Annotated in this window: 59 protein-coding genes, 2 pseudogenes and 1 riboswitch (2 of these 62 cut by a window edge); of the genes and pseudogenes, 27 read left to right on the forward strand and 34 right to left on the reverse strand. The window is 42.1% G+C overall.

Annotation, left to right across the window (positions count from 1 at the left end; all coding sequences use genetic code 11):
* On the forward strand, positions 1-128 hold the 3' end of the coding sequence (locus ACQY1X_RS05580) for a class II glutamine amidotransferase (protein ID WP_430015466.1). Its footprint begins 643 nt before the window's first position; the window shows 128 of its 771 coding nt (coding positions 644-771); its start codon lies beyond the left edge, outside the window; it ends in the stop codon at positions 126-128.
* A gap of 2 nt (positions 129-130) precedes the next feature.
* Here ACQY1X_RS05580 and ACQY1X_RS05585 read toward each other — a convergent pair whose 3' ends face one another.
* Positions 131-859, reverse strand: coding sequence for an ABC transporter ATP-binding protein (locus tag ACQY1X_RS05585; protein WP_430015467.1), 729 nt, complete (start codon positions 857-859; stop codon positions 131-133).
* 75 nt (positions 860-934) lie between these two features.
* Here ACQY1X_RS05585 and ACQY1X_RS05590 point away from each other — a divergent pair, with 75 nt between their 5' ends.
* From ACQY1X_RS05590 to ACQY1X_RS05610, 5 genes are all read left to right on the forward strand, one after another.
* Positions 935-1,645 carry a Uma2 family endonuclease gene (locus ACQY1X_RS05590; protein ID WP_069474994.1) on the forward strand — a complete coding sequence of 237 codons (711 nt, stop codon included), beginning with the start codon at positions 935-937 and terminating at the stop codon, positions 1,643-1,645.
* A gap of 723 nt (positions 1,646-2,368) precedes the next feature.
* The gene (locus ACQY1X_RS05595) at positions 2,369-6,355 is read left to right on the forward strand and encodes a magnesium chelatase subunit H (protein ID WP_430015468.1); all 3,987 of its coding nucleotides are present in this window, start codon (positions 2,369-2,371) and stop codon (positions 6,353-6,355) included.
* 60 nt (positions 6,356-6,415) lie between these two features.
* The gene (locus ACQY1X_RS05600) at positions 6,416-7,012 is read left to right on the forward strand and encodes a hypothetical protein (protein WP_002794452.1); all 597 of its coding nucleotides are present in this window, start codon (positions 6,416-6,418) and stop codon (positions 7,010-7,012) included.
* A gap of 8 nt (positions 7,013-7,020) precedes the next feature.
* Positions 7,021-7,524: a hypothetical protein gene (locus ACQY1X_RS05605; protein WP_002777552.1), complete on the forward strand. Its 504-nt coding sequence runs from the start codon at positions 7,021-7,023 to the stop codon at positions 7,522-7,524.
* 8 nt (positions 7,525-7,532) lie between these two features.
* On the forward strand, positions 7,533-7,727 hold the full coding sequence (locus ACQY1X_RS05610; protein WP_002777554.1) for a type II toxin-antitoxin system HicB family antitoxin: 195 nt from the start codon (positions 7,533-7,535) through the stop codon (positions 7,725-7,727).
* A 180-nt stretch (positions 7,728-7,907) separates the two neighbouring features.
* On the opposite strand, the gene ACQY1X_RS05615 is transcribed toward ACQY1X_RS05610, so the two are convergent.
* From ACQY1X_RS05615 to ACQY1X_RS05660, 10 genes and pseudogenes are all read right to left on the reverse strand, one after another.
* Positions 7,908-12,374: an ELWxxDGT repeat protein gene (locus ACQY1X_RS05615; protein WP_430015469.1), complete on the reverse strand. Its 4,467-nt coding sequence runs from the start codon at positions 12,372-12,374 to the stop codon at positions 7,908-7,910.
* Between the two features lie 125 nt (positions 12,375-12,499).
* A complete protein-coding gene (locus ACQY1X_RS05620; RefSeq protein ID WP_430015470.1) occupies positions 12,500-12,841 on the reverse strand; it encodes a DUF4347 domain-containing protein in 342 nt (113 codons plus the stop codon).
* A gap of 132 nt (positions 12,842-12,973) precedes the next feature.
* Positions 12,974-13,324 (reverse strand): annotated as a pseudogene (locus ACQY1X_RS05625) (hypothetical protein); the annotation flags it as partial.
* A 26-nt stretch (positions 13,325-13,350) separates the two neighbouring features.
* Entirely contained in the window at positions 13,351-14,373 is a 1,023-nt protein-coding gene (locus tag ACQY1X_RS05630; protein WP_430015471.1) for a hypothetical protein, read from the reverse strand.
* Positions 14,374-14,392: 19 nt separating this feature from the next.
* Positions 14,393-14,716, reverse strand: a complete 324-nt coding sequence (locus ACQY1X_RS05635) for a DUF4347 domain-containing protein (RefSeq protein WP_430014146.1) — start codon at positions 14,714-14,716, stop codon at positions 14,393-14,395.
* 213 nt (positions 14,717-14,929) lie between these two features.
* Positions 14,930-15,338: pseudogene (locus tag ACQY1X_RS05640) on the reverse strand (type II toxin-antitoxin system VapC family toxin).
* A gap of 5 nt (positions 15,339-15,343) precedes the next feature.
* Positions 15,344-15,604, reverse strand: coding sequence for a hypothetical protein (locus tag ACQY1X_RS05645; protein WP_002733873.1), 261 nt, complete (start codon positions 15,602-15,604; stop codon positions 15,344-15,346).
* 326 nt (positions 15,605-15,930) lie between these two features.
* Entirely contained in the window at positions 15,931-17,046 is a 1,116-nt protein-coding gene (locus tag ACQY1X_RS05650) for a TIGR03032 family protein (RefSeq protein WP_190537349.1), read from the reverse strand.
* A gap of 341 nt (positions 17,047-17,387) precedes the next feature.
* A complete protein-coding gene (locus ACQY1X_RS05655; protein WP_002732736.1) occupies positions 17,388-17,726 on the reverse strand; it encodes a XisI protein in 339 nt (112 codons plus the stop codon).
* Positions 17,711-18,130: an element excision factor XisH family protein gene (locus tag ACQY1X_RS05660; protein ID WP_002764234.1), complete on the reverse strand. Its 420-nt coding sequence runs from the start codon at positions 18,128-18,130 to the stop codon at positions 17,711-17,713. Before ACQY1X_RS05660 ends, ACQY1X_RS05655 begins: the two co-directional genes overlap by 16 nt.
* A 515-nt stretch (positions 18,131-18,645) precedes the next feature.
* Here ACQY1X_RS05660 and chrA point away from each other — a divergent pair.
* Both chrA and ACQY1X_RS05670 read left to right on the forward strand, forming a co-directional pair.
* Positions 18,646-19,803, forward strand: a complete 1,158-nt coding sequence (gene chrA / locus ACQY1X_RS05665; RefSeq protein WP_430014148.1) for a chromate efflux transporter — start codon at positions 18,646-18,648, stop codon at positions 19,801-19,803.
* Positions 19,804-20,127: 324 nt separating this feature from the next.
* The gene (locus ACQY1X_RS05670; RefSeq protein WP_430014713.1) at positions 20,128-21,537 is read left to right on the forward strand and encodes an IS4-like element ISMae7 family transposase; all 1,410 of its coding nucleotides are present in this window, start codon (positions 20,128-20,130) and stop codon (positions 21,535-21,537) included.
* 103 nt (positions 21,538-21,640) lie between these two features.
* On the opposite strand, the gene hisG is transcribed toward ACQY1X_RS05670, so the two are convergent.
* The 3 genes from hisG to deoC all read right to left on the reverse strand — a co-directional run bounded on the left by hisG (position 21,641) and on the right by deoC (position 23,953).
* Positions 21,641-22,288, reverse strand: a complete 648-nt coding sequence (gene hisG, locus ACQY1X_RS05675; RefSeq protein ID WP_002794444.1) for an ATP phosphoribosyltransferase — start codon at positions 22,286-22,288, stop codon at positions 21,641-21,643.
* Positions 22,289-22,348: 60 nt separating this feature from the next.
* A complete protein-coding gene (locus ACQY1X_RS05680; RefSeq protein WP_430015472.1) occupies positions 22,349-23,140 on the reverse strand; it encodes an HAD family hydrolase in 792 nt (263 codons plus the stop codon).
* 135 nt (positions 23,141-23,275) lie between these two features.
* A complete protein-coding gene (gene deoC, locus ACQY1X_RS05685) occupies positions 23,276-23,953 on the reverse strand; it encodes a deoxyribose-phosphate aldolase (protein ID WP_190537352.1) in 678 nt (225 codons plus the stop codon).
* 159 nt (positions 23,954-24,112) lie between these two features.
* Here deoC and acnB point away from each other — a divergent pair, with 159 nt between their 5' ends.
* From acnB to ACQY1X_RS05745, 12 genes are all read left to right on the forward strand, one after another.
* Positions 24,113-26,722: a bifunctional aconitate hydratase 2/2-methylisocitrate dehydratase gene (gene acnB / locus ACQY1X_RS05690; protein ID WP_430015473.1), complete on the forward strand. Its 2,610-nt coding sequence runs from the start codon at positions 24,113-24,115 to the stop codon at positions 26,720-26,722.
* Positions 26,723-26,736: 14 nt separating this feature from the next.
* Positions 26,737-27,057: a DUF2584 domain-containing protein gene (locus ACQY1X_RS05695; RefSeq protein ID WP_223210942.1), complete on the forward strand. Its 321-nt coding sequence runs from the start codon at positions 26,737-26,739 to the stop codon at positions 27,055-27,057.
* Between the two features lie 6 nt (positions 27,058-27,063).
* Complete coding sequence (locus ACQY1X_RS05700; protein WP_430015474.1) at positions 27,064-27,561, forward strand: hypothetical protein; 498 nt, start codon at positions 27,064-27,066, stop codon at positions 27,559-27,561.
* A 54-nt stretch (positions 27,562-27,615) separates the two neighbouring features.
* Positions 27,616-27,894, forward strand: coding sequence for a hypothetical protein (locus ACQY1X_RS05705; protein ID WP_002794438.1), 279 nt, complete (start codon positions 27,616-27,618; stop codon positions 27,892-27,894).
* A 72-nt stretch (positions 27,895-27,966) separates the two neighbouring features.
* Entirely contained in the window at positions 27,967-28,143 is a 177-nt protein-coding gene (locus ACQY1X_RS05710; RefSeq protein ID WP_002785471.1) for a hypothetical protein, read from the forward strand.
* Between the two features lie 382 nt (positions 28,144-28,525).
* Entirely contained in the window at positions 28,526-28,819 is a 294-nt protein-coding gene (locus ACQY1X_RS05715; protein ID WP_002735016.1) for a BrnT family toxin, read from the forward strand.
* The gene (locus tag ACQY1X_RS05720; RefSeq protein ID WP_002746336.1) at positions 28,767-29,033 is read left to right on the forward strand and encodes a BrnA antitoxin family protein; all 267 of its coding nucleotides are present in this window, start codon (positions 28,767-28,769) and stop codon (positions 29,031-29,033) included. The genes ACQY1X_RS05715 and ACQY1X_RS05720 overlap by 53 nt, the downstream gene beginning before the upstream one ends.
* Before the next feature lie 131 nt (positions 29,034-29,164).
* Positions 29,165-29,650: a hypothetical protein gene (locus ACQY1X_RS05725; RefSeq protein ID WP_430014153.1), complete on the forward strand. Its 486-nt coding sequence runs from the start codon at positions 29,165-29,167 to the stop codon at positions 29,648-29,650.
* Between the two features lie 55 nt (positions 29,651-29,705).
* Positions 29,706-30,131 carry a hypothetical protein gene (locus ACQY1X_RS05730; protein WP_002794436.1) on the forward strand — a complete coding sequence of 142 codons (426 nt, stop codon included), beginning with the start codon at positions 29,706-29,708 and terminating at the stop codon, positions 30,129-30,131.
* Between the two features lie 64 nt (positions 30,132-30,195).
* Entirely contained in the window at positions 30,196-30,303 is a 108-nt protein-coding gene (locus ACQY1X_RS05735; RefSeq protein WP_268932517.1) for a hypothetical protein, read from the forward strand.
* A complete protein-coding gene (locus ACQY1X_RS05740) occupies positions 30,296-30,637 on the forward strand; it encodes a XisI protein (RefSeq protein WP_069474981.1) in 342 nt (113 codons plus the stop codon). Before ACQY1X_RS05735 ends, ACQY1X_RS05740 begins: the two co-directional genes overlap by 8 nt.
* 178 nt (positions 30,638-30,815) lie before the next feature.
* Positions 30,816-31,712, forward strand: a complete 897-nt coding sequence (locus ACQY1X_RS05745) for a polyphosphate kinase 2 family protein (protein ID WP_430014154.1) — start codon at positions 30,816-30,818, stop codon at positions 31,710-31,712.
* Positions 31,713-31,812: 100 nt separating this feature from the next.
* Here the strand turns inward: ACQY1X_RS05745 and ACQY1X_RS05750 are convergent, their stop codons facing one another.
* The 10 genes from ACQY1X_RS05750 to ACQY1X_RS05795 form a co-directional block, all read right to left on the reverse strand.
* A complete protein-coding gene (locus tag ACQY1X_RS05750; RefSeq protein ID WP_430014155.1) occupies positions 31,813-32,727 on the reverse strand; it encodes a DNA adenine methylase in 915 nt (304 codons plus the stop codon).
* A 73-nt stretch (positions 32,728-32,800) separates the two neighbouring features.
* On the reverse strand, positions 32,801-33,316 hold the full coding sequence (locus tag ACQY1X_RS05755) for an alpha/beta hydrolase (protein ID WP_002777581.1): 516 nt from the start codon (positions 33,314-33,316) through the stop codon (positions 32,801-32,803).
* 167 nt (positions 33,317-33,483) lie between these two features.
* On the reverse strand, positions 33,484-33,873 hold the full coding sequence (locus tag ACQY1X_RS05760; protein WP_002777582.1) for a hypothetical protein: 390 nt from the start codon (positions 33,871-33,873) through the stop codon (positions 33,484-33,486).
* Positions 33,874-34,039: 166 nt separating this feature from the next.
* Complete coding sequence (locus ACQY1X_RS05765) at positions 34,040-35,002, reverse strand: orange carotenoid-binding protein (protein ID WP_002777584.1); 963 nt, start codon at positions 35,000-35,002, stop codon at positions 34,040-34,042.
* A gap of 511 nt (positions 35,003-35,513) precedes the next feature.
* On the reverse strand, positions 35,514-36,272 hold the full coding sequence (locus tag ACQY1X_RS05770; protein ID WP_130757421.1) for an ABC transporter ATP-binding protein: 759 nt from the start codon (positions 36,270-36,272) through the stop codon (positions 35,514-35,516).
* 70 nt (positions 36,273-36,342) lie between these two features.
* Positions 36,343-37,158, reverse strand: a complete 816-nt coding sequence (locus tag ACQY1X_RS05775; RefSeq protein WP_002760933.1) for an ABC transporter permease — start codon at positions 37,156-37,158, stop codon at positions 36,343-36,345.
* 86 nt (positions 37,159-37,244) lie between these two features.
* Entirely contained in the window at positions 37,245-38,285 is a 1,041-nt protein-coding gene (locus tag ACQY1X_RS05780; RefSeq protein WP_430014157.1) for an ABC transporter substrate-binding protein, read from the reverse strand.
* Between the two features lie 198 nt (positions 38,286-38,483).
* Positions 38,484-39,173: a hydrogenase nickel incorporation protein HypB gene (gene hypB / locus ACQY1X_RS05785; protein WP_002734828.1), complete on the reverse strand. Its 690-nt coding sequence runs from the start codon at positions 39,171-39,173 to the stop codon at positions 38,484-38,486.
* Between the two features lie 58 nt (positions 39,174-39,231).
* Positions 39,232-39,588, reverse strand: coding sequence for a hydrogenase maturation nickel metallochaperone HypA (hypA, locus tag ACQY1X_RS05790; RefSeq protein WP_002760929.1), 357 nt, complete (start codon positions 39,586-39,588; stop codon positions 39,232-39,234).
* Positions 39,589-39,594: 6 nt separating this feature from the next.
* Positions 39,595-40,773 (reverse strand): agmatinase family protein, encoded by a 1,179-nt coding sequence (locus tag ACQY1X_RS05795; protein WP_069474976.1) that lies wholly within the window; start codon positions 40,771-40,773, stop codon positions 39,595-39,597.
* Between the two features lie 68 nt (positions 40,774-40,841).
* Positions 40,842-40,976: riboswitch (guanidine-I (ykkC/yxkD leader) on the reverse strand.
* 319 nt (positions 40,977-41,295) lie between these two features.
* On the opposite strand from ACQY1X_RS05795, the gene ACQY1X_RS05800 reads away from it, so the two are divergent.
* The 4 genes from ACQY1X_RS05800 to ACQY1X_RS05815 all read left to right on the forward strand — a co-directional run bounded on the left by ACQY1X_RS05800 (position 41,296) and on the right by ACQY1X_RS05815 (position 45,979).
* Positions 41,296-42,717 carry a hypothetical protein gene (locus tag ACQY1X_RS05800; RefSeq protein WP_430015475.1) on the forward strand — a complete coding sequence of 474 codons (1,422 nt, stop codon included), beginning with the start codon at positions 41,296-41,298 and terminating at the stop codon, positions 42,715-42,717.
* Positions 42,686-45,319, forward strand: coding sequence for a tetratricopeptide repeat protein (locus tag ACQY1X_RS05805; RefSeq protein ID WP_430015476.1), 2,634 nt, complete (start codon positions 42,686-42,688; stop codon positions 45,317-45,319). Before ACQY1X_RS05800 ends, ACQY1X_RS05805 begins: the two co-directional genes overlap by 32 nt.
* Positions 45,320-45,518: 199 nt before the next feature.
* Positions 45,519-45,728 carry a hypothetical protein gene (locus tag ACQY1X_RS05810; RefSeq protein ID WP_002760925.1) on the forward strand — a complete coding sequence of 70 codons (210 nt, stop codon included), beginning with the start codon at positions 45,519-45,521 and terminating at the stop codon, positions 45,726-45,728.
* Positions 45,725-45,979 carry a type II toxin-antitoxin system RelE family toxin gene (locus ACQY1X_RS05815; protein WP_002746390.1) on the forward strand — a complete coding sequence of 85 codons (255 nt, stop codon included), beginning with the start codon at positions 45,725-45,727 and terminating at the stop codon, positions 45,977-45,979. Before ACQY1X_RS05810 ends, ACQY1X_RS05815 begins: the two co-directional genes overlap by 4 nt.
* A gap of 192 nt (positions 45,980-46,171) precedes the next feature.
* On the opposite strand, the gene ACQY1X_RS05820 is transcribed toward ACQY1X_RS05815, so the two are convergent.
* The 8 genes from ACQY1X_RS05820 to ACQY1X_RS05855 all read right to left on the reverse strand — a co-directional run bounded on the left by ACQY1X_RS05820 (position 46,172) and on the right by ACQY1X_RS05855 (position 54,130).
* A complete protein-coding gene (locus ACQY1X_RS05820; RefSeq protein ID WP_430014159.1) occupies positions 46,172-47,137 on the reverse strand; it encodes a permease in 966 nt (321 codons plus the stop codon).
* 161 nt (positions 47,138-47,298) lie between these two features.
* The gene (locus ACQY1X_RS05825) at positions 47,299-48,636 is read right to left on the reverse strand and encodes an anthranilate synthase component I (RefSeq protein WP_430014160.1); all 1,338 of its coding nucleotides are present in this window, start codon (positions 48,634-48,636) and stop codon (positions 47,299-47,301) included.
* 129 nt (positions 48,637-48,765) lie between these two features.
* Complete coding sequence (locus tag ACQY1X_RS05830; protein WP_002734118.1) at positions 48,766-49,143, reverse strand: hypothetical protein; 378 nt, start codon at positions 49,141-49,143, stop codon at positions 48,766-48,768.
* A gap of 36 nt (positions 49,144-49,179) precedes the next feature.
* On the reverse strand, positions 49,180-50,898 hold the full coding sequence (locus ACQY1X_RS05835; protein WP_430014161.1) for an ABC1 kinase family protein: 1,719 nt from the start codon (positions 50,896-50,898) through the stop codon (positions 49,180-49,182).
* 146 nt (positions 50,899-51,044) lie between these two features.
* Positions 51,045-51,806, reverse strand: a complete 762-nt coding sequence (locus tag ACQY1X_RS05840) for a HEPN domain-containing protein (protein WP_430014162.1) — start codon at positions 51,804-51,806, stop codon at positions 51,045-51,047.
* Entirely contained in the window at positions 51,790-52,854 is a 1,065-nt protein-coding gene (locus tag ACQY1X_RS05845; RefSeq protein WP_430014163.1) for a ParA family protein, read from the reverse strand. Before ACQY1X_RS05845 ends, ACQY1X_RS05840 begins: the two co-directional genes overlap by 17 nt.
* Positions 52,855-53,026: 172 nt before the next feature.
* Positions 53,027-53,731, reverse strand: coding sequence for a Uma2 family endonuclease (locus tag ACQY1X_RS05850; protein WP_002750532.1), 705 nt, complete (start codon positions 53,729-53,731; stop codon positions 53,027-53,029).
* Between the two features lie 159 nt (positions 53,732-53,890).
* Entirely contained in the window at positions 53,891-54,130 is a 240-nt protein-coding gene (locus ACQY1X_RS05855) for a hypothetical protein (protein ID WP_002750530.1), read from the reverse strand.
* Between the two features lie 126 nt (positions 54,131-54,256).
* Between ACQY1X_RS05855 and ACQY1X_RS05860 the strand changes: the two genes are divergently transcribed.
* Positions 54,257-54,523, forward strand: a complete 267-nt coding sequence (locus tag ACQY1X_RS05860) for a glutaredoxin family protein (RefSeq protein WP_002777606.1) — start codon at positions 54,257-54,259, stop codon at positions 54,521-54,523.
* A gap of 3 nt (positions 54,524-54,526) precedes the next feature.
* Here ACQY1X_RS05860 and ACQY1X_RS05865 read toward each other — a convergent pair whose 3' ends face one another.
* A complete protein-coding gene (locus tag ACQY1X_RS05865) occupies positions 54,527-55,708 on the reverse strand; it encodes a serine hydrolase (RefSeq protein WP_430014164.1) in 1,182 nt (393 codons plus the stop codon).
* Positions 55,709-55,735: 27 nt separating this feature from the next.
* Positions 55,736-56,536: an RNA methyltransferase gene (locus tag ACQY1X_RS05870; RefSeq protein ID WP_430014165.1), complete on the reverse strand. Its 801-nt coding sequence runs from the start codon at positions 56,534-56,536 to the stop codon at positions 55,736-55,738.
* Between the two features lie 36 nt (positions 56,537-56,572).
* Between ACQY1X_RS05870 and ACQY1X_RS05875 the strand changes: the two genes are divergently transcribed.
* Positions 56,573-56,728 carry a DUF2256 domain-containing protein gene (locus tag ACQY1X_RS05875; RefSeq protein WP_002765473.1) on the forward strand — a complete coding sequence of 52 codons (156 nt, stop codon included), beginning with the start codon at positions 56,573-56,575 and terminating at the stop codon, positions 56,726-56,728.
* A 169-nt stretch (positions 56,729-56,897) separates the two neighbouring features.
* Positions 56,898-57,541 carry the 5' portion of a glycosyltransferase family 4 protein gene (locus tag ACQY1X_RS05880; protein WP_002734292.1) on the forward strand. 505 nt of this gene lie beyond the right edge of the window, so 644 of the gene's 1,149 nt are visible here — the first part of the coding sequence; the start codon lies at positions 56,898-56,900; its stop codon lies beyond the right edge, outside the window.

The following is a 57,541-nucleotide window of genomic DNA, read 5'->3' on the forward strand; positions in this document are numbered from 1 at the left end:
CTTTAGCTCATCCCGGCGATCAAGTGGCAATTATTGCCACTACACCCTTAACTGATAATGAAGTTTGGACAGCAATTAATTCAGGAGAATTATTAGTTTTTCAGGAGGGCGCAGCAATTTTAAGTTAATCTTACCAATTGTCACTTTGTCGAGATTTTTCTAAATCAATTAACTGAGTTTTTAACCCTAACCAATCTAATTGATTGGCGAGGCAATCTGATCCAATTCTTCCCGCTTCTAGATAAATGACTCTCTCGGCAAATTCCTCTAAAAAATCTAGTTGATGATTGACCATAATTATCGTCATTGAACTTTGATTGTTCAATACTTCTAATAACCTGCTGGCCGTTCCTGTATCTAGAGCAGAGGTGGGTTCATCTAATAACAATATGCTCGGTTCTAACAGCAAAGCTCTGGTAATTGCCACTAATTGTCTTTGTCCTAAAGATAATTCTAACTCCCCGCGCTCAAACCACTGTTCAGGAATCTTTAACAGGGATGTCCAATGGTCAATTCTCTGATTAATTTCCGCAGGGGTAAGTTTTTTTAATTGCAGAGGATAAGCGAGAGCATCTCGAACATTCATCCCTAATAACTTCGACTCTTGTAGCAATAAAACTATCTGTTGTCGCAGGGAAATAACCGGTATTTCCCTAATCGATTTACCTTGAAAATAAATATTTCCCGTGCTGGGTTCTTGCAAACGATTTAACAATCGTAAAAGAGTCGTTTTTCCTGCCCCAGATGCTCCGACAATAGCTAACTTTTCTCCTTGCTTGATGCTAAAAGTAATATCTTCTAACAGATAAGCACTACCCCGTCGGATAGCTAAATTTATTTGCTTTAGTTCTAAAATCAAGATTGGTCTTTTCCTTACTTAGTTCAAAATTATTATATAATGAAAATAGCCCAATGAGTTCGGCAGGTATTCCCCATGGTTAGTCAAGTTAACAAAAACGAGATTATCTATCCTGAGAGCGACGGTAAACCGATGGCAGATAATACTAAACAATTTAACTGGATAGTGACGATTAAGCAGAATCTCGACTGGTTATATATCGATGATCCCCAGGTATTTGTAGCGGGGGATCTGTTATGGTATCCCGTGGAAGGCCAGCCGAAAATTGCCGCTGCTCCTGATACGATGGTAGTATTGGGCAGACCGAAAGGCGATCGAGGTTCCTATAAACAATGGCAAGAAGATAATCTTGCTCCTCAAGTCGTCTTTGAGATTCTTTCTCCTAGTAACACATCGATCGAAATGGCCAAAAAATTGCTATTTTATGATCGCTATGGAGTCCAAGAATACTACGTCTATGATCCCGATGATAATAGTCTAGAAGCTTGGCAGCGAATTGGTGACAGTTTAGACAGTGTTAGTGAGGTTAATAATTGGGTGAGTCCCCGTTTAGGAATTCGTTTTGACTTAACCGACGAGTTAAAAATTTATCGTCCTGATGGTACTCAATTCTTGTCCTACAGCGAAATTAATCAACTACTGGAGCAGGAAAAGCAACGGGCTGAAAATGAACGCCAACGGGCTGAAAATGAATGCCAGCGGGCTGAAAAGGCTAATCAGCAGTTAGTAGAAATGGAGGCAAAACTGCAAAAATATCGTCAACTTTTTGGGGAATTACCTAACTAGGGTGTGGGGTGTAGGGTTTTGCCGATTTTGAGGTAGTCAGTTACCTAATTTTCAGGGAAAAAGTCTAGGGATTTTACCCCCGATCACTCCAATGGTCAGCACTTTTTGAGGGCAAAAAAGTCTAAAAGCCTTATCCAACAAGGGTTTTAGATTTATTCCTGGACAGCAATTCTCATTTTAAGGTTTCATGACATTAAAACCCTTGCACCTAGAGGGGTTAATAATTCTTAACGAATCTCTAGATCGCTGAAACAACGCAAAATCGTTTCAAAATGAGAATTGCTGGCTCACCTCTTTGTAATAAACCTACACCTGTCAGAATAGGGCCACGGAGTAACGTCAAGTATTTTATAGAAAATTAATATAATTTAATTAATTACGTTGAATTAGTCAAATCCTAACCCTGATCATCTTTGAACAGCGACATCTCGTCTGAGGTGTTATCTATTAGCATTTTTGTAATTAAAAGTCAATAGATTAAATATTAATTTTTGTAAAGGAAAGCCTGAGCAGTTACTCAAAAAGCTCTTTACCATCTGTTACAAAATATGGCAAGATATTTATCGAATTGTGTCAAAACCCAGAGTAAATGCTCATTGGGGTTACATTTTCTGATACAAAACAGAAACATATATCTAAATACCTTAAACAAAGGGCGATCGTCATCAGATGACGAAAATACCTCAAAACCAGACTCAGCAATAATAAGGAGAACCATCATATATGTTCACTCACGTCAAGTCCACCATTCGTCATATAGTTCCCGACGGGTTGAATGGTCGATCGCTGGTCAAGGTGGTCTATGTCGTGCTAGAACCTCAGTACCAAAGTGCGCTGAGTAGTGCGGTCAGGGAAATCAACGCTAACAACCCAAAACTAGCGATCGAAATTAGTGGTTATTTAATCGAAGAACTGCGCGATGGTGAAAATTATCGCAATTTTCAGGAGGATGTAGCCAAAGCTAATATTTTCATTGCTTCTCTCATCTTTATCGAAGATTTAGCCGATAAAGTTGTGGCCGCTGTCAGTCCCCATCGGGATAAATTAGACGCGGCGATCGTCTTTCCCTCTATGCCCCAGGTAATGCGCTTAAATAAGTTAGGTTGCTTTTCTATGGCACAATTGGGACAGTCTAAGAGTGTCATCGCTAATTTTATGAAAAAGCGCAGGGAAAACTCCGGCGCTGGTTTCCAAGACGCGATGTTAAAGTTATTGCGAACCTTACCGCAGGTCCTGAAATACCTCCCCATGGAAAAAGCTCAGGACGCACGCAACTTTATGTTAAGTTTCCAGTATTGGCTGGGAGGTTCCGCAGAAAATTTAGAGAATTTCCTGTTAATGTTGGCCGATAAGTACGTCTTCGATAACAAGGATGACAGCGTAGTTTACAAGGAACCGGTAGTTTATCCGGATATGGGTATCTGGCATCCTTTATCCCTGAAAATGTTCGAGGATGTCAAGGAATACTTCGCTTGGTACAATAACCGCAGTGATATTGCTGATGACCTCAAAGACCCCTTAGCTCCCTGTGTTGGCTTAATTTTACAGAGAACTCACCTCGTTACTGGTGATGACGCTCATTATGTCGCTCTCGTGCAGGAATTTGAGTCTATGGGTGCGCGAGTCCTTCCTGTTTTTGCTGGGGGATTAGATTTTTCTAAACCCGTAGAGGAATATTTCTGGGATAAAAGCTTAAAAGGAGTGGAAGCGGTTGCTATCGTTGATACGGTAATTTCCCTGACGGGATTTGCTTTAGTGGGGGGTCCAGCGCGACAAGATCATCGGTCAGCGATAGAATCCTTAAAACGTCTCAATCGTCCCTATATGTGCGCGTTACCGCTAGTTTTCCAAACCACCCAGGAATGGGAAGAAAGCGATTTAGGTTTACACCCCATTCAAGTGGCGCTACAGATTGCTATTCCGGAATTAGACGGTGCGATCGAACCTATTATCTTATCGGGCCGGGATGGGGCCACGGGTAAAGCGATCGCTTTACAGGACCGGATAGAAGCGATCGCTCAACGGGCGCTAAAATGGGCTAACCTAAGAAAGAAACCGAAACTGAATAAAAAGGTCGCCATCACGGTCTTTAGTTTCCCCCCTGATAAGGGGAATGTGGGAACTGCAGCCTATCTAGATGTGTTCGGTTCTATCTACGAGGTGATGCAAGCGTTACAAAATAATGGTTATGACTTGCAGGACTTACCCGCATCTCCCAAAGAACTGATGGAAGCGGTAATCCATGATGCCACCGCACAATACCATAGTCCGGAGCTAAATATCGCCTATCGGATGTCTGTACCGGAATACGAACGTTTAACCCCCTATTCTGTCCGTTTGGAGGAAAATTGGGGACCACCACCTGGACATCTCAACAGTGATGGACAAAATCTATTAATCTACGGGAAAGAGTTCGGTAACGTCTTTATTGGGGTTCAACCTACCTTCGGTTATGAAGGGGATCCGATGCGTCTGCTATTTTCTCGTTCTGCTAGTCCCCACCACGGTTTTGCAGCCTACTACACCTATCTCAATCAAGTCTGGAAAGCAGACGCGGTTCTTCATTTTGGCACCCACGGTTCCCTAGAATTTATGCCGGGGAAACAGATGGGAATGTCTGGGGAATGCTACCCGGATAACCTCATCGGGATGATTCCCAATCTCTACTATTATGCCGCTAATAACCCCAGCGAAGCTACGATCGCTAAACGTCGCAGTTATGCGGAAACCATCTCCTATCTTACTCCCCCCGCAGAAAATGCCGGACTTTACAAAGGGTTAAAAGAACTGAGCGAGTTGATCGGTTCCTACCAAACCTTGAAAGATAGTGGGCGTGGGGTGCAAATTGTCAATACTATTGTCGATAAATGTTTATTAGTCAATCTCGACAAAGATATAAGTTTACCTGATGGTGACACTGCCCATCTCAGTCAAGAGGAACGGGATAATATCGTCGGTTCGGTCTATCGTAAACTGATGGAAATTGAATCGCGCTTGCTTCCCTGCGGACTGCACGTTATTGGGAAACCCCCCTCAGCGCTGGAAGCGGTGGCAACTTTGGTCAATATTGCCAGTTTAGACCGGGAAGAGGACGATTTACTTTCCTTACCCCGGATTATTGCTAACAGCATCGGCCGGGATCTAGAGGAAGTTTATCGCAATAGCGATCGAGGGGTGCTGGAGGATGTGGAATTACTGCAAAACATCACCCTCGCGACTCGCGCTGCCGTCTCCGCTTTAGTCGAGTCCCAAACCGACGGGTCAGGTCGGGTATCAATGCTTTCTAAGCTGAATTTCTTGAATATAGGCAAGAAATCGCCTTGGATCGAAACTTTACGGTCGATGGGTTATCCACAAGTTGATTCGGAAGCGTTAAAACCCCTGTTTGAATACCTAGAATTCTGTTTAGAACAGATTTGTGCTGATAATGAATTGGGGGCCCTATTAAAAGCATTGGAAGGGGAATACGTTCTTCCCGGTCCTGGTGGCGACCCCATCCGTAACCCCGGAGTTTTACCGACGGGTAAAAATATCCACGCTTTAGACCCCCAGTCTATCCCGACCCTAGCGGCGGTAAAATCGGCTAAAATCGTGGTGGATCGTCTGTTAGAACGGCAAAAACTGGATAATGGCGGTAAATATCCTGAAACTATCGCTTGTGTTCTCTGGGGAACGGATAATATCAAAACTTATGGGGAATCCCTAGCACAAATTCTCTGGATGGTGGGGGTTCGTCCTCTTCCCGATGCTTTGGGACGGGTGAATAAACTGGAATTGATTCCCCTAGAGGAGTTAGGAAGACCGCGCATTGATGTGGTGGTCAACTGTTCTGGTGTCTTCCGGGATTTATTTATCAATCAGATGAATTTGCTTGACCAAGGGGTAAAAATGGCTGCGGAAGCAAACGAACCGATGGAGATGAATTATGTCCGTAAACACGCTAGGTCACAAGCAAAAGAAATGGGTTTAACGGTTCGACAGGCAGCCACCCGCATCTTTTCTAATGCTTCTGGTTCCTATTCTTCTAATATCAATCTCGCGGTGGAAAATAGCAGTTGGGAAGACGAAAAAGAGTTACAGAATATGTATCTCAACCGCAAGGGTTTTGCTTTCGATTCTGATAATCCGGGGATGATGGCCGATAATCGTCAGTTGTTTGAAGCATCTTTAAAAACTGCCGAGGCAACTTTCCAAAACTTGGATTCTAGCGAGATTAGTTTAACCGATGTTTCCCACTATTTCGACTCGGACCCGACAAAAGTTGTCGCTAGTTTACGGGATGATGGCAAAAAACCGGCGGCCTATATTGCCGATACTACCACCGCTAATGCTCAGGTGCGTACTTTATCGGAAACCGTGCGCTTGGATACCCGCACCAAGTTACTCAATCCCAAATGGTACGAGGGAATGTTAAGTCACGGTTATGAAGGAGTCCGAGAATTATCGAAGCGTTTGGTTAATACGATGGGATGGTCGGCAACTGCTGATGCGGTGGATAATTGGGTTTATGAAGATGTGAACACCACTTTTATTCAAGATGAGGAAATGTGTCAGCGTCTGATGAATCTCAATCCTAATTCTTTCCGCAAGATGGTGGGAACCCTGCTAGAAGTTAATGGTCGCGGTTACTGGGAAACTTCTCAAGAGAATTTAGACCGCTTACAGGAACTTTATCAAGAAGTGGAGGACCGTATCGAAGGAATCGAGTAGAATAGATAGATAAGACTCAAGAGACTGGCTAATCACCGGTCTCTTGAGTTTTGAACAAAGATGAAAAATAACTTTTGGGGGTTAATTTGGTCTAGTTTTAACGAAATTCAAGGGGTTTTACTCGGTCTTCTTGGATTTTTAGGAGGTATTGCCTTAATTCGTTATCCATTCAATACTTCTATTCCTCTAGATCTAGTAATTATTGTCAGTTTCTTCACCCTACTGTTTATAGCCACTTTGTTAAGTGCTGTTAACACACTTCTTAGACAGAAGCAAAAATTAGAGGCAGAAGTTAAGCAACTTCAGGAGGTAAACCAAAATTTAGAAAATATTATTAAACAGGGAATTACTCCCAGGATTTTGAGGTCTCAAAAGCAAGGAAATAATAATATTTTATGCCTTCTTGATTCCTCTAGTCTGTTTACGATCGAGTTACTTGTCTCTTTTTATTATACCGATGAAGATGGGTTTGAAAGATTAATAGGAGAGGGTTTTGTTGAATATATTAATCCAAAGGATGGCAAGATACACGCGATCATTGACAAACCTCAAACAATCTATCAGGTAATTCTAGATCGATTGGCGAGTAACGATTTAAAAATTATTCAAGAAACCAGAGTCAGACCTGGCGTTCTTAGAAAACATAGTTCACCATAGAGGAAAATATGGAAAATGTAGCCGAAAAACCCATTTTATCTCCTAAAGGAACCTTTCCCGCCAAAGTTGTCAAAGTTATTGACGACTATAAATTAGTGATCAATAGAGGTGAAATTAGTGGAATTCGAGAAGGTCAAAGAATGTTAGTTTACAATACCAGCGAAGAAGAAATAACAGATCCTCAGACTGGTGAGTCTTTAGGCTATCTTGACTTAGTGAGAGGGACGGGGACAATTACTTTTGTTCAAGAAAAAATATCGATTTTACAATCGGATAGAGCCAATAATAAAGGATCTAGATTGCTGGAGTTGTTGCTTAAAGAACAAGAAACCCCGTCCGATTTGATAGGAAAATTCATAAAAAGAGCCGTAGGAGCGAATTCTAAGAACGATAAAAAGCCAATATCCGAGCTAATAAATCGTGAATTGTTAAATAAACTGCTAGTATGGGAATTATCCGAAACGTTACCTTTTGAAAACCCTCAAATTGGCGACTCAGTTAGACCTATTTAGACCTATCAATGGAACAACCAATATTAGAATACTTTTTATCTCTTAAATATCCGATTTCAATTTATCCCGAAGAAGAAGGCGGATACACGGCACTAATTCCCAATTTACCCGGATGTATGAGTCAGGGTGAAACTTTAGGGGAAGTGATTATTAATGGCTCTTCGGTTTGTGTTATGCAATGGACGGGTGAAACTCTTATATAGAAAGACATTGCTTCGATTTTTGCCAATTGTTTTCCCTCTCTAACGAACTAATCAATTAAGTCTCTTGCTAAATAAGGATTTAGTCGATTTATACCACCCTATCGAACCATACCAAGTAACGAAGAACCAAAAAAACTAGGGAAAAATATTAAAAGGGGAGAATTAATCCCCCCCATCAATTTAGACAAAGAAACTATTGACTGGAATAGTGCCGAGCGCTGGTAAAGTACCCGTTAACCCAGTAAGATTAATCACCAAATCATTAGCACTTTGGAAACCCGCCGTACCGTCGTTGATAATTAAGTAAGTAGAAGAACTATTGTCCCGCACTAAAGCAGCGCTGTTAATTCCGAGAGGTTGATTTCCGGCTGTTGCCCCATTAGCATCGGTAAAGACGTTAGTAACAATGGTGTTAATATTGGTCGTGGTGCTATCTGTTGCCCGGGTAAAAGCGACCGGGGCATTAATGGCCCCACCAGCTTGACTGAGCAGGTCAATTTTATCAGTACCAATAGCAAAATCCGTAACTCGGTCTCGGGCTGCCGCAGTGGACTGACCAAATTGGAAGACGAAGATGTCTGTCCCCACCCCACCGGTTAAAGTATCGATTCCAGCAGCACCATTGAGGGTATCGTTACCAGCAGCACCATTGAGGCTATCGTTACCAGCAGCACCATTGAGGTTATTATTGCCACTATTCCCTGTAATCTGGTTATTTAAGGCATTACCCGCACCATTAAGATTACCAGTACCAGTGAGGAGGAGATTTTCCACATTGTTAGGAAGGGTATAGGAAATGGCAGCTTGCACGGTATCGGTTCCCTGGTTGAGAGCTTCAATCACCAAATCCCCGGCGTTATTCACCGTATAAGTATCGTTTCCGGCTAACCCAGTCATGGCATCTGCTCCAGAGGTTCCCGCAAGGGTGTCCGGACCAGAAGTACCGATAAAGTCATCATTATTGATAGTGCCAATAGCTGTAGCGGTGGTGATAGTAGCGCCGTTGGTGGCATTGGAGAGGGTGACGGTAAAGTTTTCGTTCAGTTCTACCGTTGTATCTCCCTGAACGTTAACAGTAATCACTTTACTGGTTTCCCCGGCGGCAAAACTTACTACTCCACTGGGTAATACTCCCCCAACAAAATCAGTGGCATTAGCAGGATTAGTTCCGCTGCCGGTAACTGCCCAACTGACGTTATTGGTTCCCGTGGTATTAACCGAACGAGTGACGGTGAAGGTAAAGGCTTTACTGCCACTATTGCCCTCGGTTTGATTGGCATTGGTGGCGGCAATAGCGAGGGTGGGAACTGTGGGAACCCCCACATTTAAGGCCCACAATTCCTGACCGTTAACGCCGTTATTGGCAGTGAAGAACAAAGTGTTGCCCACTACCTTCAGACTGCTCGGGCCGGGGCTCAAGGGAGAGGCACCGGGGATAGAGAAGATGTCGGCCACCAGAACCGTACCGGCCGCCGTGCCGTCGCTCTTCCACAATTCAATACCGTTAACGTCGTCAAAGGCAGTGAAGTACAGGGTACTGCCCACTGCTGTTAGATTGCCGGGGTTGGAGCTAGAGGAACCGGGGCGGATATCTTTGACCAGAACCGTACCGGCAGCCGTGCCGTCGCTCTTCCACAATTCAATACCGTTAACGCCGTCAAAGGCAGTGAAGAACAGGACATTACCCACTGCCGTCATCTGAGAGGTCGGGAAGAGGGAGCCACCTAAACCCGGGTTGATATCTTTGACCAAAATTGTACCCGTCGCCGTGCCGTCGCTCTTCCACAATTCAGAGCCGTTAACGCCGTCATTGGCGACAAAGAACAGGGTATTACCCACCGCCGTCATCTGGGTGAAGAAGCTAAGGGAGCCACCTAAACCCTGGTTGATATCTTTGACCAGAACCGTACCTGCCGCCGTGCCGTCGCTTTTCCACAATTCAGAGCCATTAACCCCGTCATCGGCAGTGAAGAACAGGGTATTGCCCACTACCGTCATCTGGGTAAATAAGCTAAGGGAGCTACCTAAACCCGGGCGGATATCTTTGACCAGAATCGTACCAGCCGCCGTGCCGTCGCTTTTCCACAATTCATAGCCATTAACCCCGTTATTGGCATTGAAGAACAGGGTATTGCCCACTACCGTCAGATTGCCGGGACCGGAGCCAAAGGAACCGGGGCGGATGTCTTTGACCAGAACCGTACCCGCCGCTGTGCCGTCGCTCTTCCACAATTCAGGGCCGTTAACTTCGTCACGGGCGGTAAAGTACAGGGTGTTGCCCACCGCCGTCAGATTGCCGGGGGAGGAGAGGGAGTAATTGGGATTATAGGAACCGGGGTCGATAATATCTTTGACCAAAACCGTTCCCGCCGTCGTGCCGTCGCTCTTCCACAATTCAGGGCCGTTAACGCCGTCACGGGCGGTAAAGTACAGGGTGTTGCCCACCGCCGTCAGATTGCCGGGGGAGCGGTTGCCGTAGCGGATATCGGCTACCGCAACCGTACCAGCTACCGTGCCGTCGCTCTTCCACAATTCATAACCGTTAACGCTGTCATCGGCGATGAAGAACAGGGTACTGCCCACCGCCGTCAGATTTTTGGGGTAGGAGCTAAAGGCACCGGGGCGGATATCTAGCAAAAAAGGACCAGAGAAGTCGTCGTCGTCAACAATAGTCGCGGTTGCCGTAGATGGAGTGCCGAGAGTAGCACCGTTGCTGGGATTGGAGAGGGTAACGGTAAAGTTTTCGTTCGGTTCTACCGTTGTATCCCCCTGAACGTTAACAGTAATCACCTTACTGGTTTCCCCCGGGGCAAAACTCACTACCCCACTGGGTAAGACTCCCCCAACAAAATCGGCAGCGTTAGCAGGATTGGTTCCGGTGCCGGTAACTGCCCAGTTAACGTTATTGCTTCCCGTGGTGTTAAACGAACGAGTGACGGTGAAGGTGAAAGCTTTACTGCCACTGTTGCCTTCGGTTTGATTGGCGTTGGTGGCGGCAATGGTGAGGGTGGGAATAGCAGCATCGTCATTCTGAATGGTTCCCGTGGCTGTGGCAGTGGTAATGGTAGCGCCATTGGTGGGATTGGAGAGGGTGACAGTAAAGTTTTCGTTCGGTTCTACCGTTGTATCTCCCTGAACATTAACAGTAATCACCTTACTGGTTTCTCCAGGAGCAAAACTCACTACCCTACTGGGTAATACTCCCCCGACAAAATCACTGGCATTAGCGGGATTGGTTCCGGTGCCGGTAACTGCCCAGTTAACGTTATTGCTTCCCGTGGTGTTAACCGCACGGGTGACGGTGAAAGTGAAGGATTTACTGCCACTGTTGCCCTCGGTTTGATTGGCGTTGGTAGCAGCAATCGCGAGGGTGGGAACTGTGGGCGTACCCACATTTAAAGCCCACAATTCCGAGCCGTTAACGCTGTCATAGGCCCGGAAGTACAGGGTGTTGCCCACCGCCGTCATATTTTTGGGGTAGGAGCTAGGGGGACCGGGGCGGATATCTTTGACCAGAACTGTACCCGCCGCCGTGCCGTCGCTCTGCCACAACTCTCGACCGTTAACGTTGTTATCGGCAGTGAAGAACAGGGTATTGCCCACTGCCGTCATATTTGCTACAAGATTGATAAAGAGACCAGAGTTAGTGTTCTTGACCAGAACTGTACCTGCCTCCGTGCCGTTGCTCTTCCACAATTCTCCGCCGACCTGAAAGAACAGGGTGCTACCCACCGCAGTCAGACTGCGGGGTAAAGACCGAGTGGAACCGGGGCGAATGTCCTTGACCATAACCGTACCTGCCGTCGTGCCGTCGCTCTTCCACAACTCTCGACCGTTAACGCCGTTATCGGCACTGAAGAACAGGGTATTGCCCACCGCCGTCAGATTGGTGGCGAAGGGGTAGGAATTAAAAAAGGAGCTAGAGGAGCCGGGGTTGATGTCTTTGACCAGAACTGTGCCAGCCGAGGTGCCGTCACTCTTCCACAACTCTCGACCGTTAACGCCGTTATTGGCGACAAAGAACAAAGTGTTGCCTACTGCTGTCATGAAGCGGGGGTAGGAGCCATAGTCACCAGGGCCTATGTTCTTGACCAGAACTGTGCCAGCCGTCGTGCCGTCGCTCTTCCACAATTGAAAGCTGTTAGAGATATTAATGGTAAAGAAGAGGGTGTTGCCCACCGATGTCAGATCTTGGGCGTTGGAGTTCTTGACCAGAACCGTACCGGCCGCCGTGCCGTCGCTTTTCCACAATCCAGGGCCGTTAACGCCGTCATAGGCCCGGAAGTACAGGGTGTTGCCCACCGCCGTCATCTGGGGGAGGAAGCTAAGGGAGCCACCTAAACCCGGGCGGATATCTTTGACCAAAACCGTACCAGCCGCCGTGCCGTCGCTTTTCCACAATTCCTCACCGTTAAGGCCGTCACGGGCGACAAAGAACAGGGTGTTGCCCACTGCTGTCAGATGGCTGGGGGAGCGGATGTCTGCGATCGCAACTGTACCAGCTACCGTGCCGTCGCTTTTCCACAATTCCTCACCGTTAACGCTGTCATCAGCGATGAAGTACAGGGTACTGCCCACCGCCGTCAGATTGTCGGGGTAGGAGCTAAAGGCACCGGGGCGGATATCTAGCAAAAAAGGAGTTGACATGATTTTTTCCTGAATAAAGGGTGAAAATTAAACAGTTAGGTAGTGGTGCAAAATAAATTTCCTAGTGGAGATAGGCAAGGAGCAAGGGGGGGGTTAGATTTGTGTCATTAATTTTGCTTAGGTACTTAAGCCGGCAAAGAAGGGTATATCTGGCTGAAAAACCCCAGATGTCTGCAAATCCGACAAATCTGAGGTTTCAACAGTGGTAAAAAAGCGGATATTTGTTCGATTCCGTCTTGATTGGGAGAGAGAATAACGGTGGCGACTTCTGGAATTACCCCAGCTTGGAGACTTTGATAATCGCTAACACCAGCATCGAGGAAAACTACAGTATTTAATTCGGGTGCGGTTAAACGCTGATTTCTCACACTATCCACCTGATTAGCTTGACTCAAGCCATCAGATTGAGCGAAATTGAACAAAACATCGTCAACAGCAGGAAGGCTCGGCAACAGGGTAGAAGTCATGACGTTAACTGCAAAAGATTAATGCGACTATTTTGTACAAAGAATCGCCAATTTTTCAAGGGGGATATAACAAAAATTTACAGAAAACGGGTTTCTTAAAGGAGAAACCCGTCTTCTAGATATTGGATAAGATTATTGGATTTTTGCCAAAGACTGCTTAAATTCTGCGAGAGAATTAGCGGTAGCTGCTAATTTTAGTAGCTCTTCTAAGATAGTAGGGTTAGTCATTTTGCCGATTATCTCTTCAATTTCTGAAGAAATCGCTCCAAACCGCACAGTTAAAACTGTTTTTATGGCATCGCGGCTTTTTTGTAACGCTCCAATTTCCTTGCCTATTTCTTTACCGCGTTCCATTCCTCGTAACTCCATATTACTTACTAAAGGCATGGTTCTTTCCTCCTCAAATTGTTTGATTTTACTTTCTAAACTTGACTGCAATTCAGTGGATAAAGTCATCATATTGTCGATGATTTCAAACAGTTTACTAAGTAAGGTAGGTATTACCCACACTACTTATTTATGATGATACTAAAAGACTTCCTACACTCCTCAAAAGAATTTACTATAAGTGCGGCTTTTAACATCTCTTCTAAAACCGAAATAACTGAAGCATCATTGAGACATTGTCCAATATCTCCAGGAATCTCGCCTAGTCGGTTTTCCAAAACTTTTTTCACAAAATCACGAGCATTTTCTAACGCTCCAATTTCCTTACCAATTTCCTTGCCAATTTCCTTACCGCGTTCTATTCCTCGTAACTCCCCAATTTTCTCACCAATTTTCCTTCCTCGTAACTCCATATTACTTATTAAAGGCATGGTTCTTTCCTCCTCAAATTGTTTGATTTTACTTTCTAAACTTGACTGCAATTCAGGGGATAAAGTCATCATATTGTCGATGATTTCAAACAGTTTAATTATCTGTTCCCTCTCGAACTCCTTTTCATATAATCCCCTGATTAACCTCCACTTCCACTGTTCCCGTTGTGGCAGCTTCCCAGTAGTCGCTTTTGTTTTCAGGTGTGCCATGACTATTATAGCAAAGGGATTGCTACTTGTTTCTAGTTCTGTCCATCTTTCCTCATAGTCCAGTAATTTGACTGTTGGGAATTTGAGGCTGACTTCACAACCAGCGATAGTATAATTATAGGAATCTGGTCGCCAATTTACTCTTTCATCTCCTAATATAGCAAGACTGATAACCGGTTTCTGATACAAATCAAAGGCACGATAGTTATAAATATACATCCTCTGAGGGAAATTTTCTTCGTACTGGCTTTGAATTTCAATATGAATCAAAATCCAGACTTCTTCACCCCTGAGTAACCAAACTTTATAGAGTTTGTCAGCGAAACGTTTTTTTGTCTTTGCTGAAGCAGTAATCCGTTTGAGTTCTTTTTCTAGGGATTCGGGAATTTTTGTCCAATCAATCAATTGGTGAACTTCAGGAAAAAAGAAGTATAAAAACGCTTCAAAATACTCGGTTAATGCTTCTTTCCAGGGTTCATCATAATTGGCGGTTGTTTGGTTCATTTGAGTTGTCCGCTTACTCTTAGGGGTGAAGCGCGATAGCGTAACGCACCGATTTAATAATAGAGGTGGTGGTGGTAATCTGGGGATTTTGTTGTAAAAAAGCGGATATTTGTTCGATTCCGTCTTCGTTGGGAGAGAGAATAACGGTGGCGACTTCTGGAATTACTCCAGCTTGGAGACTTTGATAATCGGTAACACCAGCATCGAGGAAAACTACGGTAGCGGTTAAACGCTGATTTCTCGCACTATCCACCCGATTAGCTTGACTCAAGCCATCAGATTGAGCAAAATTGAACAAAACATCGTCAACAGCAGAAAGGCTCGGCAAAAGGGTAGAAGTCATGACGTTAACCGCAAAAGATTAATGCGACTATTTTGTGCAAACAATCCCGAATTTTTCAAGGTTTCTATAACAAAAATTAACATTTATACAAGAAACCGGGTTTCTAAATAGGCGTTTTCTCATGGTTTCTTGAAAAAAACCATTTTCTCAGTTTCGTGGGTTGTTGCAAGATATGCAATCTGAACGACGTTCATAAATTGTATTTTTATTAGTTTATGGGACACAAACAATTCCTAATCCTGCCATTTGACGAATATGATCATCAAAAGCGAATACCTTAAATATTTGTAAACGATGAGCCATAACTAAAATAGAACAATCTGTGTAACTCCATTTTTTATCATTGTACTTACAGAAAGCTTCCAAATATTGCCAGATCATCGCTATCTGACACATTGATATAACGATGATCTTCTCTTAGTATTTGACCCACTTGGATTGAGGCTCGACTAGATACCTTGCTCCGAATCCAAGTCACAGTTTCATCGAATACCGATTCGAGAATAATCCAATTATTATGAGGATTTTCTAAGTAATATTTTTGAGCACTTTCGTGATGAGTTTCAGATTTGACAAAAAAGGCAATTAAAGCAGAAGTATCAACAATAATTTCTTTGTCCACAATTTTTAATAAATAATTTCATCGATGTTTTCAGCGTAGTTAGTTACAACTTGACCCCGATTATCTTGTCCGATAATATATTTAGGCTCAGGTTGGACAATTTCTAAACTTCCACAAAGTTCCCAAGTACGAGTCTTAGTAATATCTGGTAATTCAGCTTGAACATAATTTTCCAAAGCTTTGATAACAATCTCTTGAACCGAGGATTTTTGTTCTTGCAAACGAGATATTAATTCGTCGGGAATTTCGATCAATATTTGAGTCATTGATAAACCTTAGAGATTAACGTTGTTTTACTAACATTATAGCCTGTTTGTGAATTATAACCAAGAGACGCAAATGCAATTACCTGAATCAGTTACCAAAAGGCTAACAACTGTTCACTGATTCAGGTGATTCGCCATAAGTCCAGAAAACGGGTTTCTTGAAGAAACCCGTTTTCTAGATATTGATTTTTGCCAAAGACTGCTTAAATTCTGCGAGAGAATTAGCAGTAGCTGCTAATTTTAGTAGCTCTTCTAAGATAGTAGGGTTAGTCATTTTAAGGAGTTGACATGATTTTTTCCTGAATAATAGGGTGAAAATTACAAAATTAAGCCCCTAAAGAAGGCACCATCCACACCGATTGAGTGCCGTCGAGGTCGGTATCCGGTCCAATTAGCGCCGGGTTGCGGTAGCCCGGGAGGACGGAGACGGCGAAAACCTCCTCCACGCCGCTATTGAACCAAAAAGTCGCCACCAGTTGACTGGTAGCCAGGTTGACAATAGCCAACCCGCACCGCAATTGATTACGTCGCTCATCCAGGGGTAAACCGCCAAAAATCGCAGTTTCCCGGATTTGGGACAACCCGACAAAGGCGTGACCTTCCCAACAGTCCAAACCCCGGGTAAAACCGGGCAATTCCGCCACGATTTCCGTGCTACCAGTTTGGGGATGCCAACGGTTCAAGGTTCCATAACCGGAATTGAGGAAATAGAGATTACCCTGATAAAGGCGGGGAGAATGGGGCATAGCTAAACCCCGCAAAATCACCTCTCCCCTAGCCACATCAATTAAGCATCCGCCCTGGGCCTTATTCTCTCGCCAGAGGCTTTCCTCGTTGGTTTCCCCTAATGCCGTTACATATACTGGAGTGCCGCTATTTTCAGCCATAGCCAAGCCATTGAGGTGGCAGCGGTCTCCGGGGACTAACTCGGTAATAAAGGGCGGTTTCCACTGGGGTAGAAAACTCCAATTTCCTTCGATAGTTGCCAGACAGTTAAATAGGGTATTGACCACCCAAAGGCGATTACTGCCAAAGGCCAAATCATGACCCATAATCGGACCGGTGAGGTGAGAGGAGCGGGCCAAAAAGGCGATATCCTGTTCCCCTTCGGGTTTAATCTGGGGGGCAATCTCTCGATTAGCGGGTAAATTCCAAATTGCCTGACGAGCGCCCACAGCAATTCCGGTAGCGGTTCGGGTTAAACCCATTGCTTGGTCAAAATGGGCGAAACTCACCCGTATTTGTCCTTTATAAGTGCCAATGCTGGCCACTCGTCCCGCTTGGTAGGTGGAAATCAACACTGAGAGGTCAAGCTGGTTGAGTAATTCCGGCAGATTGAGGCTGTACTCATAATTGACCGGCACTGCTTGGCGCTGAGATGGACTCGCTGCTGGCTCTTGGGTATCTGAAAACTGGTTAGTCTTGGGCGGCAAGCTGTCCATAGAGTTTTTTTTGCATGGATTAGAATCGATTGTGATAATTGATTATTGTCTATGGTTTGTTGACTAAGGGGTTCTAATTAATCCCCCCTTGCCCCCCTTAATAAGGTTTGATCCCCCCTTGCCCCCCTTAATAAGGGGGGTGGTGATGGGTTTCAGTTGGCATTAATGGGTTCTATTATAGACAAATTAATCAATATTATTTATAAAGTTTTCTTAACTTTTTTTGTATCAAATTTACCTGAACGGTAGTATTAAATACTTATGATTGAGTTTGTATAAAACACTTTTGCAATTTAAGCTTGTGTATAAAGTTTTATACACAGATTCAACATTTCTGGTCACTAAGCCACAGCAAATCCCGTATATTTGCGTATTTTAGGATAACGAAAACCCAGGACTATATCTTCTTTGGGAATACCTGCCTCCATCAAATCAGTAGCTATGCCTTCCTCCGTTTCATCACATTGAATCCAGACTTTATCGACAACCAAGCTAAGGTGAATTGGTGTTGCATGGAGATACTTATTGCCACTCCAACCGAAATCTAAAACTAGATAATGTCCTCGTTCATCATCAAATATAACCTGAGAAGTGTAGCCATCAGGTAAAGTAGCACGATAGTTAGCATGATTCTGGAGAACAGTCTTAATAATACCTTGATATTTTAATCGGGTATCCATTGCACGATTACCTCACTTTCATCATCAAAGACAATTAATTTCACAATCTGATTCTTTAGCAATACCTGCCCTAATTCTATACTAAAAACACTGTTAAAAGTTGGCTGAGATATGGCCAGATAAAGAACTCGCTCAACTTTCATCTCGTTAAGGATTTGACGATACAAGACGTACTGCCCCAAAGCTTGCTGTAAATCCTTTACGTCAGACTGTCCTACAAAGCTTTTCACTTCAACGACAATTTTCCGCAATTCTTTCTCCGCACTGATTAAGCGTTCTGCTCCCAAATCAGCGGATAAACGCTTCTTGCCAATTTGAAGTGGAAAAGGATCGTGAGTGATTGCCCACCCGTCCTTCTCTAAAGCAAGTTTTACAGTGTCGTGGTAAATATCTCTTGCAGACACAAAAATTCAGAGGATAAATACTCTAATCAGCAGTATAGCAAATTTTTCTGTTCTCAAGACCTCTTGTAAAAATCAAAAGACGAGTGCCTACAGCAATTCCGGTAGCAGTTCGGGATAATTGACCGACACTGCTTGGCGCTGAGATGGACTCGCTGCTGGCTCTTGGGTATCTGAAAACTGGTTAGTGTTAGGCGGCAAGCTGTCCATAGAGTTTTTTTTGCATCGATTAGAATCGATTGTGATAATTGATTATTGTCTATGGTTTATTATGGTTTCAGTTGGCATTAATGGGTTCTATTATAGACAAATTAATCAATATTATTTATAAAGTTTTCTTAACTTTTTTTGTATCAAATTTACTTGAACGGGAGCATTAAATATTTATAATTGAGTTTGTGTAAAACACTTTTGCAATTATGGAATTTTGGAATTGACGAAATCTAGCCAAGAATTTAACTTAAGCTTATTCTTTTGGATATAAACTTGATTCTAGAAAAACTATTGGTAATCAGAAAATGCTGACTTCATCGCCTCCCAATCTCTCGCAACTTGCCCTTTTATTTCTCAAAATCGGCATTATCGGTTTTGGTGGTCCGGCTGCCCATATCGCTTTAATGGAGGAAGAAGTGGTTAAGCGTCGCGGTTGGATGACTAAGGAGCGATTTCTCGATTTGGTGGGGGCAACTAATCTGATTCCTGGTCCTAATTCCACGGAAATGGCTATTCATATCGGTTATATTTTTGGTGGTTTAGCGGGTTTAATAATCACGGGGGTTTGTTTTATTACTCCTGCGGTGTTAATTACGGGTTTTCTAGCTTGGATTTATACTACCTACGGGACTTTACCGGATGTGGCTCCGATTTTTGCGGGGATTAAACCGGTAGTAATTGCGGTGATTTTTCAGGCACTCTGGCGCCTAGGCAAAAAGGCACTGAAAACCCGTCAATTACTCTTCATCGGATTGGGAGTTATCGGATTATTAATCTTAGGTTTAAATGAAATTATCGCTTTACTGTTAGGCGGAATTATCGGGATGTTTATCCTAAAAAAATTCGCTACCTTTCCCCTGATTGTGGCAGGAATAGGCGGTGCGACGGCGGTTGCTACTCCTAGCAATATCCCACCGACATTAACAGGATTAGGGCTATTTTTTCTCAAGGTGGGTAGTGTTTTATTTGGTAGTGGTTATGTGTTAGTTGCCTTTTTAGAAGGGGATTTAGTGCAGGGGAGAGGATGGTTAACCCAGCAACAATTATTAGATGCTATTGCTGTGGGTCAATTTACCCCTGGTCCGGTGTTATCTACAGCCACTTTTATCGGTTATCAAATATTAGGAGTATCGGGGGCAATTGTGGCAACTCTAGCGATTTTCTTTCCTTCTTTTATCTTTGTTTTATTACTTAATCCTCTCATTCCTAAGCTGAGAAAATCCGCTTGGGCGGGTGCTTTTTTAGATGCAATTAATGCTAGTGCCGTGGCTTTAATGGTAGCAGTAATTTTTAATTTAGCTCTAGCTACTTGGTTACAACCCTACGGGAATTTACCTTTTAATTTATTGGCTATCATTCTATCTCTTATCTCCTCTATTCTTTTACTACGTTTTCAGGTTAATTCTACTTGGTTAATTCTGGCTGGTGCGCTTATTGGTTTGCTCTTAAAACAATTAGGTTAGGGGGAAATAAGTCAATGGTTCTAATTGAATATTAAGATAGATTTTGCCTTTTATCCCCCCTTAATTCCCCCTTGATACCCGCTTAATAAGGGGGGTGCTGATCCCCCCTTAATCCCCCCTTGATACCCGCTTAATAAGGGGAGTGCTGATACCCCCTTAATCCCCCCTTAATAAGGGGGGCGCTGATACCCCCTTAATCCCCCCTTAATAAGCTATCCATTAGTCGGATCTTTCTTAACAAAAAGAGAAGAAACTTAAAAAAAGGGGAAACGATTGATAGGTATAGTTTTGAAAGAAGGAATTAAGGTGGAGGTAAGCAAAAAAATGGAGAAATGGGCAGCCCAAGAATTACAATATGCAGACCTGGGGGACACCAGAAGAAAGAAAAGGTTAATCAGTATCGTAGAAAACTTGGCCAGCCAACCTAGTACAAGTGTGCCACAAGCTTCGGGAAATCTAGCCGCAGCGAGTGCCACCTACGACTTTTGGAATTCCCCCTATTTTCACCCCTCAGATATAATTGCCGCCCAAGCCAAAAGTACAGTAGAAAGAATCAAAGAACATCCAATAGTTTTGGCAGTGCAAGACACAACAAGTTTAGACTTTACGACGCAAAAAGCCAAAAAAGGAATGGGTTATCTAGATTATAAAAAATCCTTTGGTCTCAAAGTTCATACCACCTTAGGAGTGTCAGCGCAAGGAATACCTTTAGGACTGATTAATCAATATGTCTGGGCAAGAGAAGAAAAGAATTTAGGGATTGCCAAGCAAAGAAAAAAAAGAGAAACCGAAGAAAAAGAAAGTCAAAGATGGTTAGAGTCTGTATCAGAAACACAACAACAAATACCCGAAGATATTCAAGTAGTAACAATCGGAGATTGTGAGGCAGACATATTTGATTTATTTGCCCAATCAAGAAGTCCTAACTCTCATTTATTAATCCGAGGAACTCATAACCGAAAAGTTAACTATCTCGAAGACAAGCAAAAGTCAGGGCATCCAGAGCCTAAATATTTACATCAATCCATCAGAGAAATAAAAGCCTGTGGTAGCCTAGATGTGCAAGTAAAACGCAATCCTAATCACGAGGCTAGACTAGCTAAACTAACAGTTAGATTTGCCAGTTTTGAAATACAAGTACCTAAGCATCACTCGAAAGCGAACCCTCGTCAACCGGTCAAATTACAGGTAATTTTAGCTGAAGAAGAAAATCCGCGTCCTGGAGTTAATCCTATCAGTTGGCTCCTCTTAACTAGCCTAGACATTAGTAGCTTTGAATCAGCGATAACCTGTGTGCGCTGGTATAGTTATCGCTGGTTAATAGAACGCTATCATTTTGTTTTAAAAAGTGGTTGTGGATTAGAAAAACTGCAATTAGAAACGGGTCGTAGAATTGAGATGGCCTTAGCTACCTATTCAATTGTAGCTTGGAGATTACTTTGGTTAACCTATCAAGCACGCTTACACGGAGAGGAGAGTTGTGAAAGTTTTTTGGAAGAACATGAATGGCAATCTTTGTGTGCCACTATTCATAAAAAGAGTCCGCCACCTGAAAAGCCGCCCTCCTTTCGAGAAGCGGTCAGAATGATTGCTTCTCTTGGGGGGTTTTTAGGTAGAAAAGGTGACGGTGAACCAGGTGTTAAAACTATTTGGTTGGGACTGCGAAGGTTACATGATATCAGCCAGACTTGGAAACTATCTCATCAAATTAGTCCCCCCATAGAACCCCCTTGAGCCATCTTGCACACTTTTCTCTTTTTGTCAAATTTTATGTTAAGAAAGATGTGACTAATGGATAGCTTAATAAGGGGGGCGCTGATCCCCCCTTAATCCCCCCTTAATAAGGGGGGCGCTGATTCGTTAAACTGAGCTTTTCTACCCAGTTGTAGATCTGATCGCGATTTAGTCTATAGCTTAGAGGATGGGCGATTAATCGAGCGCTACTAGCAAATAATTCGGCAATTTCTACTAAACCATTTTCGCGTAAAGTTCGACCGGTGGAAACTAGGTCAACTATCGCTTCTGACATCCCCGTAATCGGGCCTAATTCTACGGAACCATAGAGAGGTATAATCTCGACGGGAATATCTAAACGACGAAAATAATCCTTAGCACAATTGACAAATTTTGAGGCAACTTTACCGTGATGGGGAATATCTAAGGGACTTTGATAGGGACTATCAGCAGGGACAGCTACCGACATCCGACAATAACCAAATTTTAGGTCAATTAAATTAGCCACATCGGGAGATTTTTCCAATAAAATATCATAACCGGCGATGCCTAATTGTGCCTGACCGTATTCTACATAAACTGGTACATCTGTGGCTCTGACTAATAACGCTTTCGCTTGGTTAGTGGGGTCGGTAATCTGTAATTGGCGATTTTTTGAGTCAAGAAAGGCACTAAAATCTAAGCCAATCTTTTGAAATATTTGGATACTTTCGTTTAGTAAAGCACCCTTCGGTAAGGCAATTGTTAGCATAGAGGGAATTATGAATTGGGGTGTGGGATTTTTCAGTGAACAGTAAACAGTAATCAGTAATCAGTGAACTGAAAATTCGCCTCTGATAACCGAGATGGCAGTAAGTTCTCTAATGACCACATCAGCTAATTGTAAATCTTGATGGTTTTCCTGTTGCCAACTAATTGCGATCGCAGCTGCTGATTTTGCCTGTTTAGCCATTTCCCAATCGGCCCTAGTATCCCCTATCATCAGGGTTTTGTCCACTGGGGTCCCCAAAGCTTGACAGGTTTCTTGCAATAATAGGGGATCGGGTTTACTTAAACCTCGATCGCAGCCCCGGGCAATTTTAATATAATTTAATAGGTGATTTTCCTTGACAAATTGCTCCACTCGTGCTGTGGTATCGGAGGAAAGAATCGCTAATTGTAAACCGGCCGCGTGCAGATAACGAATTACTTCTAAACATTGGGGATAGAGGGGATTGAAGCGGGGGGGAACCTTTTCATCGGCCGCTTGAAAGGCCGCTTTTGCGATCGCCATGGCCGTTAACCAATCCCGGCCGGTGGAAGCAATACAACCGGCAGCGACGATATGATTATCTCTGCGGCTGCCCACTGCCATTAAACCAGCAGGATTGAGACTATTTGCCCCAATACCGAAAGTTTTGGTTAATAAAGACTCTAAACCAGGGATTTGCGATTCAATGGCTTGTATCCGGGCTATAGCTCGATCGTACCAGAAAGCTCGCGAATCCTCTAGCGTACCGTCCTTATCAAAAACAATCCCTTGAATATCTCTAAATTCTCGATTACCACAGCGAATTATCGGCAAATAAACCCCCTTATTTTTATCTATATTGTCAGTCATCATTTTAGCTTTCAGGATTAAGGAGACAGGATTCAGGAGACAGGAGATTATTTCTATTTATTCTCCCCATCCCCCCACTACCCCACACCCCACACCCCACACCCCACTTTCCTATACCTTTTAAAACAGGATTTAGTATTACTCCTCAAAAGCAGCTTTTTGCTGACGGACTAAATCGACACCGCGAGAAGTCCCCAGACGGGTGGCCCCGGCCTGGATAAGAGCGATTGCTTGTTCAATGGTGCGAATTCCGCCGGATGCTTTAATTCCTACCCGGCCTTTGCTAATTTCCTTGAGAAACTTCACATCGCTAACCGTTGCTCCTCCAAACCAGCCGGTACTGGTTTTTAGATAACTCACTCCTGCATCCATGCAAATTTCTGCCGCTAAACGTTTCTCGGTGTCCGTTAGTTGCGAGGTTTCCAGAATCGCTTTCACTGTCTGGCCAGTTTCCTGACAAATACTAGCAATTTCTTGGAATAATTCCTCGGATTTCCCATCTTTTAGCCAACCGAGATTAATAACCACCTCTAACTCCTTAGCACCATTATCTACGGCTTCTAAAGCCTCATAACGTTTAACTGCGGAGGTAGTGGCCCCTGCGGGAAAACCAATCACGGTAGAAACTAAAGTTTTTTTGCCGTGGAGTAACTGCACCGCTTGCTTAACGGCAGCGGGATAAACGCAGACGGTGGGAAAATGATATTGATCAGCCTGTTGACAGTAAGCCTCTAATTGTTCCCTGGTGGCGGTGGGGATGAGGAGAGAATGGTCGATATATTGTGCTAAATCTAGATCAGAATCGGTGATAGCCATTATCTACGCCTCAATATAGTCAATCGATCGCTATTTTCTCATTTTATGGAAGTCACACAATAAAGTCATCTCTCGCTAACCTAGAAATTCCGAGACTAGCAAAAATCCAGTAACCTAGGAAGAAACCGTCACAAGTGAAGACTAGGAGACAATAGACCTATGTTAGAAGCGTATCATCAGCACGTTGCCGACCGAGCGAAATTAGGTATCCCTCCCCTTCCCCTCAACGCTCAACAAACGGCGGAATTATGCGAAATACTCAAAAATCCGTCCGAAGAACTCAAAGGAGAATTGCTGACCCTGCTGCGTGACCGTGTTCCCCCCGGAGTTGACGAAGCGGCCTACGTTAAAGCGGGATTTTTAACAGGAATTGCCAAAGGTGAAATAAAATCTAACGTTATCTCCCCCCAGGGTGCGGTTAGCTTACTGGGAACCATGGTAGGTGGTTATAACGTTCATTCTCTGATTGAACTGCTGAAATCCAGAGATATTAATATCGCCGCCGCTGCTGCCAGCGCTTTAAGTAAAACCCTGCTGGTATTCGACGCATTTAACGAGGTTTTGGAATTATCCGACACCAATCCCTATGCTAAACAGGTCATCGATGCTTGGGCCAATGGCGCTTGGTTTATCGCTAAACCGAAACTTGCTAAAGAAATTACCGTCACCGTCTTCAAAGTACCGGGAGAAACCAATACAGATGACCTATCTCCTGCCCCCCATGCCACCACCCGGCCCGATATTCCCCTCCATGCTTTGGTAATGTTAGAAACCCGTCAACCCGGGTCCTTAGAAACCATTGCCGAATTGAAAAAATTAGGCCATCCGGTCGCCTATGTGGGGGATGTGGTTGGGACTGGTTCCAGCCGAAAATCGGCAATTAACTCGGTTCTCTGGCATATCGGCGATGATATTCCCTTTGTACCTAATAAACGTGCTGGTGGCTATATTTTAGGCAGTAAAATCGCCCCTATCTTCTTTAATACTGCTGAAGATTCCGGCGCTTTACCGATTGAATGCGATGTTAGCCAAATGAACACGGGGGATGTGATTAAAATCTATCCCTACGAAGGCAAAATCACCAACGAAGCGGGCGCAACTATTAGCACTTTTAGCCTCAAACCTGAGACAATTCTGGATGAAGTGCGGGCCGGCGGTCGTATTCCCCTCTTAATCGGTCGCAGTCTCACCGATAAAACCCGTCACGCCTTGGGACTTGAGGCTAGTACCCTATTTACCCGTCCCACTATGCCTAGTGACACGGGTAAAGGTTACACCCTAGCGCAAAAAATGGTCGGCAAAGCTTGCGGTTTACCCGGGGTGCGGCCGGGTACTTCCTGTGACCCGATTATGACTACGGTAGGGTCTCAGGATACCACCGGCCCGATGACCAGAGACGAGTTAAAAGAGTTAGCCTGTTTAGGTTTTAGCGCCGATTTAGTCATGCAGAGTTTCTGTCACACGGCAGCCTATCCCAAACCGGTTGATATTCAAACTCATCACCAATTACCGGACTTTTTCTCTACCCGGGGTGGGGTGGCTTTACGTCCGGGAGATGGCATTATTCATTCCTGGTTAAATCGGATGTTATTGCCGGATACGGTGGGGACTGGAGGCGATTCTCATACTCGTTTTCCCCTGGGAATTTCCTTTCCTGCGGGGTCGGGTTTAGTGGCATTTGCGGCCGCTTTGGGAGTAATGCCTTTGGATATGCCGGAATCGGTTTTAGTGCGTTTTACGGGGGAATTACAACCCGGTGTAACTCTGCGCGATATTGTTAATGCTATTCCCTACGTTGCCATGCAAGAAGGCAAATTAACCGTGGAAAAACAGAACAAAAAAAATGTTTTTAACGGTCGCATTATGGAGATGGAAGGGCTGCCGGATTTGAAATTAGAGCAGGCTTTTGAATTAACCGATGCCACGGCGGAACGTTCCTGCGCCGGTTGTACGATTAAGTTAAGTACCGAGACAGTGGCGGAATATTTACGCTCTAATGTGGCTCTGTTAAAGAATATGGCGGCCCGGGGTTATAGTGATGCCAAAACTATCCTACGTCGGGTAGCAAAAATGGAACAATGGTTAGCTAATCCTGTCCTGATGGAGGCGGATAAGGATGCCGAATATGCGGATATTATCACCGTCAACTTAAACGAGATTAAAGAACCCATTGTTGCTGCACCCAATGACCCCGATAATATCAAGTTAATGTCGGAATGCGCTGGGGATAAAATCGATGAGGTGTTCATCGGTTCTTGTATGACTAATATTGGTCATTATCGCGCCGCCGCTAAGATATTAGAAGGAGCGGGAGTTGCTAAGGCTAAACTGTGGATTTGTCCCCCCACCCGCATGGATGAAAAACAATTGCGCGATGAGGGAATGTACGGCATTTTTGCCGCTTCTGGGGCCCGTACTGAGATGCCTGGATGTTCCCTTTGTATGGGTAATCAAGCGCGGGTTGAAGACAGAGCGACGGTATTTTCTACCTCAACTCGTAACTTCAATAATCGCATGGGAAAAGATGCGCGAGTCTATCTAGGTTCCGCCGAATTAGCGGCGGTTTGTGCGCTGCTGGGACGCATTCCCACCCTTGAGGAATACCTGGCAATTGTCACCGAGAAAATTAATCCTTTTGCTGGCGATTTATACCGCTATTTGAACTTTAATGAAATCGCTGGTTTTGAGGATGAAGGCCGGGTAATTCCCCTAGAAGATTTACCTAAGATTGAGGATATCTTAGGGATTCCTTCCGGTGTTTTGAGTTAGTATGAAGGTTTAGGGTGAGCTATGAAAAGCTCACCTTCTGCTCAGAAAATAAAGAGGTAAAATTTATGGGAATGCCCTGTGAAGTGAATAGTATTTTAAAGTTAAAACCATCTCAAGGTTATCCAGAAAGTTTGGAATTATCTAAACAGTATCAAGGGAGCAAAGAAGATTATAGAATTATTCCTGTTGATGTTCCAATTCCTTTGGTAAATGAACATTGGGTCGCCTACGCAGATGTTATCATTGAAAAATTAGTTTGGGAAAATCGTCAAACAACAGTTTTATTTAGAATTGATAGGATTTATCCAGTCCCTTTTATTGTCAAAGAAACTTGAAATTAGATGAAGGATCAACAACGAATAATTATTGCAAGAATTATTAAGTATGAATTTGATTATTTTCTCAGAAAATTCAAGCCTTGGGAAAAATTTATATTTTTGTTATACTTAATAGTAGCGATTGTGACAGGTTTAGGGGATGCAAGTTCATTTTTTACAGGAGAGAATAGTCCTATACCTAGGGAATGGAAATTGTTAAAAAGTCCTCAAATAGTTACGATTATATCTATTATTATCTTAGGAATTCCTGTTCTACTCTCTCAAACACAGACTGGACAAGATACTGTTGAACTTTTAGAAACAATTCGCTTAAACATTGTGCCAGCAATCAGTAGTTCTTTAGAAGAATTATCTGTTGATATAAAACAAAAATTTAATCTACAGGGCAATATCAGAGTATCCTTGTGGATACCAGTGAGACAAAAGTTATTTACTTGGAATCTCCAAATGGTATGTAAAACTAGCAGTGTATCTGATAGGGAACTAGAGGCACTTTTTTAATTAGATGAAGGGGTAATTGGTTACACATACCTGAAGACTATAAGAAAGTATGCTTTGGAGTTTGTTGATATTTCTAATTCCCAGCAATTACCGTCTTCTTATGTCCCTCTCCAAAGAGACAATGAACTATTAATTAATCCTCATATAAAAATTGTGTTAGCTGTAGCTGCACTGCAAAAAAGTTCTATTCTGGGACTATTAGCTGTTGATACCGATGATAGTGCGGATTTAAGCTCAATGAATGATAGAAATCTACATAGTAGTATTTTAGACTGGATGACACAATACAATAACGTTGTTAAATTACTCTGGAGAATGAAGAATAATGTCTAGGGTATTGACTAGGTTAAGCAATTGACTCATGATAACAGTAGGGGTAAGACCTAAACCACAGAGGAAACTATTATGTCTGAGTCACTAAAACAACAGAGACAAGCACCTAGTTTAAAGTTAATTGAAATATTAGAAGATGGTAGTGCCAAAACTTTTATCTACGAAGATCCCGAAAAAAAGAACAAATCCAGCTTTATTGCTCGAATAAAGGCTAAAATACAACAAAAACTCAGACCATCAGCTAATTAGTTCTTATGTATTTGCCAGATCATTTGTACACAAGGGGGTTATCTACCCCCGGATTTGTTTTTATAGTCATGACCGATTAGTTTGATACATTCTAGATATATGAAGCTCTTATCCTGTCTAGTATTAATATTCTCAATCTTAATTGAAATCGCTGGTTTTGAGGATGAAGGCCGGGTAATTCCCCTAGAAGATTTACCTAAGATTGAGGATATCTTAGGGATTCCTTCTGGTGTTTTGAGTCAGTTGACCGGTTATGGGTCATTTCGATCGAGGCGAAAGATTTCTTTTGATTTCGATCAAGATGACCCCTCTAACGATCGAATTTTCGACAATTATAGGATTTTTTTCAATATACGGAATGACAACTCGATAAAATAAAAATATGAAATTCGAGTGGGATCGACAAAAGAACCGAGCGAATATCATCAAGCACGATCTAGACTTCGCGGACGCGCAGCGGATATTTGAACATCCCATTCGAGTTTCCCTTGACGAACGAGAAAATTATGGCGAAGATCGATTGATAGGAATCGGTACGCTCGATGGCCGAGTGGTAGTTGTCGTTTTTACAGAACCGAGTAGAGATACAATTCGTATTATTTCACTTCGTAAAGCTTTACCCTATGAACGAAAACGATATGAACAATACCTCCGAGACGAATTGGGAGAAAGTTGACGCTCTTACGGAAGAGGAAATCGACACATCCGATATTCCGCCCTTAACCGAGGAGTTTTTTAGTAAATCGCGGTGGTGGAAACCTGTAGAGAAAGTAAATGTTCTTGTTCAAGTAGATCCCGAAACCCTAGCTTGGTTTCAATCACAGGGCGAGGATTGTGAACAAAAAATGTCCGCCGCTTTACGGATTTATGCGGAGGCTCACAAAGTATAGTCAAGTTTAGTTCGGGTACAAGCCACACAATAAAAAAGTTCGCTATCATTTTGAGCGGGATGAAAAGCCACACAATCTCATTTACCAATAAATCGCCTTAAATGAAATGATAAAAGTGAGTACGAAAAATTATGATTATAGATGTACCGACTGGAGATGATTTTAAATCCGCTGGCATTGATTTTTTAAATCTGGCTTGGGATACGCTGATAAGTTTATCTACAAAACTTAAGGATGCGGAATATTTTTATAATGTGTATTATAGCGATGAGAATGAAGAAGTAATCGATCAATTGTCATCTGAGCAATATTGGAAACAAGCACAACGTCCATTGAGTACAGCCCTTTCCCTTATTCAACAAGGAACCGAATTTCTCTTAAAAGGTCATATTGCTACAGTTAGCCCGTATTTACTAATTTCAGGAGATCCGAGTAATTATCCCAGTAAATCTCATGAGCGCAATATCCGTTTTAGTGAATTTAAAACAATTGATGCACAGGATTTAGTCAAAGTTTATAACACCGTATCGACTGATCGATTACCAGATAACTTTCGACAAAGATTTGAAGATTTGAGAAGCAAGCGAAATATAATTATGCACACTGTTAGATCCTGAATTATATATAAAAACTAAAGAGCTGTTTGTTGAAATTCTAGAAATTTGTCATTATTTGATAGAGCCAAACTCGTGGATAAAAATTCGAGGACAATTCATTCAAAATAAACCTGAATCTGTTCTATATAGCTCTGAAACCAGAGAATTATATAATTGGCTGGCTTTAGAAATAAACCTTGTAATTGATTTGTTAACACCTTCAGAAAATAATAAATATTTTAATTTTAATAAAAAAACAAGACGTTATTTCTGTCCTAGTTGTTATAGTGGTTTTAGGGAAGATTACGAAGACGAACAGATTCCAAGATTAGCTCAACTAATACCTAATGAACCAACTAGCAACACTATTTATTGCCTTGTATGTAATGAATCTTATGAAGTATTGCGGGAAGATTGCACAGCTGAAGATTGTCTGGGTAATGTCATAGATCCTGATGATGGTACATGTCTTACCTGTGGTTCGGACAATTTTCGAGATTAATTGTTGAAATTGTAATAAATATCTTGTATGTATTAATTTCTTTATTTTTTTAATCGGACAAGAAATTTATGAAAAGTTTTTCGCTCAAGCTGCCATACAAATAATCTTGCAAAAGTATCAAATTTTATTGTTAATTGTTGACACTAATCAGGAGGAATCGTCCAATGGATAAACTAAATTATTATCAAAACATAATCAAGAAAATTCTCACAGAATATGCAGAAATTTCCTCACAAGTACCCGATCAAGACATAGAAGAAATATTGATGTTTGACGATAATAGAAGCCAATATCTTTGGTTTAATATTGGCTGGAAAAATGGCAAACGAATTAAAGCAATTTCCGTTTATCTTCGTCTAAAAAATGACAAAATTTATATTGAAGAAGATTGGACAGAAGCAGGTATCGCCACGGAATTAATGCGCTTAGGAATTCCCAGCAGTGAGATAGTTTTAGCTTTTCAACCTCCCGAAGTGCGTCAGTTTACCGAATTTGCGATCGCCTAAAAATTATTCTTTACTTTCTCGTCAGATGAGGAGTCGCTAAAATCGAGTATTTAAATATACTTGTTTCTCGGTCATTGCTGCCACTTCATCCTTGACTCGCCGGTTCAAGGGTTGGATATTTTCCGAGCAAAAGTGCTACAATGTAATTTTAGGGGTCAAAACAATCAAGGAGAAGAGCATGGTCAGCAAAATTGATCGCCAAGCATTTTTACAATCCTTAATCGTGCCACCGGGTAAAGAAATTTCTCTGCACAAAGACTACGATGCCCGGTTTAAGCCAGACTACATTACCAAAGAAGATGCCACACTGCTGCTGCAACAGGGGATCGAAAAAATGGCCGAGTTTCAAGATAAACTCTATGCCCAGGATACCTATGCCCTCTTAATTAATCTGCAAGCCATGGATGCGGCGGGTAAAGATGGTACGATCAGACACGTTATGTCGGGCTTAAATCCCCAAGGCTGTCAGGTATTTAGCTTTAAAGTTCCCTCGGCCGAAGAACTAGATCACGATTATCTCTGGCGATATTATAAAGCTTTACCAGAGCGGGGTCGTATCGGTATTTTTAATCGTTCCTACTACGAAGAATTATTAGTCGTGCGCGTCCATCAAGATTTATTGGAACGGCAAAAACTCCCCCCAGAAGACAGAACCAAGAAAGTTTGGCAGCGACGTTTTGAGGAGATTAATAATTTTGAAAAATATCTGGTCAACAATGGGGTTATTGTCCTAAAATTCTTTCTCAATGTTTCTAAAGAAGAACAGAAAAAACGATTTTTAGAAAGAATTGATCGCCCCGAAAAAAACTGGAAGTTTTCCGAAAATGATGTCAAAGAAAGAGCTTTTTGGGATGATTACACGAAAGCCTACGAAGAGGTATTCAATCATACCAGTACCGAGTGGGCCCCCTGGTATATTATCCCGGCTGATCGCAAATGGTTTACCCGTTTAGCTGTGGGGGCGGTTATTTATCACACCCTGGAATCCCTCGGTTTACGATATCCCACCGTCACGGAAGAACATCGCCAAGCTTTACTGAAAGCCAAAGAAATCCTGGAAAATGAGCAGGATTAAAAATAGAAGAAAATCCCCAAAAAGCGATAATTGCCAGAAAATCGATCTCTTGAAGAAATATTTTTATTCATGTCGTCTTTTCTGTTAGGCTTAATTTTTGTCAATTATTGATCAGTAATTCCCAGATTTCTCCCCTATTATTGCCCTGGGAATTGATATTTCTTCGGGCTTTTACCCTTTGAATATTATAATTTTTATATAGGTCATCAAAAAAATTATTGTCAGAGTCAAAGTTTTTAAGGTCGGAATTGCTTAAAATAAATTTATAACCCGCTCGATCGACTTGATCGATAAATTGTTTTAATCTTATTTGCTCCTCATCGTTAAAATCTTCTTTGGTATAAGAGGTAAAAGCTGATGTTTTTTTAATCGGTTTATAGGGAGGATCAAAATAAAATAAAGTCTTGTTATTGGCATAATTTAGAGTTTGGACAAAATCTCCTTGTAGGATCGTCACTTTCTGTAAATGATGATTGACAGCTAATAAGTTTTCTTCATTGCAGATCAACGGTTTGACATATTTTCCAAAGGGGACATTAAAAAGTCCTTTGCTATTGACTCTATAAAGTCCATTAAAACAAGTTCTATTGAGAAATAATAACAAAACTGTTTTTTCTAGACAGTCATCGCAGCTGCGAGAATTAAATTCTATTCTTTTATCCAAAAAAAACTTTTGTTGTTCCTCTAGATTTTTAAGTTCATAAAAATCCTGCTGAATTTTTTTAAGCTTGACTATTAATTCTTTGACATTATTTTTAATAACATTATAAGCCATGATTAAATCAGGATTAATGTCATTAATAATAACTTTTTGGACAGGAGAAAAATTATTTAAGACTGAGAATAAAACTGCCCCACCTCCGACAAAAGGTTCAATGTAGTTAAACTGACAATTTTGAGAAATCTGGGAATTAATCAAAGATAGAATATTGGGAACCAGTTGAGTTTTGCCTCCCGCCCACTTTAAAAAAGGTTTGGCACTAACTGTTTTCCTTTCAGACAAAGAAGTGGTCATTATTCCTACCAGATTATCCTAATCTATTCAATTTACAGCGCAATTCATGAAAACCTGAAAGGCGGATTTGATATCAGAAAGGTAAACGGGGCATTTTTTTCAATACTGACTCAATTTGGTTGATTAAATCCAGCAGACGATTGCCATCCACATGAACCTCGCTGGTGGGATAATTAGCGAGGACTTCGATGATTTGAATCTCATTATCATTAATGGCAGAAGTGACTAAGGCACCGCGTAAAGCTTGCCGACTAGCAGTCCGATTGGGTGTATGGACAATTTCAGTCGCATAATCTAGCAAACTTTCGCCAAAAAAACTATTAAGAAATTTGGAAAGAAAGACGGCATCCACCGCTACCCGACGATTAAGGATTTTGCGGAATTCTTCAGGTTTTTGGTTAGCCATCTTTAATTGTGCCGCTAAAGCGGGAGCTAATTCGCCTGTTTCGCTCAATTGCTTTAATTCTGATACCGATACGGACCCTTGGAAGATGTAGTATTTGATGATAGCTGATTCGGCGGCTGACAAAGGCTGACAAACACCGAGAAAGATAGATATTCCTAGGGGAAGTAAAAGATTTTTGAACATAAACCAAAGGTACAAAACAAGCGAAAAGCGATCGGGATGATTGACTCATTCTAGCGAAATTGGTTGCCGCTTAGGAAAAACTGAAGACGGTGTTGGTTATCTAGAGATGAATTTTCTAGTCACCCAACTAGAAGCAGAAAGCTGATAGCTTAATGCTAATCACTAATTTACATTCGCGAGAGGGCAGCGATTTTTGCTAGTTTATCTTTTTCCAAACCGTTGAGATCCTCTAGCTTTAACCATCCTTCCTTTAATAGTTGAGCAAAGACAAAAATTAGGGAAGTATAGCGATACTCATATTTACCATCAATCTGATGTCGTCGGGCGCTTAGATAATCGTGCATTTGCCAGATATCATCTAAAACCGTGATCTGACCAGACTGTTCTTTAATATGTTCTATTAAAGTCCTAGTTTCTCGCTGATAAGCTTTTTGGAAAGCAGTTTGAGCAATTTCTTGTTCGGTATCTGACCAAATTATTTCACTCATAGGCATGATTTTAGTTTTAGGGATGATAATTTTGGGTTTTTGAACTACCTCGACTCTTTTCGCCCACATCTGTAAGAATGATTGTTTAGTTATTCTTACCTAGATCGGAGAAGAAACCGGTGTATTTACCAATTTTTTTAAGTCAGCCTTTTAATTGTATAAAAAAAAGAGTTCACTTGACAAGGAACTCTAATAAGTTTCATCAGAATTTTTAATGATTTCTCTCAGTAGCTATTTAGCCACGGGCAAAGTTTAATAATTCTTTCGGAGAAGCTAATAAATCGATCGCTACGAAGAAAATTTTATTATCAGGAGTTAGGAGGAAGCGCCATGCCATATTCATACCCACACCCGCACCAAACCAGGGAGTTTGTACTTTTCCCGTCACTTTAATCTGAGTAAAACCGTCATCGGCGGGTTCCACCACACCGCGTTCGGGGATTAATTTCAAATTTTGGCATTCTTCGCGGAAAAAGCGATATACTGCCTCTTTACCGACGACGGGACGTTGGAAAGGTGGTTGCAGAGCGCCGTCAGGGGTGAATAATTCAATTAATACATCAAAGTCATTAGCGTTGAGGTTGTCCATATAGTTGAGGACGGTGGCATTGGTAACGCCTTCAATGCTAACTTTGGTCCGTTCGGCAATATTTTGGGGAGGAACCACGGGTTCGGAAATACGGTTATAATCGCCCAGTTTCTTCGGATCGTAGCCCATATCGACCACACAATTCCGCAGAACGGTGATTTGTTGTCCCGACTCTAATTTTTTAATCCCGTCTAAAACGGCACTAGCATTAGCAGATAGTTCATAACCCTTGGGAATTGGGGCAACACTGCCATCTTCCATCCATTGTCCTAATTGATACCAGAATCCCAGCTTGATATTAGCAGACCAAGTGCCGTAGGTACGACAAATCGGGGTGTCAGCATGGTTGGCTAAGTCGCACATCACCTGCGACTGTTGCAGGGGTGACATCTGCCGAATTTCATTCATGGTTTTTTCGGCAAAGACCATACTAGCAGCACCGGGGGCGGCAACGGTGATGGTTTTGCCCATTTCTAGATAGGCAAACCAAATCAAGGCTAGTTGATCTTCGGTATTCAGCTGATTGAAACGCGCAATCGTGGCAGGAACCACATCCGCTGATAGCGTGTTGGGGAAAATGCTCCGCGCTGATTCGATCGTAAACGGCATAGATTCACCTTGAAGTAAAGTTTTGTATCAATTTACCACCATTCTATCATATTTGCGCCCCAAGGCAGCACCACTAGAGAAACTTTCCCAAAAAAAGCTGTACTTTAGATCACACTTACCCGGGATTATCACAAAATCTTAATGGTTGAACAACTGTTCCATCACTTATTTAGGGTTTGCGGCAAAAAGTTTTTCGTGGGGCAGGGTGTGGGGTGTGGGGTGTGGGGTGTAGGGTTTTTTAGGGGGTCAATACCTAATTTTCAGGGAAAAAGTGCCTAAATTTCCCCCCCGATCACTGCAAGGGCTGGCACTTTTTGATTGACAAAAAGTCTAAAAGTCTTACCCAACAAGGTTTTTAGATTTATTCAGCAAACCTTATCTAGGTTTTGCGGCAGCAGCGAGCGATCGCTGTTTGGCGATGCTAGATAACGGAAAGTATCTCTAAAGGATGATTTTTGCTGCTCTAACTCGTTTTCAACCCGGGACTACTCTTGATCATCCCTAGTTTTTTCTAGGATTTCTCACCCCGTAGCAGGCCGTAAATTTCATCCGTATAGTCATAAAACTGAGCTTGTCGTTTAATTTTATGATTACGATCTAGGGGTAAATTAATTGTTAATTCCCGTCGTATAGTCCCTGGTCTAGCACTCAAAACATAAATACGTTGAGCTAAAAAAACCGCTTCATCCACATCATGGGTAATCATTAAAATACTACACCTAATTTTTTGCCAAATTTCAATTAAATATTCGTGCATTCTTTCTTTGGTTTGTACATCTAAAGCTGCAAAGGGTTCGTCCATTAATAAAACTTTGGGATGACAAGCAAGAGAACGGGCGATCGCAACCCGTTGTTTCATCCCACCCGATAGTTCTCTGGGGTAAGCATTAGCAAATTGGATTAAACCGACAATATCCAGATAATAACAGGCCACTTCCCAGCATTCTTTTGTCGATAATCCCTGTAGTTTTAAGCCAAATTCAACATTTTTTTGGATCGTCATCCAGGGATAGAGTGTATAATTTTGGAAAACCATGCCGCGATCGGCTCCTGGCCCTGTCACTTCAACACCATCAACGGTAATTTTGCCGGAAGTGGGCAGCTCTAAACCCGCAATCATTCGCAACAAAGTCGATTTTCCCGAACCAGAGGCCCCGACCGCACAGACAAATTCAGCACTTTCAACGTGTAAATTAATATCTTTCAGAGCGACCACAGCACCTCGTTTAGTGGTGAAAATTTTATTGAGTTGAGTAATTTCTAAGTGCATTAAGGTTCTTCTCTTATCATTAAAATAACTTTACTGGTGACATAATCAACTCTGTTATTGAGTTTTTAAGTTAACGAGTAATTGACCATTTACAAGTCCACTGCAAAAACAAACGAAAACTTAAATCTAGAGCAAAGCCAATAATTCCTAGGACAATTAAACAGGCAAAAATTTCATCGGTTCTCAGAAATTTCTGAGCTAATAAAATCCGTTTGCCTAATCCATTATCGGCCGCAACCAATTCCGCCACCACTACCAAATTCCAGGCGGCTGCCATATTAACACGAAAAGTATCGATAACATTAGGAATAATATAGGGAGTAATCACTTTAAATAAAACCTGTTTTCGAGTTCCTCCAAGGGTATAAGTTACTTCGATCAATTCACGGGGAATGAACTTAACTGCATCCATAATCATCAGGGTATTAAAGAAAATTGTCCCGATAAAAATGAGCATAATCTTTGATGTTTCTCCAATACCCAAATAAATAACCAATAGGGGAATAAAAGCAGGAGCGGGCATATAACGTACAACGCCAATGATCGGTTCCATTAAACTACGAATACTCGGAAAAGTTCCCATTAAAATCCCCAGGGGAATAGCAAACAATCCTCCCAAAAAAAAGCCCCCAACTACTCGTAAAAAACTGGTAATAGTATCTTGAATTAAAAAGCCCTGTTCTGCCAATTTTCCTAAGGCCTGAATAACGGCTAAAGGAGAAGGCAAAAATACGGATTCAATGCCCGCAAAACTAGAGATTAGTAACCAGAAAATAAGCGGGACAATAATAGAGGAAACCATTAAAGTCCATTTGAGGGATTCGGGAATATCCTCGGTAATCCGCCAAAAAGTGCTTTGAGGAAGCGTTTTAGGTGTTGTGGTCATGGGATTTGCCAAAGAAAAGAATAATTTTGATAGCCAATATCACCCAGTTATCAAACAATTCTTGAAGTCAATGATCGAGGGACTAATTAGGATTTTTTGTCTTGATTTGCCAACGACTTGACAAATTTGGGCTCTAAAATGGTTGTTAGATCGGGGACTTTTTTAATAAAGCCAACTTCCATCATAAAACCAGCCATTTTTTGAGCGGCAAAGGGCATATTTTTTATGGTTTTCCCCGGACTAAAAGCTTCTAAGTTTTCTTCTAAGGTGAAAAACTTCGTTCCCTCTTTATATAAGGCCAATTCTTCTGGGCTAATGCCGGCACGCTTGGCCATAATCTCATCGGCTTTTTGGGGATTTTTAGCCATAAACTCTCGAACATCAAACCAGGTTTTGACAAGAGCCTGAACCTGTTCTGGTTTTTCTTTGATTAATTTGGCACTGACAACTAATAAATCAGGAATAGCACCGGGAAAAGCTTTGGAACTAATTAATTCTTTAGAACCTTTTCTTTTAAGGGCTGTTGACCAAAAAGGTGGAAAAGCACCAACTGCATCTACTTTTCCCGATGCAAAAGCGGCGGCAGCAGCCCCTGTTTCTATGGGGACAATTTGCACATCTTTACGGCTCATTCCTTCTTTTTCTAGAGCTAAACTGAGGAGAAAATCACCGACAACGCCTTCTTCAGCAGCAACTTTTTTGCCTTTTAAATCTTGAATCGTTTTAATCTCTTCTGTGACAATAACTTTGTCATTTCCTGACGAGTTATCATTAACTAAAACAGCAACTTGACCATTCACTGCATCTCCCGCAAAAGCGATTGTATCGTTGAGAGTTTGACTATTTCCATCTAATTGTCCGGCGGCCAAAGCTTGTAAGGATTCAAGATAACCATCAAACCATTTCATTTGAACATTAGCCCCATTTTTAGCAAATAATCCCTCTTCTTCAGCGATCGCCCATGGCCACCAACCGGCCCAATTACTATAACCGATGACAATGGGGGCAGTATTACTCAGAGAACTACTTGCATTGGGGGTTTGCTGAGGAGCTTGATTACAACTAATGGTCAGGAGTAAGCTACTAAAAAAAACGAGAAGTAAGGAGAAAAAATTGCGCCGTTTCATAGGTAATAGCCTAATAGCCTTTAGAGGTGACAGATAGTAAGTAACGAAGATAGATTTTGCCTTTGATCCCCCCTTAATCCCCCCTTGATAAGGGGGGTGCTAATAGACGGGGGGATACCCCCTTGATAAGGGGGGAATCTGAGAATTTTTAACACCTACCTAATTAAAACAGAAATAAATCTCAAAAACTGTTACTGATTAACAATTCAAAAACCTCGGAATATTGACTTGGCTTTTTAGCCAATTTAACCAGTCTTCTAAACCTTCTCCTGTTTGAGCAGAAAGAGCGATAATCTTTACATCGGGATTCATAGAACGAACATTTGCTTCTAAACGTTGTAAATCAATCTCTAAATAAGGAGCCAGATCTAATTTGGTAATAATCAGACAATCCGCTTCTTGAAACATAATTGGATATTTGAGGGGTTTATCTTCTCCTTCAGTAATACTTAATAGAGCAACTTTAGCGTGTTCCCCTACCTCAAATTCGGCGGGACAAACTAAATTTCCCACATTTTCCACCAACAATAAATCAAACTCTTTGGGGTTATAATCTTCTTTGAAACGATGAATTCCCCCAGCTACCATTTTGGAATCTAAGTGACAGGAGCGACCCGTATTAATGGCAATCACGGGAACTCCATATTGTCTCAGGCGCTCTGCATCTAGTTCTGTAGTCATATCTCCTTCAATAACAGCCATTTTTAATTGATCTTTTAAGGCTGCGAGGGTTTTTTCCAATAATACAGTTTTACCCGCACCAGGACTACTCATCAGGTTTAAACAGGTGATGCCCCACTCGTCAAAATGTTCCCGGTTGTGATCGGCTCCTGCTTGATTGGCATGAAGTAGATTAATTTCTAGGGCCGCGTCAAAAGTTTGGTGCATTTTAGTTGAGAATGAATAATTGATCATCGAACTTGTAGAAGCGATCGCCCAACTTTGTTTAAGAATCTAAAGAATATTCAATGTGGTCAATTTTTAACTCTCGACCTGAACGAATATCCTCCATCGGCGATCGACAAGTTGGGCAGGAATATTGCTGGCCAATTTGGGGTTGATAATCCTTTTGACAGCAATGACAATAAGCAATTAGGGGAATATTTTTAATCGCTAATTCCACGCCAGCCAGAAAAGTATTGGCAGTTTGAACTTCAAAGGCAAATTGTAAACTGACCGGTTCGACACAGGTAAATTCACCAACCATGAGATGAATTTTTTCAATTTTGAGCTTTTCAGGTTGGCTATCATACCAATCTCGAACTGTCATAATTAACGCCTTGGTCATATCAGTTTCGTGCATAGGAAATTACTGCCAGGGTTCGTCAACGGCCAGATTGGCATCAGGATGAATATAATAGGGCTTTTCTTTACGCGGTAATTGACCTGAAATAACCAGATGAGCCATGGCATCACAAATAACACGGGTAGCCATCAAAGAGGTCATATCACTAATATCGTAGGGAGGGGAAACTTCCACCACTTCCATACCACAAATGGGAGCTTTTTGGATAATTTTACCCAATAAAGCTAGGGCTTCACGGGGTAATAAACCCCCCGGTTCTGGCCAACCCGTGCCGGGGACAAAACCGGCATCAATGCAATCAATATCAAAACTAATCCAAACGCAATCCGTACCATCTAAAGCTCGTTCTAAGGCAAATTCGGCGGCCGCATCAATGCCTCGTTCTACAATATCGGTGACGGTCAAAATATTAGTGGCCCGCTCGCGGCAAACTTTAACACCTTGACGGGGAACTTGCCAACCACCAATCCCTAATTGGACGAGATTTTTAGCAGGAGCATTTTTCATATTGGTGGCATGAAACCAGGGGCAAGTGTGCATCCGTTCATCTAAATCCGTTTCCTGGGTATCCACATGGCGATCAAAGTGAATAATACCAACTTTTTTATTCCCTAAATGCCGACAAATACCCCGCACTGTCGGAAAACCAATGGAATGATCACCCCCTAAAATAATCGGCAAGGCACCGGAACTAAAGACATGGGCAACCCCTTTAGAGATTTGATCAAAGGACTTTTCATTATTAGCAGGAATGGTGAAAATATCCCCTAAATCACAGAGCGTAATTTGTTCGCGCAGATCTACCCCTAATTCAAAATTGTAGGGCGTATAAAGGGCCGAAATCCGCCGAATTCCCTGGGGTCCAAAACGAGTTCCGGGTCGGTAAGTTGTCCCCGAATCATGGGGAACACCGACGATGGCCACGTCATAATTGCCCACATTCCGCACATCTTCCAAATAGGGGGCCTTCATAAAGGTGTTAATTCCCGCATAGTGGGGTAACTCACCCCTGGAAAAGGTGGGAATACTGCGATCGCGAATACTATCGGCCGCCTCTAAACCGTAGGTTAACCCCTGGGAAACTTCCTGTTGCCAACCGGTTAGGGGCAAATGGCGTTCTTTTTCTAGGGCCTGTTGAGCTTCAGTTACATGAGGGGGTTGAAAAGTAGATTCCTCGGACATCATTTTACCTCAAAATACAATAACCCGGGAGTCTTCAAAGACACTGCCTCAAAACAGTTATCCTTAAAGTCTCCCGGGCTTTTATCCCGCCGTGTAGCCAGCTTAGACGGAAAAAATGTTTGATCCGCTCATTTAAGACTAGCTTGCTCCTCTCGGACCTGACATTTAAGGACGCTTAAATCGGAACCCTAGAAGCAATTTTCTTGACATTAGACGATCTCAATCCCAAAAACAGTATCATAGACTACACAAAAGGGGATTTTTTCCCGCTTAAATATGGTTTGCTGAATAATTAGGTGGGTATTAAAAACTTTCAGATGCCCCCCTTATTAAGGGGGGATTAAAGGGGGGACTAAGGGGGGATCGGCATCCTCCTTATCAAGGGGGATCCCCCCGCCTTCGGCTTCCCCCCTTATCAAGGGGGGCTAGGGGGGATCGAACCTAAAATCCATTTTTAATTTAATTATAACCAGCTACTTATATAATAAAAAGTATCTCCAGAGAATGATTTTTCCTGTCTCTATGCAACACCCCTCTCTGACTCGCTTTGAACCTGCGACTACTCTTGATGAAATCCATTTAACTATATCTCCTGAACCCCTATTAACTCAGAAGGAAATAGATGCTTTTTATCGAGAAGAAATGAATAAAGTGAGAGGGGAAGATAAAATTCAGCGTCTAAAATTAGGGTTAAAACGGGTCATAGATACGCAACAATATTACAAAGCCTGTTTAATGGGACACACGGGGGTAGGCAAATCGACAGAATTAACTCGTTTAATTAATGATCATGAGATTAAACAGCATTTTGAACCCCTGCGATTTAGTGTTTTAAGTGAACTCGATGCGATTAATTTCAGTCCCCTTGATGTGTTTCTCTTTATGGTGGTGGAAATTGTTGAGAAAACCGCTAAAATTTCTCGACAACCCAGTGATGAAAATTTACAAAAGCTTTGGGATTGGTTTAGTTCTGAAGAATTTACCCGTAAGGAAACCAGAGAAAGTCAAATCAAAACGGAAGCAGGAGCGGGAGTAAAGGAAGATTCTTTCTGGAATAAAATTCTCGGACTTTTTGCCTCTCTCAAGGGAGAATTCCGGTTTGCTTCCTCGCGAGAGAAAAAAGTTGTTGAATACCGTCTTTCCCGTTCCAGAGATTTAATTAATATTGCTAATCAACTCCTGAAAGAGTGTAATCAGAACTTACAGGAAACTATGCAGAGAAGCTGGCTAATTATTGGAGAAGACTTCGATAAAGCTGGTGTTTCACAGGAAGCGGTCAGGGATTTATTTTTAAACTATTCTAACATTTTCAAAGATTTAGACATTCACATTATTTTTAATATTCCGATTGGATTATATAATTCATCTCCTGGGATTAACCTCACTTTTGACCATAATCTCCTGATTCCCGATACTCCAGTTTTTTGCCAAAAAGATAATACTCCTAACCAAAAAGGACGGGAAGCAGTGAGAAAAGTTTTAGAAGCAAGAGTTAAATCTAATTTATTTGAAGATGGACAAATAGAGCGGGTTATTATTGCCTCTGGTGGCAATATCAGAGATTTATTTTATCTAGTTAGAGAAGCTTCTGATGAGGCAATTGTCAATCAACAAAATCTGATCATGTCTAGTCATATTAGCAGGGCAATTCGCAGTTTAAGAACAGAATATGAAAGACGTTTAGGCCAAAATCCTTATGATATCGATTCTGTTAGTTATGGGGATAAGGTATTATTGTTAAAACGAATTTATGATGCTAATCCAGAAGCACAAATTCCCAATGAGATATTATACGCTTTATTAAATGATCGAGCGATTCAAGAAGTAGATGGAGACGGGGAAAGATGCTTTATGGTGCATCCCCTTGTGGTTGATATTTTAAATGCTCAAGGTCATATTCCTACTGGTCCCGATGGAGGTGTCCCCGGTGGTACATCAAGTTAATCAAACTAATCAATCGGAGTTAGAACCGGGTACTATTTCCCATACGGCAGCTCGTTTGCTATTATGGGGACGAAGACCATCTAGAGGTTTAGCTAGGGTGGAATTTTATGATGATTTTTCCCGTCAGCAAGTAGTTAGAGAATTAGAGAATAAACTGCAAGAACAAGGCATTATTTTTCATAAAATTGTCTTACCAAGATGGGAAAAACCCTCTTTTGTCTTGAACTTCTTGTTAACACAATTGGCAGAATTGGAGTCGGGAGTAGTATCAATTACTGGTTTTGAAACCGCTTTTTCTAATGCTTCCCTAGTAGATGCCTTGCAATTAATTAATTTCAATCGAGAAAATTTAGCTCGCTTTAATCTCCGACAAATTTGGTGGATGAATCATGATTTTACTAACAAAGTTATTCTCTATATGCCAGATTTAAATTCTTGGTTTTTCCTGCGGTTATTTTTAACAGAAAATTCAACCCAAGCTACCAACTATAATCAGCTATTTACTGATAAAAATACCGTTCATGATCCCTATAATTTACCAGGAACAGCAGTTAACTTTGTTGGTAGAGAACAGGAATTATCCCGGATTCATCAAGCTTTTCAGCAATCTTCCCCAATTGTTTTAAGTGGGATGGGAGGTTCGGGAAAAACTGAATTAGCTTTACAGTATGCTTGGCAACATAAAGGGGATTATCCTGCGGGTATTTGTTGGATAAATGTCCTTAACAGTGACCCCGGTTTAGCTATTTTATTTTTTGCCAGAGAATACCTGGGTTTAAACATACCCAATCAGGGAACCTTAAGTGAACGAGTGCGTTACTGTTGGCAAAATTGGCCCGAGGGAAATGCTTTAATTATTTTTGATGATGTGCGTGACTACGACCAAATTACATCTTATCTACCACCGGGAAAAGATTCTCGTTTTCGGGTTTTAATTACCACTCGCTTTAGTTACTTAGGGGTATCGCTATCAACGATAAACTTAGATGTTCTCACGGCAGCGCAAGCTTTAGATTTACTGCAAACCTACTTAGGAAAAGAACGTCTAACCGCGGAGTTAGAGGCAGCCAAGCAACTTTGTCAGTGTTTAGGATATTTGCCTCTAGGATTACAATTACTAGGCAGTTTTCTGAGACAAGAAACCACTGAAACTTTAGCAAATATCAAGGAAAAATTCTCCAAAAAAGGCTTAAAATATCTCAACTCTGATAAGGAGGAAGTCCGCAGTATTAAAACAATTCTGGATCGCAGTTGGCAACTGTTAGAAAAAGAAGAACAAAAATTAGCTCTTTATCTCAGTTTATTTGCTTCGGCACCTTTTCCCAAGCACTTAATCATCAGTTTATTTTCTGATGAAGCTAAAGACGAGATAGAAAAATGGTTAACCGATAGCTTGGTTAAGCTTAATTTGCTGAAATCTTTAGGCAATGAATGGTATCAACTGCATCCCCTCATCCGTCTTTATCTACGGGAAAAATTAGAAGGTTCCGAGATAGCCAATACCGCAAAAAGTCGTTATTGTACGGTGATGACAGATACATCGAGAACAGTCCCCCAAACTCCTACTCTAGATATTATTCAAAATCTGACTCCCTTAATTCCCCATATTGAACAAGCTGTCAGGGAATATCCAGAATATATCGCTGATGAGGATTTAGCTTGGTCCTATACGGGTTTAGCTCGTTATTATAAAGGACAAGGATTGTATGCTATTGCTGAACCCTACTATCAAGATTGTTTAACCGCAACTCGAACCCGCTTAGGAGACAATCATCCCGATGTGGCAACTTCCCTCAACAACTTAGCAGGATTGTACGATTGCCAAGGCAGGTACACAGAAGCGGAACCTCTCTATCTAGAAGCATTAGATTTGAGAAAACGACTCTTAGGAGACAATCATCCCCATGTGGCACAATCCCTCAACAATTTAGCACTATTGTACTATTCCCAAGGCAGGTACGAAGAAGCAGAACCTCTCTATCTAGAAGCATTAGATTTGCATAAACGACTCTTAGGAGACAATCATCCCGATGTGGCAACTTCCCTCAACAATTTAGCAGCATTGTACGATTCCCAAGGCAGGTACACAGAAGCAGAACCTCTCTATCTAGAAGCATTAGATTTGAGAAAACGACTCTTAGGAGACAATCATCCCGATGTGGCAAATTCCCTCAACAATTTAGCACTATTGTACTATTCCCAAGGCAGGTACGAAGAAGCAGAACCTCTCTATCTAGAAGCATTAGATTTGTATAAACGACTCTTAGGAGACAATCATCCCGATGTGGCAACTTCCCTCAACAATTTAGCAGGATTGTACGAATCCCAAGGCAGGTACACAGAAGCAGAACCTCTCTATCTAGAAGCATTAGAATTGTTTAAACGACTCTTAGGAGACAATCATCCCGATGTGGCAACTTCCCTCAACAATTTAGCAGGATTGTACAATTCCCAAGGCAGGTACACAGAAGCGGAACCTCTCTATCGAGAAGCGATTAATATTGCTACCCAAGTATTAGGGGAAAATCATCCCCATACCCAAACAATTATGGAGAACTATAAAACTATGTTTTCGCAACTCCAGCAAGCAGAATTAAGATGAGTTAGAGTTTAAATGCTTGGGAAAATAGGGCTTGTAGGCGCACGGATTTTCCATTATGAATACAGTATCATGTCAAGGGGCTTTTGTCAAGAGAAAATTTGACAACATCCAGATTTAGTCGTAACGCATCACCTATCATTGACTATGATTGAATTAATCACTGATTACTGATAACTGATTACTGATTACTGATAAAGCTATGACACTCAAAGAACAACTAATTAAAGAAATCGAGCAGACACCTGACACCCTTTTGACTGAATTACTTGACTTTTTGCTCTTTATCAAAGAACGACATACTGCAATAGAAATTACAGAAGAAGAGCAAGCTAACATAATCGCTTCTGAATCAGCTTATCAAGCAGGAGACTATCTAACCCTCGAAGAATATGAGGCAACTCAAGCGTGAACTACAGAGTTATTATTCCGAAACCAGTTCAAAAACAACTAAACAACTTACCCAAACAACAACGCGAACGCTTAATTACTGCCATTAGACTACTTACCGATACACCTCGTCCTAGCGGAGTCAAGAAACTCAAAGGATATGATGAAACCTACCGAATTAGAATAGGAGATTATCGCATCATTTACAAAATTCAAGATCAAGAAATGCTTATTATCATATTGAGTAGTATTCATCGAAAAGATGCTTATTGAACCTCTCAGTAGGTGGGTGGAGTGAGAACTATAAAACTATGTTGTCGCAACTCCAGCAAGCAGAATCAGGATGAGTTAGAGTTTAAATGCTTGGGAAAATAGGGCTTGTAGGCGCACGGATTTTCCATTATGAATATAGTATCATGTCAAGGGGCTTTTGTCAAGAGAAAATTTTTTTGACCCGGAAGAAATTCAACCTAGATAAAAACTGAGGATCAGAGCCACTAAAAAACTCATTAACAGGCATAAAATTCCGAAATAAAGGACGATTTTAGGACGGAAAGCTGATAGGAGGAGGATAAAAGCTTTAATATCAATGAGGGAAGCGACCAGTAAAAAAGCTAGAGTGGAACCCACGGACAGATTAGTAATTAAAGAACCGGGGACAAAAGTGCTAAGACTGGCATTAACAGGGAGAGTGAAACCAAAAAACAACTGCACGAGAATTTGAGTAACGGGAGTATTCCCCCAGGCAATTAATTGACTCTGAGGTAATAATAACTGAAAGACACTAGCGATCGCACAGCCAATAATTAATAATCCCCCTAATTCCAGTGCTTCATCGATAAAGTTATCGAGAAATAACTGCACAGAAATTGGCCAAGCTTGCCTATCTCTAGTTTTATACTCATAAACAAGACTGCCGACTCTTTGTAGGGGTTGACTGGCTGCTTCCTCCGGTAAAAAACTACCGGAAAGAACTAAACTCGATTCTAGGGGAATTTCACTATCGGTGCGGGGTTTTTCCCGATAGAAACTAAAGAGAGTGCCGATAAAAATTGCCATTAACCAGACCGAAAGCGATCGATAGAAGAAAATACTAGAATAGCTGAAAGTCTGCCAAGTTAGCCAAAGAGTGACGATATTTAGGGTAGGTGCAGCGGTGAGAAAGCTAAACACCACCCCTGGGGGTACTCCCTCTAATAAGAATCTTCTAGCGACGGGAATCGTGCCGTATTGTCCGACGGGTAAGATTAATCCGATGGCACTGCCAACGATCGCTCCTAACAGTCGATTACGGGGAAATATCGCCGCTAATCGCTGTTTATTGACGAAAACCAGCAAAAAACTGGAAACGGCTGTCCCCAAAAGTAAAAAGGGAAGCGAGGTCAAGACTAAACTAAGAAAAAAAGTAACGGCGATAGAAATTTGATTCATGAATAGGGTTCAAGATCGGAAGCTATCCTACAAAATAGCAGATAAGGTAAAAAGTAAGTAGTCGTGCCAAATTAATTTCTTGGTTAGGATAGGCACTCATGCAAAAGGCAAAAGGCACTCATGCAAGATGCAACAATAGGTTAGTTTGTTGAAATCAACAATTAAAAAGAACGTAAAGCGATTAATTGTGCCTCAGCTTTATGAAGGGATTCTAACCATTCTTTTTCGGGATCGCTATCGGCAACTATTCCCGCTCCCACTTGTCCCCAAACGGTGTTTAAATTCCCTTGAGTAGTCATTAATAGGGTACGGATGAGAATATTCAAATCTAAATGACCCCGTAGGTCAATATAGCCACAGGAACCATAGAATAAATTGCGTCGCATCGGTTCCAATTCTTCGATAATTTCTAGACAACGAACTTTCGGACAACCGGTAATTGTTCCCCCAGGGAAAAGAGCTTTAATTAAATCAATAGCATGATACTTTTTATCTAATTTTCCTTGAACATTACTGACCAAGTGCATAACATGACTATAACGCTCGATCGTCAGTAATTCATCCACATAAACCGATCCCCATTCACAAACTCTACCTAGATCATTACGTTCTAGATCCACTAGCATAATATGCTCGGCCTGTTCTTTTTTATTAGTTAATAGTTCCTCGGCTAATTGTTGATCGAGTGCCTCGGTTTTACCCCGGGGACGGGTTCCAGCGATCGGTCTAGTGCTGGCTATTCCCCTTTCTAATTTCACCAATCTTTCGGGAGAACAACTAATCATTTCTCCCCAAGTGGTGCGCCAATAACTGGCAAAAGGAGAAGGGTTAATCTGTTGTAAACTGCGATAAATTTGCCATCCTTTTGCCCTAGTTGTGCTTTGAAATCTTAGGGATAAATTTGCTTGAAAAATATCACCTTTTCTGATATAATCTAAGGCTTTTTTAACAGCTTTTTCGTAGTCGAGTTGAGAAGTATAAAAGATTAAGGGAGAGGGATGGGGATCGATAAACTCAAAATCGGGGTTAGTGGTTAAAGATTGTTCGTATTTATCTAAATCTTCAGGTTTAGTGGCAGCTAACCAGAGAATTTGTGCTTGGTGATCGAGAATGGCAAAACTATCCGGTTCATACCAATAAGCGACGGGAAAAGGGAGAGTATCAGCTTTCCTGTCGGGTAATTTTTCTATTTCCCAAGCTAAATCGTAGCCTAACCACCCCAACCAACCGCCATGGAAGGGAAGATGATCGGGAAGATGATCACATCGGGGTTGGGGGAGTAAACTGCTTAAAAAGGGCAAAATTTCCCCTAATGCGGGGGTCCAAAGCTGACGCGGGGAACCAGCACAAAGAGAGTAACGGGAGAGGGAATTACCCGGATAGGGACTTTCTAGTAAAGTAGCGATCGCATCTTGGGAGAATAAGCAGGCAAAAACCTCGGAACCAGTGCGCTGATGCAGAGGAAGCGATCGCCAATGCCATGCTAAAGGTTTTTGCATCTAAAATCGCGGGCCAAAATAGCTGGAAAATTGGGTATAACTAGGGTTTTGGTGTTAGTTGTGGGGGAGTTGATCTTTCCTATCTGCTAACACCTATTATCTTAGTCCTAAATGTTTGCTGCCTCGTAATTATCCCCGATAATCGAGGTCAATTTCTTTAGAACCGCCGCGCTGTAATTGGCCTAACAATTCCCCTAACTGACTCCAAACCAAACCACCGATAAAGATAGTCATCGGGAGAGAGATAGCGTAGGCAACCCAACCATTGAGAATAAATATATCTAATCCCGAGGCCAGGAAAAGACAGATTCCTACACAAATACCAATAAAAGGAATTTGTAAGGAACTGGATTTTAAAAGATTTTGATCGTCTGAACCCTTATTTTTATACCAATTGTTAACCACTTGCTTGAGACTAGCTTCAAAAGCGGCCCCGCAGGTAATACCGATAAATAAACCAGCAAAAACTAGAAAATAGGGTGGTTGGGGCAGAAAATAATAATCCATAGAAAAAGTGATTAACCGATGATGACCTTAAACACTTTAACGCGAACTGGTTTCTCGCGGAAGGACAGCGGCCACACCTTGGGAGGATAATTCCCGAAAAGCGCTCATGGCCACATCCAAGAGTCGCCGCGGTTGCAATTCTCCTTGAATTAAACTCCAGAGACGTTGCACTTCGGCAGTATGGAGACGGTCATCTTCCGTTAAAGCTAATAGCAATTGACGACGCAGATAACGACCTTCTTCCGAGAGAAGAAAAGTGATGCCTAATTGCGCTGTGGGCAGTAAATCGAAGTTAGTTTCCGATCGAGCCATTGTAATCATGTTTTCTAGGCGTTGCCACTGGAATTTACCGTTTTTGAACAGTACATCCAGTAAACGCCGGCGCAGTTGAGGCGATTCCCCGGTCAGGAGACGTTTAGCGACGTAGGGATAGGCCACTTGGACGATTTTGAAGTTAGGATCGAGGGTAAGGGCCACCCCTTCTTGGGTGACGAGGGAACGAATAATCAGGGCGAATTTGGCGGGAATCCGGAAGGGATATTGGTACATCAATTCGGAGAACTCATCGGTAATAGTGCGGAAATTGAAGTCACCGACCCTTTGACCGATGGCATTGCCTAAAACCCGTTCTAGAGCCGGAATAATGGGTTTTATATCCGTTTCTGGGGTTAAAAATCCCAGTTTGACAAAGTTGGCGGCCAGGTTTTCGTAGTCTTTGTTAATTAAATCGACGACGCAACTAGCGAGGGTTTCTTTAGTTTCCTCCTCTAACTGGTCCATCATGCCAAAATCAATATAGGCCATGCGACCATCAAAAGTGGCGAAAAGATTACCCGGATGGGGATCAGCGTGGAAAAAGCCGTGTTCGAGGAGTTGCTGTAATCCGGAGGTTACGCCGATTTTAACGATACTATTAGGGTCTAATCCTAAAGCTTTGATATTCTCGGTATCGGTGAGTTTATAGCCATCAATCCATTCCAGGGTGAGGACGCGGCGACCACTATAACGCCAGTAGATACTGGGAACTTTAACTTCAGGGTTATTTTGGAAGTTGGTGGCGAATTTTTCAGCGTTGCGACCTTCGTTTTGATAGTCGATTTCCTCAAACAGTTTGGTGCCGAATTCATCGACAATCAAGGTGAGGTCATGGCCGAGATTGAGGGGTAATAAACGACCGAATTTTTGAGCAGCCCAGCGCATTAGGTATAAATCGAGGCTTAAAAGCGCCCGCAGCCCCGGTCTTTGCACTTTAACGGCTACTTCTTCGCCGGTGGGTAGAATAGCTTTGTAAACCTGTCCTAAACTAGCGGCAGCCACAGGGGTGGGGGATATTTCTCGATAGGCTTTTTCTACAGGCATCCCCAATTCTGTCTCGATAAGGGCAAAAGCGATATCGTTATCGAAGGGGGTAAGTTGGTCCTGCAGTTTAACTAATTCGTCTAAAAAGTCTTTGCGAACGAGGTCGGGGCGGGTAGAGAGAGCTTGACCGACTTTGATGAAGGTGGGACCCAAACGGGTGAGAATTTGCCTAAGTTCGCTGGCACGCCTGTATTTATTGGCTTCTTCTTGCTTTGTCCATTTGTCCCAGAGGAGACTGAGGAGAAATAATCCTAAAGACCAAGTAATCACGAAAGCGCGACCGAACAATTGCCAAGGTTTGTAACGGTATTGTTGGGCGATCGCTTCTGCACTGTAAGGAGTGAACTGTGTTTCTTCTCGTTTCCCGTCAGTTTGACTGTCTTGATGCCGACTCACTAGCTAATCTCTATATATCTTACGCCACTTGATATTGTAGCTAAGTTCTTGACATCAGTATACAAAACTACACATTATTTAATAATTGTTATAATTCCCTGAGAAATCATAAGTATTTATTGCTGGACTGCCGGGGAAATTTTCGGCTAGTGGATGTCCTCAAGTACCTGATGGATATTTTCAACAAGCTGTTCTATAAAGGTAACGGCATCATTAACGAGATTTTCATCGATATTCCAGCGACTGCCAATGCCATAACTCGGGTCTATATCAGCTTCGTGGGCGATTTTGTTCCTTCGATCAACAATTATGCTAAGTTGGCTTTTAATATCTTTGGCTGGTTTATTTAGTTTGCTGGCCACTTCTTCCCACAATTTCTTGGCTGAAATTAATCTAATGGCCTCCGCTATCTTGTCCGGTTGTTGAAAGCTTTTATATCTGAGGTTTTCTCTAATTTCAGTCTCTAGCCAATAATTACTATTAAGTTTGTTGGTGAGGAGATTTTCAATCATTGGTAGTACCTCGGAAATTGAGCGAGATTCTTGATCAAAAAAAGAACCGTAGTTTTGTTGAATTTCGTTCTCTAACCAAGAGCCAATACTAATAGCTATCAATCGTTCTTGTCGTGCGCCATTCAAGGAGACTTGAAAACGAGAAAAGGCAGATTGAGAACTGTTAGGAGTGGGAGGAGGTTCTGAACGTTGGCCTCGATAAATTTCTAGCATTCCTAGAGTAACCACTTCGTGAATATAATAATCTAAAGCGCTCACAGTCAGGACTAAAGCGGCTCTGAGGATATCCGATACATCTAGGGCCGAAGTAGTCTGAGATTTGAGGGAATTGTGGATAGCGATCAAGTCACGAATGCGGGCAATGCTAAGGCGAAATTGTTCAATGGCTAACTGCATAAATCTCGGAGGTAAGACCGATAACTTTGTCTGCTAAGTCAGAAAAAATATCTTTAAATTTTTGTTGTTTTTCTTGGGCTTGATCTAACACTGTACCTTGCCATTCTAATTGTTCAGCAGTTAGCGCAAAAACAGACACTTGATGCTCTTGAGATAAGGCAATAAGACTATTAAAATCAGGGATTTTTACTAGAGTACAGCAGTCTGGTACACCATTCTGATCGTAGATAAATTTCGGTAGCATCATGCCATTTTTCCCTAGGGCTGGAATCATTTTATTGCCGATATTTTCCTCGATTTCGTTAATCCAGTTTTCAAGAGCTTTTGTTTCTTGGCCACCTTTGATTCGATATTTCTGAACAATAGTTCCTAAAAAATGTAGGTCAACTTCGGGAAAGGGATAGTTGGCTGTTTTGAGAATTGGTAAAGCACTAGCTGCCTTAGCCCATTGGTGCCACTTAGGCAATATTTTAGCTAAAGAATCGATAGCCATAACCGAGAAAAAATCCGCTGTGGTTGGCACAATAAAAAAGTTGCTGGTCATCAGTATATTTTGATTGATTGACCCCAAACTGGGACTCATATCGATTAAAATATAGTCAGCTTGAAATCTTTCGGCAGTTTTGTCTAATAAATATGTAATCGCACCGGGGAGATTTTTTAAAGCCTGAATTGACCCACTAAGTTCTTGAGCAATACCTAGGGTAACTTCATATTCAGCTAACCCCACATGACCAGGCAATAGAAATAAACGATCACGACCATCAATAGGAATACAGTCCACAGCTTCAATTAATCTCGGTTGAGACTCAAAAGCAGGCGCTAAAGCTGTTTTAATATTAGAGTAAGTATTGTAGATTGCTTGTAGTCTTTCCTCCCTATCTTCACTTTCTTTGGCCAAAGCCATACCAGTTAAGTTACATTGGGGATCGGTATCGACAATAATTACTCTTTTGCCCTTCTCAGCAAGCATCCAACCAAGGTTAAAAGTGGTTGTAGTTTTGCTCACTCCACCTTTATGATTAAAAAAAGCTATTTTTTGCACCATGGCATTAATTATATTTGAAGATTGTTGTACTTGGTCATTATTGTAACATCAGTGTGGAGATTTTGCCATGATTTCTAGGCTAGAATCAGAGTTTCGGATTACTCATCTTAATGCCTAGCAATTAAGGAAAAATTGCGCCGTGGTTTCCACCCTAACACCCCCAATCGGATATTTAAGCAATTTCATCGGGATTAATGCCCAATTCTCGCAGCTTTTGGGCTAATTTTTCCGCCCGTTGTTGTTCTCTTTCTTTGGCTAATCTTTCCTGTTCTTTGGCTAATCTTTCCTGTCGGGCCGACTCTTGAGGGGTGGGAACCAATTCACCTGATTCGGTGAAATAGCGCAATTTATTGGCAAAAATTCCTAAATATAATCCTAGTTGCTTACTCCATAAATAACCGTTTTCATTGGGGGTAATCGGTTGGTATTGTCCCTCGATTAAAGTGAATCCTTGCCATTCTAAAGTATTAGGATCAAACCAAAAATATTCAGGAGTCCGGAAAGTATGCTGATATAGTTCCTTTTTGGCTTTTCTGTCCACATTAGCGGTGGAATCGGAGAGAATTTCGATGATTAAATTGGGATATTTACCCCCTTCTCCCCAGACAACCCAACTTTTCCGGGGACGTTTCTCTGTATCTAAAACCACGAAGAAATCTGGTCCACAAAAATCTCGCTGTTTTAGTTGTCTTTCGTTATAATAAATAGTCAAATTACCCGAGGCATAGTAATCGTTTCTATCTTGCCAGAGCCATTCAAGACAAGATAATAATAAAATAATTTGTTGTAAATGCAGATCACTTTCCAAGGGTGGTTCATCACTCCATAAATCGGTGGGAGGACAGACAATATCGGTAGCAATATCTAGGGTTGTCATCGTTTATAAACCCATTGAGTCAATTTGGGGTGATTTTAGCAACAAGCCACAATCAATACAATTATATTATAAGTCCGATCGTTTTGCTTGTATATAGGGTATTAGGAGTCGGTTGGGGAAGTCAGAATATCATGACCTCAATCCCCTTGGTTGAAGGACTTATAAAAACCAGAAAAAAGCAACTAAAATAACAGTGAGAGTGGCGGCAAAAATGAGAGCGTATTCAATTTTTTGATTGATAATACCAATAACCATGACTAGGGTAATTGCCAGAAGAAACACACCGATATAGACTAGATTTTGAGAACCTGAATTAACTAAATTATTATTTAAAGTCGGTGTGGGTGTGGGAGTTTGTAGAATTGTTGATGAGAGACTAATCGTAGAGGTAATGAACATAAGTAAGTAGTTATAATTAAATTGAAGATAGATTTTGCCTCTGATCCCCCCTGCCCCCCTTAATAAGGGGGGTGCCGATAGGTGGGGGGATCTGACAACTTTTAACACCTACCTACTTAAATATTTATGACTACCATAGAACTAATTTTATACAGTAAGCCGGACTGTCATCTTTGCGAAGGGTTGCTAGAAAAACTAGAAAAAATCCGTCAACCGGAGTGGCAGTTAGAAATTAGGGACATTACCAGTCGAGAGGATTGGTTTAACGCTTATCAGTACGAAATCCCCGTTCTCTGTCAAAAACTGGCCACGGGGGAAAAAATCATCCCTCGTCTTTCCCCCCGGGCAAATGCCGAACAATTAGCCCGTCTTTTAGCCAATAATTTAACCTAGGGGCTAATTACCCGGACTAGGAATAACGACTGGACTAGGAGAGGGAGAAGACTGGGCGACTGGTTGCGGTTTGGCTGCGGGTTGAGTTTGATACCATTTAAAGTGTTGGTAGGCCGTGCGCGATATTTGTTGAATCAGAGTCCTAGCGTTACTATCATTGTGGGGACGTTTGACCATCACTGCTCCTAGATAGCGTTTCCCGTTGGGCATATCAATAATCCCCGCATCCGCTAACATTGAGCCAATATCACCGGTTTTATGGGCAATATCGGCGGATTTCTCGATACCTTGGGGCAGCAGGGTGCGAGTGCGCGTTTCCTGCATAATATTCAATAGACGATCGCGGGAACGTAAACTAAGTAATTCCCCTTGATTAACTTTTCCTAAGATTGTCACCAAATCTCTCGGACTTGTGGTATTAGTTCCTTCCAAGTCTGGTAAAGGGTTATTAATTACCGTACTGGTCAAACCCCAAGCTTGAAAACGCTGATTAAGAGCCTTTTTGCCGCCCATCCGCTTAATTAACATATTAGTAGCGGTATTATCGCTAATTACGTTCATTTTAGTGGCGGTTTCTAGGGCAGTATAGGTTTTATTCAATCCTAGATACTGCATATCCCCAGACCCACTGGCCAGGACATCCTTAGTGGCCACAAGGGTTTCATCGAGACGAATTTTCCCCGCGTCCACATCCTCAAAAAAGGCCACCAGAATCGGGATTTTAATCGTACTAGCGGCAGCAAAAATAGTATCTCCGCGAAAATTAGCGTAAGCACCGTTATCAAGGTCAATAAATAATGCTCCCGCCTGTAATTTCGGATATTTGACCGCTAAAGCCTGTAATTTCTGGTTAAGGCTGCTGAGATTTTCGTTTAAAACTAAGGTGGTCGGTTTTGGGGTGACGAGTTTGAGAGTCGGGGAATTAGTAGCGGTGGGTTTTGGGTGTAGGGGTAATTTGCTCGGATCCACCACCGTTAAAACCGTACCAGCGATCGCACCTAAACCGACACCAAGGATAGAGAAGCGAAGAACCTGAAGGAGAAAAGAAGCGATTAGGTTGGGTTTACGCTGTTTTTTTGCCTTTTTAACTGGCACAGGCCTTTTGTTATTGTTTGAGTCCACGGACCTAGGGGACTCAGGGCCAGATTGGACTTTAGTAGGACGACGAGTTACTTGACGAGTCACGGTTTTCCTCAAGGGTATCCAGATTTATTATCGGTCGCTAGGAGAATTTTTTTTCTTGCCCTTGAGACTATCAAGACCGAGAAAAAGTTGCCCGATACTTTCAATATGACCGATAATACCCCGCAGCAGGGCTAATTCCTCCACCGTGGGCCGGGCCCGATGATAAAATTGCCGGAATTTCTCCATCCTAGCAGCGGCGGTGTGGGGGTAAAGATAGCCAATTTTGAGCAAAAAGCTCTCTAAGTGCTGATAATAGCCTTCTAGAGCCTCAAAAGTGGCATTAGGGAGCATTTCTAACGGGGGTTCGAGCCTATTTTCCGTCGCCATTTGGTACAGTTCGTAGGAGCAAACCGCCACCGCTTGGGCCAGATTAAGGGAGGAATATTGAGGATTAGCGGGAATACCGACAAAACGCTGGGCGTGGTTCAGTTCGCTGTTACTTAAACCCCGGTCTTCTGGCCCGAAAATTAGGGCCGATTCTAGGTTAGGGGTGAGTAACCAGGGTAAGGCGGTCCGGGGTGTTTCGAGGGGAGTATTCAGGTGACGGGGTTTCGAGGTGGTGGCAATGATGCGATGACAACCCTGCAAAGCTTCCCCCAGGGTGGCTACCTGTGAACAGTTTTCTAGGACTTCAATTCCGTGTACTGCCATGCGTCGCGCTTCTTCTGCAAGGATATGACAGGCGGGATTGACGATAATTAAGCGACTTAAGCCCATATTCCGCATAATTCTGGCAGTGGAACCCACATTTAAGGCTCCAGCTGGTTCAACTAAAATAATTCTCAGGCGATCGAGTGGGGAACTCGGATTATTTTCATCTACACTCATAGATAAGGCGCAGTTTTTGACTTTTTAATTTTAATCATGGCACGTCAGCCCTCGAAGTCCGATCTTCCCAGTAAAATTTGTCCCGTTTGCGGTTTATCCTTTACTTGGCGCAAAAAGTGGCAAAACTGTTGGCATGAGGTCAAATACTGTTCGGAACGCTGTCGTCGTCGCAAGTCCTCGGTGAATCAGTAAAAAGCCGAGAATTTTAACTATCAAATAGGCACTCTTGCAAAAGGCAATTTTTAGCTGAGGACTTAGATGGGTAATTAATTTTGCTTAGGTACTCTATTCGCTTTTAATTTTACGGCTAATTTAGTAAGCTGATATTTGGCTAAATTAACTTTTTCTTAAGAGAATCTCAATGCACATTGCCTGGTTAGGAAAAAAATCTCCTTTTTGCGGTAACGTTACCTATGGGCGAGAAGTGACTAATTCCCTGCTCGATCGAGATTATCAAGTCAGTTTTCTGCATTTTTCTTCCGAAAAACCCACCGTAAGCGATTGGCCCGACTTTTACGACGAAATCACCCTGCCACGTCTCTATAGTTCCCAAGTCTATACTATTCCCACCCTGAAATCGAGTCGGGTTCTACAGGATAAACTCAGGGAACTGAAACCCGATCTAGTTCATGCGTCCTTACCCCTGTCTCCCCTTGATTTTCTACTACCAGAAATTTGTGAGTCTTTAGATTTGCCTCTGGTGGCGACTTTTCACCCGGCTTTTGATAGTAAAATTCGCAATCTCATCTCTAGTACCCAATTATTAACCTACCAACTACACGCCCCTTTTTTAGCTAATTACGATAAAGTAATTATTTTTTCCACCTCTCAACGGGATTTTTTAGTTAAATTGGGAGTTCCCGAAGAAAAATTAGCAATTATTCCCAATGGGGTTGATATTAATAAGTATTGTCCAGGACTATCGAATATTAAAGCTCAATATAATGCCGATTGTTTATTTATTTATCTCGGTCGGATCATGCCGGAGAAAAATGTAGAATCTTT

The sequence above is a fragment of the Microcystis protocystis FBCC-A270 genome (assembly GCF_050500235.1).
Lineage (GTDB): Bacteria > Cyanobacteriota > Cyanobacteriia > Cyanobacteriales > Microcystaceae > Microcystis > Microcystis ichthyoblabe_A.

What these genes read in the sequence shown, in the direction of transcription:
- ACQY1X_RS05590 (WP_069474994.1), top strand. Translation starts at nt 935, where the DNA reads ATGGTTAGTCAAGTTAACAAAAACGAGATTATCTATCCTGAGAGCGAC.
- ACQY1X_RS05595 (WP_430015468.1), top strand. Translation starts at nt 2,369, where the DNA reads ATGTTCACTCACGTCAAGTCCACCATTCGTCATATAGTTCCCGACGGG.
- ACQY1X_RS05600 (WP_002794452.1), top strand. Translation starts at nt 6,416, where the DNA reads ATGAAAAATAACTTTTGGGGGTTAATTTGGTCTAGTTTTAACGAAATT.
- ACQY1X_RS05605 (WP_002777552.1), top strand. Translation starts at nt 7,021, where the DNA reads ATGGAAAATGTAGCCGAAAAACCCATTTTATCTCCTAAAGGAACCTTT.
- ACQY1X_RS05610 (WP_002777554.1), top strand. Translation starts at nt 7,533, where the DNA reads ATGGAACAACCAATATTAGAATACTTTTTATCTCTTAAATATCCGATT.
- ACQY1X_RS05615 (WP_430015469.1), bottom strand. Translation starts at nt 12,374, where the DNA reads ATGTCAACTCCTTTTTTGCTAGATATCCGCCCCGGTGCCTTTAGCTCC.
- ACQY1X_RS05620 (WP_430015470.1), bottom strand. Translation starts at nt 12,841, where the DNA reads ATGACTTCTACCCTGTTGCCGAGCCTTCCTGCTGTTGACGATGTTTTG.
- ACQY1X_RS05630 (WP_430015471.1), bottom strand. Translation starts at nt 14,373, where the DNA reads ATGAACCAAACAACCGCCAATTATGATGAACCCTGGAAAGAAGCATTA.
- ACQY1X_RS05635 (WP_430014146.1), bottom strand. Translation starts at nt 14,716, where the DNA reads ATGACTTCTACCCTTTTGCCGAGCCTTTCTGCTGTTGACGATGTTTTG.
- ACQY1X_RS05645 (WP_002733873.1), bottom strand. Translation starts at nt 15,604, where the DNA reads ATGACTCAAATATTGATCGAAATTCCCGACGAATTAATATCTCGTTTG.
- ACQY1X_RS05650 (WP_190537349.1), bottom strand. Translation starts at nt 17,046, where the DNA reads ATGGACAGCTTGCCGCCCAAGACTAACCAGTTTTCAGATACCCAAGAG.
- ACQY1X_RS05655 (WP_002732736.1), bottom strand. Translation starts at nt 17,726, where the DNA reads ATGGATACCCGATTAAAATATCAAGGTATTATTAAGACTGTTCTCCAG.
- chrA (WP_430014148.1), top strand. Translation starts at nt 18,646, where the DNA reads ATGCTGACTTCATCGCCTCCCAATCTCTCGCAACTTGCCCTTTTATTT.
- ACQY1X_RS05670 (WP_430014713.1), top strand. Translation starts at nt 20,128, where the DNA reads ATGGAGAAATGGGCAGCCCAAGAATTACAATATGCAGACCTGGGGGAC.
- hisG (WP_002794444.1), bottom strand. Translation starts at nt 22,288, where the DNA reads ATGCTAACAATTGCCTTACCGAAGGGTGCTTTACTAAACGAAAGTATC.
- ACQY1X_RS05680 (WP_430015472.1), bottom strand. Translation starts at nt 23,140, where the DNA reads ATGATGACTGACAATATAGATAAAAATAAGGGGGTTTATTTGCCGATA.
- deoC (WP_190537352.1), bottom strand. Translation starts at nt 23,953, where the DNA reads ATGGCTATCACCGATTCTGATCTAGATTTAGCACAATATATCGACCAT.
- acnB (WP_430015473.1), top strand. Translation starts at nt 24,113, where the DNA reads ATGTTAGAAGCGTATCATCAGCACGTTGCCGACCGAGCGAAATTAGGT.
- ACQY1X_RS05700 (WP_430015474.1), top strand. Translation starts at nt 27,064, where the DNA reads ATGAAGGATCAACAACGAATAATTATTGCAAGAATTATTAAGTATGAA.
- ACQY1X_RS05710 (WP_002785471.1), top strand. Translation starts at nt 27,967, where the DNA reads ATGTCTGAGTCACTAAAACAACAGAGACAAGCACCTAGTTTAAAGTTA.
- ACQY1X_RS05715 (WP_002735016.1), top strand. Translation starts at nt 28,526, where the DNA reads ATGAAATTCGAGTGGGATCGACAAAAGAACCGAGCGAATATCATCAAG.
- ACQY1X_RS05720 (WP_002746336.1), top strand. Translation starts at nt 28,767, where the DNA reads ATGAACGAAAACGATATGAACAATACCTCCGAGACGAATTGGGAGAAA.
- ACQY1X_RS05725 (WP_430014153.1), top strand. Translation starts at nt 29,165, where the DNA reads ATGATTATAGATGTACCGACTGGAGATGATTTTAAATCCGCTGGCATT.
- ACQY1X_RS05740 (WP_069474981.1), top strand. Translation starts at nt 30,296, where the DNA reads ATGGATAAACTAAATTATTATCAAAACATAATCAAGAAAATTCTCACA.
- ACQY1X_RS05745 (WP_430014154.1), top strand. Translation starts at nt 30,816, where the DNA reads ATGGTCAGCAAAATTGATCGCCAAGCATTTTTACAATCCTTAATCGTG.
- ACQY1X_RS05750 (WP_430014155.1), bottom strand. Translation starts at nt 32,727, where the DNA reads ATGACCACTTCTTTGTCTGAAAGGAAAACAGTTAGTGCCAAACCTTTT.
- ACQY1X_RS05755 (WP_002777581.1), bottom strand. Translation starts at nt 33,316, where the DNA reads ATGTTCAAAAATCTTTTACTTCCCCTAGGAATATCTATCTTTCTCGGT.
- ACQY1X_RS05760 (WP_002777582.1), bottom strand. Translation starts at nt 33,873, where the DNA reads ATGTGGGCGAAAAGAGTCGAGGTAGTTCAAAAACCCAAAATTATCATC.
- ACQY1X_RS05765 (WP_002777584.1), bottom strand. Translation starts at nt 35,002, where the DNA reads ATGCCGTTTACGATCGAATCAGCGCGGAGCATTTTCCCCAACACGCTA.
- ACQY1X_RS05770 (WP_130757421.1), bottom strand. Translation starts at nt 36,272, where the DNA reads ATGCACTTAGAAATTACTCAACTCAATAAAATTTTCACCACTAAACGA.
- ACQY1X_RS05775 (WP_002760933.1), bottom strand. Translation starts at nt 37,158, where the DNA reads ATGACCACAACACCTAAAACGCTTCCTCAAAGCACTTTTTGGCGGATT.
- ACQY1X_RS05780 (WP_430014157.1), bottom strand. Translation starts at nt 38,285, where the DNA reads ATGAAACGGCGCAATTTTTTCTCCTTACTTCTCGTTTTTTTTAGTAGC.
- hypB (WP_002734828.1), bottom strand. Translation starts at nt 39,173, where the DNA reads ATGCACCAAACTTTTGACGCGGCCCTAGAAATTAATCTACTTCATGCC.
- hypA (WP_002760929.1), bottom strand. Translation starts at nt 39,588, where the DNA reads ATGCACGAAACTGATATGACCAAGGCGTTAATTATGACAGTTCGAGAT.
- ACQY1X_RS05795 (WP_069474976.1), bottom strand. Translation starts at nt 40,773, where the DNA reads ATGTCCGAGGAATCTACTTTTCAACCCCCTCATGTAACTGAAGCTCAA.
- ACQY1X_RS05800 (WP_430015475.1), top strand. Translation starts at nt 41,296, where the DNA reads ATGCAACACCCCTCTCTGACTCGCTTTGAACCTGCGACTACTCTTGAT.
- ACQY1X_RS05805 (WP_430015476.1), top strand. Translation starts at nt 42,686, where the DNA reads ATGGAGGTGTCCCCGGTGGTACATCAAGTTAATCAAACTAATCAATCG.
- ACQY1X_RS05810 (WP_002760925.1), top strand. Translation starts at nt 45,519, where the DNA reads ATGACACTCAAAGAACAACTAATTAAAGAAATCGAGCAGACACCTGAC.
- ACQY1X_RS05820 (WP_430014159.1), bottom strand. Translation starts at nt 47,137, where the DNA reads ATGAATCAAATTTCTATCGCCGTTACTTTTTTTCTTAGTTTAGTCTTG.
- ACQY1X_RS05825 (WP_430014160.1), bottom strand. Translation starts at nt 48,636, where the DNA reads ATGCAAAAACCTTTAGCATGGCATTGGCGATCGCTTCCTCTGCATCAG.
- ACQY1X_RS05830 (WP_002734118.1), bottom strand. Translation starts at nt 49,143, where the DNA reads ATGGATTATTATTTTCTGCCCCAACCACCCTATTTTCTAGTTTTTGCT.
- ACQY1X_RS05840 (WP_430014162.1), bottom strand. Translation starts at nt 51,806, where the DNA reads ATGCAGTTAGCCATTGAACAATTTCGCCTTAGCATTGCCCGCATTCGT.
- ACQY1X_RS05845 (WP_430014163.1), bottom strand. Translation starts at nt 52,854, where the DNA reads ATGGTGCAAAAAATAGCTTTTTTTAATCATAAAGGTGGAGTGAGCAAA.
- ACQY1X_RS05850 (WP_002750532.1), bottom strand. Translation starts at nt 53,731, where the DNA reads ATGACAACCCTAGATATTGCTACCGATATTGTCTGTCCTCCCACCGAT.
- ACQY1X_RS05855 (WP_002750530.1), bottom strand. Translation starts at nt 54,130, where the DNA reads ATGTTCATTACCTCTACGATTAGTCTCTCATCAACAATTCTACAAACT.
- ACQY1X_RS05860 (WP_002777606.1), top strand. Translation starts at nt 54,257, where the DNA reads ATGACTACCATAGAACTAATTTTATACAGTAAGCCGGACTGTCATCTT.
- ACQY1X_RS05870 (WP_430014165.1), bottom strand. Translation starts at nt 56,536, where the DNA reads ATGAGTGTAGATGAAAATAATCCGAGTTCCCCACTCGATCGCCTGAGA.
- ACQY1X_RS05875 (WP_002765473.1), top strand. Translation starts at nt 56,573, where the DNA reads ATGGCACGTCAGCCCTCGAAGTCCGATCTTCCCAGTAAAATTTGTCCC.